We start from the raw sequence: 57,671 nt of genomic DNA on the forward strand, positions 1-57,671 counted from the left end.
AAAAAAGAACTCATTGGAACAATTGGTTTTCACGATTGGTCTTCTGAGCATAAACGAGCAAATATAAGTTATGCCTTTCTCCCTGAACACTGGGGAAATGGCTATGCTACGGAAGCAGTTTCTGAGGTTATATCATACGGTTTCCACACGCTTCATTTAAAACGTATTGGTGCAATTGTCTTTCTTGAAAATGAAGCTTCAAATAAGGTGCTATTAAAATTAGGTTTTGAAAAAGAAGGCGTTCTAAAAAATTATATGTATCAAGATGATATTCCATATGATACGAATTTTTATGCTTTATTAAAATCGGTTTAATAGAATTTATGTGTGAAGAATTCGTATCCGTACAACGGATCTAAATAGTAGATTTTTAATGAGGGATGAAAAAAAACGATCGGTTTTCATTTCTTAGATTATCGTACGATTGATGCGAAGTACAATACATTATACAATCTAAAAAAACGGGAAATGAGCAAACTTTTACTCATTTCCCGTTTTTACGTTCTTTTTCTGTTTTCGCAATGCTTTTGGAATGTATACACAGAAAGGTTCGCTTTCCATGTAATCCCCCGTCATCGCATATGCTCTAGAACGAGATCCCCCACAAACATATCGAAACTCACAAACACCGCACTTTCCTTTATACTTGTCCGGATTACGAAGGTTTTGAAAAACAGGGGAGTTTCGATAGATTTCAGCTAGTGCTGTCGTTCTAGTATTCCCGGTTTTAATAGGCAATAATCCACTTGGATATACATCTCCAATATGAGAAATAAATACAAAACCGTTTCCGTCATTCACCCCTTTTGGAGCACGACCAAGCCCATCAATTCGCCCTGTCGTCCCATTCATCAATACATCCTGATATTGAATGATCTGATTTGTCTTGTTATTTTCTTTCATTTTTTCTTGAAGCACACCCCGTCTATAGTGCTGACCAGCTGTTGTTTTAATATCAAAAGAAACCTTTTTACTAAGCTTATATAGCCAATGGAATACCCTTTCATGTTGGGCTGGTGAAATCATATCTTTTTCCTTACCTCGTCCTGTTGGAACTAAGAAAAATATACTCCAAAGTACACATTTTAATTCTTCTATTAACATTGCCATTTCTTTAAGTACATCCACATTATATTTAGAAACAACAGTATTAATTTGAATAGGAATTTTTAATTCATGCAAATAACGAATGGAATTCATTGTTAATTGAAATGATCCTTCTGTCCCTCTAAAATGATCGTGTATTTCAGCTGTTGGTCCATCTAAACTAAATGCCCATCTAGCAAGTCCCACTTCTTTTGCTTTTTGAATCGTTTCTTTCGTCACGTTTGGAGTGGCACTTGGCGTCATAGAAACTCGAACACCTTTTTTCACTGCATATTCCGCGATATCATATACATCTGGACGCATTAATGGATCTCCACCAGTAAATACAAGCATTGGATTTTCCATTTCATATATATCATCAATTAGTTTTCTTCCTTCTTCGAATGTTAGCTCTAGAGGATGACGATGATACTGTGCTTCTGCACGACAATGCAGACATTTTAATTGACATGCCCTTGTTAACTCCCATATCACAATAAACGGATTTTCATTAAAATCACGATTAATCAAGATTAACCCTCCCATCAATTGATATTCTAATTGTAAAGTTATATATGTATTTATGGTGTGAGATGTATCACAAATAAAAATCTTCAGTCATAATAATGCCCCTATACTGCTATTAATCTAATGTTTCTACCTTCCTCTTCAACAATCACAAAAGCTCTTTGTTAAAAATATAAACACCCCTTTAGACTAAATGATCTAAAAGGGCAAAGCTTCACAACTTTTTATAAACATCGCGGCTTTCTTCAACAGATTTTTTTTAGTTAGAAGACTTAAATTGTAAAAGGTCATAAAAAATAAAGGACGATACATATTATGCATGAATAATATGTATCGCCCTTTTAATTGTTGTTCAACAATCGCTCCCGTTTGTTGAAGATCTTAATTAGTACATGATAATCTACAATTCAAATAGGCACTTCGATTAAAGTCCCTTTATGTCCGGTTGTTTAGACATTTCCTAGATAGCTTCGCGTCATGTTTTGAAGAACAATTTTTCCATTCTTACTATGTTTTTCGAATAACTCTGACAGGAGAAAAACAAATTTTTTATATTCTTCTTCATCCTTTTTCGGAGCATAGGACGCTGATAAATTCCTTCCCAAAAAACCTTCATAATCAAAAAGTAAATCATTTTGATACTCTTTAAACTCATACTTTCCATCCTTAAAAAAGGTGTTAAATACTTCGGGAGTTTCCTCTATTCCATCGCTAAACCCTTTGAAAGTCGGGCAGGTTTTCTGGCAAATTTCTGCATTCTCTTTCATAATCGAACTAGTTAAATCTCTACTATTCCAAACGAGAGCAACATTTGCCTTTTGTTTCAAGATTCGTTGGCATTCCATTTTGAAAGCTGCTTTATCAAACCAATGAAATGCTTGAGCAACAGTTACTAAATCCACACTATGCTCTTTTAAAATGGTATTTTCAGCTGTTGCTTTTATTGATTGAAAACGAGCATATAGTTTTAACGATTGCTCAGCCATCTTTCTCATGTCATCATTTGGCTCAACTCCAATAACCTTTAAACCTCTTTCAAGCAACTGGTGGCTAAATATCCCCGTACCTGAACCAATATCAGCCACAATTCGGTCCTCTTTCAGTTGGTTAGCCGAAAACAAATAATCAATATATGCATTAGGGTAATCGGGGCGATATTTCGCATATATATCGGCCTTGTCGTTAAAATTTTCTGTTGTTCTCAAAGTACTACCTTCTTCCCCACGATATTATGTACAGAAATAGGAATTAAATAATTAATTCCAGCTTCAATCTCTAAGTCTACAACTTAAGAATACAGCCAAATGGATCTACCTTAGTTCCAATATGAATCCCCGTTAATATACCCTAATTTTTTAATAACTGACCAGTTTCTCAGTATTAAAAGTAAGAAATTGAGCTTTTTTCTTAGCTATTTAATTTCGTTTACTACTAACTTCTTTTTACTTAAATAAACTGCTCAATCTGATTTTTTTGCAACTTTTTGTGAATACGTAACAACAATTACGCATTCATCTTTTTTATGTGCTGGCAACAACCCTAAAGGGTTTCCCAACACTCTGTAAAAAAACCTTACTTTTAAAAGTAAGGTTTTTTTATTTACTTCTTATCAACATAAGCATTCTTATAAGTATAAACGCCACCAAATTGATGTTTTGCAATTCCTTTTACATAATCCTTTTGTACATAAGCTGAACCAAGATGATAAAGCGGTGCCACGGCAGCGTCTTCTAATAAGACCTGCTCAGCCTCTCGCAACGCTTCCCATCGTTTCTCCGGATCAAGTACAAAATCATTTTTCGCTTTCCTTATTAAATCATCGTAATGAGAATTCGAGTAACTCATTTTATTATTCGGATTCCCCGTCGTAAATAACTCTAAATAATTAATTGGGTCTTTATAGTCAGGTCCCCAATTTGCCATCGTTATATCGTAATCACCTGTTTGTTCTAACTGTAACTTTTGCTTAAATGGCTGCTGTTTAATTTGTAACGTTAATCCATTCAAATTCTTTTCTAAATCACCTTTTATATATTCTGCCATACGTTTTGCATTATCTTGTTCAAACGTTAAAAACCCGAGGTTTACTTGCTCTACTCCAAGCTCTTTTTTCGCTTCTTCCCAAATCTTTTGCGCATTTTGCAAATCATATGAAGAAATATTTCCGTTTTCTTTTCTAAAATCTTTGCCAGTCTCTTCATTCATATGACCAACTGGTACAAGTCCATTTGCAGGTTTTGCCCCGTTATTAATAAAGTGAGCAACAAAATCATCTTTATTTAATGCTAATGAGATAGATTGACGTACTTTTTTATTGGCTAACGCATTATTTTTCTCATTAAAACGTAGCATAGCGATTCCAGGATCACTTGACATATGTAATTCCTTATTCCCTTTATACTTGTCTACAACTTGAGAATTAATAGGTACTCGATCCAAATCGCCGGCCTCATATAAATTTACAGCCGTCATTGTATCCTTTACAATATGAAAATTTATTTCGTCTAATTTCACTTTCTTTTGATCCCAATATGTAGCATTCTTCTTTAATTGGAACTCTTGTTCATGTTTCCATTTTTCTAATACAAATGGGCCGTTATATATGAGATTACTAGGTTCCAATCCGTATTTATTTCCTTGTTCTTTCAAAAATGATTCATGCTGTGGTAAGTATATAGGCAGTGCTAACAACTGTAAAAAATACGGAATTGGCTGTTCAAGTTCAACCTCTAACTTATAATCATTTATAACTTTAACCCCAAGTTCATCAAGTGACATTGTTCCCTTATTTATTTCTTTCGCATTTTTCACATGAAAGAACATGTCCGCATATTGAGATGCCGTTTGCGGGTTAACTGCACGTTTCCATGCAAATATAAAGTCATTTGCTGTTACATTGTCTCCATTTGACCATTTTGCATCTTTACGCAAATCAAATGTATATTTTTTACCATCTTCACTTCTTTTAAACGATTTTGCTACTGCTGGAATAGGATGATCTTGATCATCTAGCACATACAACCCTTCAAATATGTTTTGCATAACGTGTGATGATGTCCCATCCATCGTTTTTGCAGTATCAAGTGAAGGAATTTCTTCTGATACTGTTACATTTAACACTTGTTTTTTAGCCTCTGCATCACTTTTATTCGCTTTATTATTACAAGCTGTTAAAAATAAAGATGTAATAATTGCCATTACCATTAAATGGCTCTTTTTTCGCTTCATGAATTGTTCTCCTTAAAAATAAAATATTATAAACGTTATATATTATAACAGAAATATTAACAGAAAGATGCGACATTATATTGAATATTTATTCGCTCAAGAAAAAAGCTGTCCTTTTTAAAAAAGGACAGCTTTTTCAAACAACTTGCACATACCTATCTTTGTAAACCTCGTTTATAACGACTTGCTTCAAATATAATACGCTCTTCATCTAACGTTTTACATTCACCATTCCAAACGACACGTTTTCCGTTAATAATTACATCACTTATATCTTTTCCACTAGCTGCATATACAAGGTGTGATAACACTTCATCAGCTGGTTGTAAATGCGGTTTATTAGACGGATCAATCGTAATAAAATCAGCACACTTTCCAACCTCAAGTGATCCAGTTTGTTTCATACCAATTACTTCTGCAGCTCCTTTTGTCGCTAGAGAAAGAGCAGTTTCTACTGGCAATGCTGTTGCGTCTTGATGAATACCTTTTTGTAATAAAGTTGCAATGCGCATTTCTTCAAACATATCTAAATTATTATTAGACGCAACACTATCTGTTGCAATCCCTACTTTAATTCCTGCTTCTAGCATCGCTTTCACATTCGCTATACCAGAACCTAGTTTTAAATTACTATTCGGATTATGAGCTACTCGAACATCATGTTCTGCTAAAAATGCACGCTCATTTTCATTTAATACTACACCATGCGCAATAACTGTTGGGCGTTTAAACAATCCGCAACTTGCTGCATATTCTACCGGACGTTTTCCGTACTGCGCTTCAATATCACGTACTTCACGCTCTGTTTCCGAAAGGTGAATATGAACCATAGTTTGATTTTCTACTGCAATACGTGCGCACTCTTCTAACAGTTCTGTGGAACATGTATATGGACTATGCGGTGCAACCATCGTAGTTAACATTCCACTTTCGTTATAATAACGCTTCACATATTTCTCGGCTTCTTCAATTGCTTTCTTTTCATCTTCTTTCGTTCCAAAGCTAAATAAAGTTCTTGAAACAGCAGCGCGCATCCCACTCCTTGATACCGTTTCCATAATTGCATCTTGATCTACTCCAATTGGATTAAACATATCAGAGAATGATGTCGTACCACTTTTCACCATTTCAAGTAATCCTAATTCCGTACTAGCGACCGCAAGCTCTGGAGTAAACTGACTTTCAAGTGGCCAAATTCTCGTCTCAAGCCATGGCTGTAATAACATATCATCGCCAATACCTCTCAAAAGACTCATAACAACATGTGTATGTGTATTTACAAGCCCTGGTAAAACCCACTTCCCTTTCATGTCAATTACTTCATCTACTTCAAAATCGTTAGCGAATTCTCCGCTATTTACTTCTATAATTTGATCATTTTCTACAATGATATATCCATTTTCTAACACTTCATTTTTTTCATTCATCGTTGCAATTGTAGCGTTTACATAAGTTGTTTTCAAAAGTATTTCCCCTTTCAACTCTATGAAGTTCCCTTTAATAAGTTACCACCATTATAGTAACTTATTAAAGATTAAGAGTCAAAAGATAATTTTAATTCTTTCGTTATCTTTTCCTTCAAAATGCCATATTGCTTTTCATCTGTATCTGCAAATGCTTCTTCACGATTTGATTCCACCCCCATATACTTCAATTTTTCATTAAATTGCGTCTCTGTAAAATCAAACATCTTCCCATCTATACAGTTATAAAAGTGCCACACCTCTCCTACTTTCGTCTTTTTAATTTTCCCTCCGTATATTTCTTGAACGACTAGAGCTGTTACACCACATTGTCCCTTTGCCGGATTTTCGCTCGTCCACTTTGAACTTGTTTCAATCGACCACGATTTTTTTAACATTTCATATATTTGTTTTGTCTTCACATTATCCACTCTCATCTTCCCCTGACATTAATAGTTTTACACATCATATTGCAAAAGAGGTAAAAATCGATTCTTACATACTGTTGATGGTGTCTCTCCAATTAGCTTTGCTCCCATTTTCAAGTAATAGCCTTTTGCATTCGGATCACTATCAATCGTAAACCTTTTTATTCCTAATTCATTTGCTTTTTCTATTACAAACTTCCAAAGTATTTTCCCGTAACCTTTTCCTTTGTAGCGAGGATGAATGTATAAAAAATCGAGAGCATTTTCATTACGTAAAAATGAGAAAAATCCAATCTTCATATTATTTTTTTCTAAAACATATACAAAATTATATTTTATGTACTCTTCTGTAATTGTTAAATCTGCCTTACAAGAAAGTATGAATTCTTCACTATAATTCCACGTTGCTTTTGAATGTAGTGCGAGTTCACTTAATTCATCTGCTTCTGCTAATGCAGCTTCTCGTATTTGCATAGTTTATTTATCCTCTCTTTTATTACTTGTAGTTCTATTTTCACATTCCATAGTAAAATATGATATTTTACAATTATTCTATAAATATCTTTACTATCCCTCGCTGCAATACTTACATCTCCACGCATTTAGTTCATAAAATAAAAGCGAACACTCAACTACAGAGCAGTATTACACGTGCTCCTTATAGTTCAGTGCTCGCTTTTTCTCAAAGTAGAGCTACGTCTTTTACAACGATTCTAGTAACTTTTTAACAAAATGAATGGAATGATGTGAAGCCGAAACACAATTATCTTCAAATGCTTCAATACCAGACGCTTCTTCTGTATCTGTTATAGATCTAACTGCTATAAATGGAATCGTATTGGCATAACAAACGTGAGCTATACTTGCTGTTTCCATATCTACACAAAGTGGGTTGTATGTAGAAATTATTTCTGTACGGCCACTCTCACTTATAAAAGCCTCTCCAGTAACTATCTTTCCGAAATAAACATTTTGAGTAAATTGATTGTTCTCGATTACTGCTCGGCTTAATTCAAGAAGTTTACTATCCGTTTTAAAATATACACTTTCCATCCATGGATGATATTCAGTTAATATTCCTTCATCCACGTCGTGATACGCTATTTCTGTTGAAATGACTGTATCTCCAATTTTCAACACTTTATCGATTGCTCCTGCAACACCTGTTACAATAATATGCGTCACATTAAACTTATCTATTAATATTTGAGCTGCAATAGCTGCATTAACTTTACATACACCACAATATAATGCAACAACTTCTACATTTTCATATGTCCCACTATGAAACGTTAACATCGCAAGATTCGTTATTTTTTTATTAGACATATCTTCAATAAAAGGCATAATTTCATCTTCTGATGGCCCAATAATTCCAAATTTCATATACTCATCTCCTCACTAAATTTATATATAAAACTTATATAGGCATTCAATCGATCTTCAAATATATAAAGCCGCTACGCAAACTCCATTAGCGACTATCCGTACTATTTATAAATATAAGCCCGAACTACAAACAGTTTGGGCTTAGCTTTCATTCTCATTTATTATGCGCATCTAACCAAGAAATTAAATCTTTAAACACTTCATCTCTATTCACTTCATGGAACATTTCATGTCTTCCATTTTCATATAAACGTAGTGTAACATCTTTCACACCACATTTTTTATAGTTTTCATAAACTTCTTTTACACCTTTTCCCATATCTCCAACAGGATCACGATCACCAGAGAATATATGTATTGGAAGATGTTTTGGCGTCTTCTTGTATTCTTCTAGTTTATTTACTTCTAATACACCAGAAAACAGTTCTCTATAAAAACTCGTCGTACAAATGAATCCACATAACGGATCCGCGATATATTTATCAACTTGATTTATATCTGAAGATAACCAATCAAATTTCGTACGATTTGGCTTAAAGTTCGAATTGAAGTTTCCGAAAGATAAAAAGTTTAGCACTGGACTTTTCGTTTTTGCCCCACGCAATTTCATTTCGATTGTTGCTACTTTATGACCAATAGCCCCTAAAAGCCCTGGATCTCCACCTGTTCCTGAAATCAGAAATCCATCATATAGTTCACCCCTAAGTTGTACAGCACGTCTTGATAAAAAAGAACCCATACTATGTCCTAGTAAAAACAAAGGACTTGACTGCTCTTCTTTTATCCTTTCTGAAACAAAGATAACATCCGATACAACTTGATTCCACCCTATATTTGGTTCAAAATGACCATAATCTTCTTCTTTTTTTACTGTTTTCCCATGTCCTTTATGATCATGCGCATAAACACCATACCCTGCTTCCAATAAAGCATCTACAAATTCTATATACACCCCTGCATGCTCTGTCATGCCATGTGCAATTTGAATAATTCCTCTCGGATCTCCTTCTGGTAACCACTTACGCAAATAAATTTCCGATCCATCCAATGCCGTAACGAAACTTTCCTGTACGTTCATTTCGTCAGCCCCCAACTCTATTATGTATCTCAAAATAATGAATATCCGTTCATTATTCTTATTATGTATTATATGCAATTGCTTTCATTATGACAAATACTGTACTTTTCCGATTAGCTATCAAACTATTATGTTGACGAATAACCAATAAAATTATATAGTTACTTACATAAAGTAATTATTATATTTTTAGGAGGTTTCTATTATGCCATCACTATTTTTAGCACATGGTTCACCAATGCTTGCTATTCAAGATACAGACTATACACGATTTTTAAAAACACTTGGAGAAACATATAAACCGAAAGCAATTGTTATTTTCACTGCTCACTGGGAAAGTGAAGTATTAACGATTTCCTCATCAGATAACGAGTACGAAACAATTTATGATTTTGGAGGTTTTCCCCCTGAGTTATACGAAATCAAATATCGTGCGAAAGGCTCTTCTAGCATTGCATCTATGTTAGAAACAAAATTTAAGAACAAAGGTATTTCAGTCCATCATAATATGACGAGAGGTTTAGATCATGGTTCATGGACACTCCTGCACCGCATGTATCCAAAAGCAAATATTCCTGTCGTGCAAATATCAGTAAATCCATTCCTTTCTGCAAAAGAACAATTTGAAATTGGAGAAGCACTTAAAGGACTTGGACAAGAAGATATTTTAGTAATCGGGAGTGGCGTTACCGTTCATAATTTACGAGCACTGAAATGGAATCAAACTACACCTGAAAAATGGGCAATTGAATTTGATGATTGGATTATGAAACATATGCAGAATAACGATAAAGATGCATTGTTTAATTGGGAGAAAAATGCGCCTCATGCACAATTAGCAGTACCAAGAGCAGAACATTTTGTTCCTTTATTTATCGCTATGGGCAGTGGTGAAAGTGACGGAAAAGTCATTCACCGTAGTTACGAGCTTGGTACATTAAGTTATCTTTGCCTTCAATTTTAAAGAAAAAGGATGAAGCATTCATTGCTTCATCCTTTTTTCTATTTCATTCACTTAGTTAACTAACTTCCAAATGTTGTTTCTCTGATACCTCTTCGTTCTTATTATGAAAATAAACCCAAATGCATGCAATAAATAATAGTGATGATGTAGAGAAGAAAACATATTGGAAGCCTGCATGAGCTGCAATTTGCCCCCCAAGCACTGGACCAATCATATTTCCTAAAAACTGAAACGACTGATTATATCCAAATATTCGTCCCGTTACATGGGTTGGCGTATGTTGTTTTAGTAGAGTTTGTACGGAAGGTAATAATCCTGCTTGTGCGATACCTAATAAAAATCGAAGAATTAATAGTTGCCAAGCTGAGGTTACAAATGCTTGCGGGATAAAGATAATCCCTGCAGCAAACAATGCTACTACTAATGTTTTTTGAGGACCGATATGATCTGATAATCTTCCTAATTTAGGCGCTGCCAAAATAACTGCTAATCCTGTCGCAGACATAACTGCCCCTGCAATCATTTCGATATGATCTGTTCCTGGTCCTTCCAAATTCTTTACGTACAATGTAATAATAGGTTGAATTGACATATTGGCAAGTTGAATAATAAATGTTGTTACAAATAAACTAATAATTACATGCTTTGCTGGGACCATCGTCCATACTTTTTTTTGCTGTACCTTTTTTGCTTGAGCAGAGTGATTTTCTTCATGTAGGAAGAAAAAGACGATGAGGAAGGAAAGGAATAAGAAAGCTCCTGTAACAAGAAAGACATGACGCATTCCAATTAACTCAGACAAATAACCGCCTAGTAATGGTCCGAGTAATGAGCCGCTCACGCCCCCGGTTGAAATTGTGGAAATTGCCCAACCTGAATGCTCTTTCGGAGTTTCTGCTGCAATAAATGTCATTGCGGTTGAAAGGAAACCAGATACTGCTCCCATCAAAAATCTAAGTGCGACTAGTTGATACACATCCGTTACAAACCCCATAAGCGTCATAATAACCGCCATACCAAGGCTAGCACGTATAAGCATCAATTTCCGTCCATGTATATCACCAAGCTTTCCCCATATTGGTGATACAATCGCACCCATTAAAAATGTTACACCAAATGCAAGTCCCGACCACTGTGCAATACTCGAAGTGCCAGTCACTCCTAACTCCTCAATATAAAAAGATAAAAAAGGAATTACTAAACTCATACCGGCTGCAGTGGTAAAACAACCTAGCCAACAAATCATTAAATTTCGTTTCCAGCTGGCCATTTTCACACCTTCTTTCATTCGATACCCATTCTACACCTTTTCTTGTAAAAAGTTTAGTAATTTGATTTAGACGTAATATTCATTACAAAAGCCGCCATTTCCTAGCAAAAACCATGTAAATTCCACATTTTTTTCATAATAAAACCAACTCCCCTATATGGAGTTGGTCAATTATCTTCTAGCGGTATTAAACGAGCATTGCAACTTCTCTCATAAAACTCAATCGGACCTGCTTGTCCAATAATTGCATATTCATATCCGTCTTGCTTCATATTATATAAACAATGATGCAACAATTCTTTCCCTACACCTTTCACACGATTTCGTTTCGCTGTCCCCATCGGACCAAATAGTCCTTTCTTTCCCCTGACTACATCATAACAAGCGAAACCTACTATCGCTTCGCCCTACTTTGCAATATAAATAGGTACCTTTTCTTTATATGTCCGAAATCCATAATCTATCGACTGTAACCAGCGTTCACCAAATTCCCCCGTAACAAAACGTACTAATGTTTCAAAATCAGAAGAGCTAGCTCTTCTAACATTACAAAATAATTTATTATAAATGAGATCAAAGTATTTTAAATCAACCGCTAAATCTCTTGGTTCAGCTATAATACGTAACACATCTTTTTGTAATTCTTTGTTTATAACTTTTTCACTCACTGTACCTAAACGAAATAATGCATATATTACATGTCCTTCATTTATTAATACTTGCTGAAAACGTTCCATACGTTTCTTCGCTATTTGCAAAATTTCTAGCGTTTTATTAGCTAATTTATATTGTTCTATTTTTATGTACTCTATTTCATATTGTTCTTGTAAAGAAAGTTCTTCTAAAAAATCCGTGCCAACTTTACGAAACAAATACATATATAACTCTGCGCACACTCCTGTACCTTCTTTACACATGCCGATAAAAAGATGAACTGGTTGAATTATATTATATTTAGTCTCTTTTGCCGCAATCTCCAGTATTTTATGAACACGTTTTGTAAATTGGAATTCCCCCATATGTATCTCCATCCTCAACTACTTTACTAACAAACCGTAACCATAAATAATTGAAACAATTATTCCAACTACCAATATACCTGGAAGTAAATTCGCTACTTTAATTTTAATAAATCCAAGTAAGTTTAATCCAATGGCGAATATCATAATGCCGCCCGTAGCTGTCATTTCCACTATAAATTGATTCATTAATTCTTTCGGGACAAAACTATTAATCTGTGTTGCAAAAATGGCAATAGCACCTTCATATAAAATAACTGGAATCGCTGAAAATACTACGCCGATTCCTAGAGTTGTCGTTAATATAATCGAAATGAATCCATCGATAATCGCCTTTGTGAATAAAATATTATGATTTTCGCGAATTCCACTGTCCAATGCACCAAGTATCCCCATCGCGCCAATTGCAAAAATAAGCGTCGCTGTTACAAACCCTTCTGATATACTCCCTTTCCCCTTCGATCCAACTTTATTTTCTAACCAATCTCCTAACAGTTTTAACTTTTCTTCTAATTGTAACCATTCCCCAATTACAGTACCAATAACTAAACTTAGAATCACAACAAGAAAGTTTTCACTTTTTAATGCCATTTGAAGGCCAAGTACAGTTACCGCTAAACCGATTGCATGCATAATTGTTCCCTTCATACTTTCTGGAATCTTACTAAATAATTTACCAAGTAAAGTACCGAATATAATACAAATGCCATTTACAACTGCCCCTAATATAACCATTTCTCATTCTTCACCTTTCGAATTCTTTATTTCTATATTTTGGTTTACACATTGATTTACAAGTTATCTATATGTTAACTTAATATTGAGAATATTAACAAATGAATTTCACTACTATAACCCGTTTTTTTGTAACTATACATATTTCAATAACTACCTTTAGTGGATTCATTTTAATCTAAATGCGGAAGTTTTCAATAACGGGATAAACTCAAAAGGAAGGTATATATGAAAACTTTACTAAAACGATTTCTGTTAATAGCCTTTTGTATTACACCAATTGTTGTATTAATCAACTACTCTTTTATTTCAAAAGCGAAAGACAAACCCGATTTGCAAAGCAAATCTAGTAAAACAGTTACAAAAAGCAAAAAGAAAATAGAAGACCCGGAAATTACACTCACTTTCTCTGGTGATACAATGTTCGATTGGCAATTACGTCCTATTATCGAAAAAAACGGGGCTGATTATCCATTCCAACATGTAAAAGAAGAAATAACAAAAGCAGATATTTCCTTTGTTAATTTAGAGTCGGCCTTTACAACGAGAGAAAAGAAAGCACCTGGGCAATTGTTTTGGATTAAAAGTGATCCATCTACACTACAAGCCATTAAAAACACTGGATATGACATCGTAAATATTGGGAATAACCATACACTTGATTATGGGCAAGATGGATTATTAGACACTATCTCTCACGTAGAAAAATTAAAGTTCCCTTACATCGGGGCCGGAAAAAATGCAAAAGATGCATATACTGCACGAGAAATGACCGTAAAAGGGAAAAAGTTCAAATTTCTTTCCTTCGTTCGATTTATGCCTGATTCTAATTGGGTAGCTGGTGACAATAAACCTGGCGTTGCGAACGGATATGATTTAAATCTTGTAACTAAAACAATTAAGGAGCAAAAACAAGATGCAGACTATTTAATCGTCTATATGCATTGGGGCGTTGAAAAATCAAATCGTCCAGTAGAATACCAAAAACAATATGTACCTAAAATGGTTGAAGCAGGTGCTGACGCTATTGTCGGAAGTCACCCGCATTGGTTACAAGGGTTTGAGTATTATAATAAAGTTCCTATTGCTTACTCATTAGGTAACTTTTTGTTCCCGAGTTATGTGAATGGAAAAAGTGCAGAAACTGGCGTCTTAACTTTAACTTTTAAAGGAAAGGATGTCCAAATGTCATTTAACCCTTACATCATTCGTAATAACCAAGTTTCCCCAGTAAATGAAGAAGAAAAGAAAAAAGCTCTACAATATTTACAAACGGTTTCAACTGATGTAGAAATTGATAGTACTGGAAAAATAATAAACACACGTAACTAAACAGCACGAAATCTATTTCTCTGTAACAAATACTACAGAATAGTTGATAGACATACTGAAAGACTTGTTAGAAAACGTTTTTAGAATATTTATAGCAATCCTGCTTTTATGCTCCTTTTTTCTGTTAGACTACTAAAAAAATAAAGGGAGAAAGAAAACTTTTTCCCTTTGAATTTTCATTGTACATAATCATTCGTATCGCGATATATTTTTGGTTAACTAGCTTTCTCCTTCATGAATTTGGAGAGTATTTCGTTTAACTATAAAAAGATAGAACAAGTAGCATTTTCCTTGCTTGTATCTATCTTTTTTTATTTTTTTTACTAAATAAGCAAATCAAACAAAACAGGATTTTTATTAAGCTCCACAAATTGAATATTATTTTCTTTAAAACGAGTAATTAATTGCTCATAATCTTCTTTATGTTTTAATTCTACCCCGACCAGCGCTGGACCATTTTCTTTATTATGTTTCTTAATATACTCAAAGCGCGTAATGTCATCTTCTGGTCCTAATCCTTTATCAAGAAATTCTCTTAGCGCACCTGAACGCTGCGGAAATTCAATGATGAAATAATGCTTTAACCCTTCGTAAATGAGAGAACGTTCTTTCATTTCTTGCATTCTATCAATATCATTATTTCCACCACTTAGCGTACATACAACTGTTTTACCTTTTATTTCATCCCTGTATAAATCAAGTGCTGCAATAGAGAGTGCACCAGCCGGTTCAGCTACAATTGCATTTTTCTTATACAGTTCTAAAATCGTCGTACAAACCTTTCCCTCTGGTACTAAAACAATGTCATCAATGACATCTTTACAAGTTTCAAATGTTAACTTCCCTACTTTTTTGACAGCTGCTCCATCAACAAAACTATCTATTTTCTCTAATGCTACATTTTCGTTTTGAAGGAAAGCCTCTTTCATAGATGCAGCCCCCATCGGCTCTACACCAATTACCTTTGTAGCTGGACTAACACCTTTCACATATGTACCTACACCCGATGCTAACCCACCGCCGCCAATTGCTGTAAAGAGATAATCAACTGCCTTATCCATATCGTGCATAATTTCAACAGCTACTGTTCCTTGCCCTGCAATTACATACGGATCATCAAACGGATGCACAAATGTCATCCTATTTTCCTCACAATAGCGCTGCGCTTCTTGAAAAGCACCATCAAATGTATCACCAACTAACATGATTTCTGCAAAGCTACCACCAAAAAATTGAACTTGTGATACTTTCTGTTTTGGTGTCGTTGTTGGCATAAAGATTTTCGATGGAATATTTAATAAATTACACGTATACGCAACTCCTTGTGCGTGATTGCCAGCACTTGCACAAACAACACCATTTTGTAATTGTTCTTTCGACAAACTTTGAATTAAATTGTATGCACCGCGAATTTTGAAAGACCGAATTACTTGCAAATCTTCTCGTTTAATATACACCTCACATTCGTATTTTTCAGATAAAACCTTATCACGTTGCAAGGGCGTTTTCATGACGATATCCTTCATACAGTTATGAGCCATAAGGATATCTTCAATCTTCACTCTCTCCTTCACATTTTGCACCATTTTCTATCATCCTTATCTCTTTTATTTTGACTCAATCAAAATTCGGCACCTTTAAAACTGCACCTGTATTCGCCGATGTTACCATCTGAGAATATCGTCCAAGCCAGCCCGTTTTCACTTTCGGTTCTGGTCGTTTCCATTCTTTTTTACGTTTTTCTAATTCCTCATCACTCACTCTTACTTCTAGCAAGCGTTCCTCAACATCAATACATACAATATCCCCTTGTTCAAGTAGTGCGATTGTTCCACCCGCAGCTGCTTCTGGTGAAATATGCCCTACCGAAATGCCACGTGAAGCTCCAGAGAAACGTCCGTCCGTTAATAATGCAACCTCAGCACCTAATCCCATTCCAGCGATTGCTGATGTTGGTGCTAACATTTCAGGCATACCCGGTCCGCCTCTTGGCCCTTCATAACGAATGACAACTACATCTCCTTTTTTCACTTTCCCAAGCATAATGCCAGCCAATGCCTCATCTTGTGAATTAAAAATAACGCAAGGTCCTTCAAATCGTTTTACTTCGGTTGCCCCGCTTTTAATAACCGCTCCATCTTTCGCTAGATTTCCTTTTAAAATACGTAAGCCCCCCTCTTCACTATGAGGGTTTTCAAGAGAATGAATCACTTCCTTATCTTTAATCTCTGCATGAGCAATGTTTTCTCTTAATGTTTGCCCAGTAGCCGTAATACGGTCTAAATGAAGTACCCCTTCTTTTCTGCTCATCTCTTTCAAGATTGCACTAATTCCGCCCGCTCGATCAATATCTTCCATATGCCAGTTAGAAGCTGGACTTACTTTACATAAATGCGGTACACGTCTTGAAACAGCATCAATACGGCTCATATCATAATCTAGCCCTGCCTCTTGTGCGAGTGCTAGCGTGTGTAATACTGTATTCGTTGATCCACCCATCGCCATATCAAGTGCAAAAGCATCGTCAATTGCTTCTTCTGTTACAATATCACGCGGCTTAATATCTCTTTCAATTAAAATTTTCAGTTTCTCTGCTGCTTGTTTAATTAACTCTTCACGTCTTGGATCAATTGCTAAAATACTACCGTTTCCAGGAAGGGCTAAACCTAATACTTCACATAAACAGTTCATAGAGTTCGCTGTAAACATGCCGGAACAAGAGCCACAAGATGGACAGCCATGATCTTCAATATCTTTTAATTCTTCTTCTGAAATTTTCCCAGATTGATAAGCTCCTACCCCTTCAAAAACAGAACTAAGGTCAACAACTTCCCCCTTAGATGTTTTCCCAGCTGCCATCGGTCCACCTGAAACAAACACAGTCGGAATGTTAATACGAAGAGATGCCATCATCATACCTGGTGTAATTTTGTCACAGTTTGGGATACAAATCATGCCGTCAAACCAATGTGCATTTACAACCGTTTCTACTGAATCTGCAATAATTTCACGACTCGGAAGCGAATAACGCATACCGATATGTCCCATCGCAATACCATCGTCTACTCCAATTGTATTGAATTCGAATGGTACCATACCTGCTGCACGAACGGCTTCTTTTACAAGTTTCCCAAACTCGTTCAAGTGCTTATGCCCTGGAATAATTTCAATAAAAGAATTACAAATCGCAATAAACGGCTTATCAAAATCCTCATCTTTCAAACCAGTTGCTTTTAATAAACTACGATGTGGCGCTTTATCAAAACCTTTTTTAATCATGTCGCTTCTCATCTTGTCAAATCCCCTCTTACGTATTTTTCACTTATATTCTCTTAATCTATTTCTTTACTAACGTTTTCTTTTCTGGTTCCTTAATCCAGCTCATCATTTCACGAAGCTCTGTTCCTACTTTTTCTAACTGATGATTTTGTTCTGCTTTTTTCATCGCGTTGTATGTTGGACGACCTGCTTGGTTTTCTAAAATCCATTTTTTCGCGAATTCACCTTGCTGAATTTCTGTAAGTACTCGTTTCATCTCTTTCTTCGTTTCATCTGTAACAATTCTTGATCCTGTTACATAATCTCCAAACTCTGCCGTATCTGAAATAGAATGGCGCATGTTCGTTAATCCACCTTCGTACATTAAATCAACAATTAACTTTAATTCATGCAAACATTCAAAGTATGCAATTTCAGGACGATATCCGCCTTCCGTTAACGTTTCAAAACCAGCTTTTACAAGTGCAGTTACTCCGCCGCAAAGCACAGCTTGCTCACCGAATAAGTCTGTCTCTGTTTCTTCCTGGAATGTCGTTTCAATTACACCTGCACGTGTACAACCTACACCTTTTGCATATGCAAGAGCTACATGTAATGCCGTGCCGGTTGCATCTTGATGCACTGCAACTAATGCCGGAACACCATTTCCTTCTTGGAATACACGGCGAACGAGATGACCTGGGCTTTTTGGTGCGACCATCGCTACGTCTACGTAACTTGGCGGATTAATTTGTCCGAAGTGAATATTAAATCCATGTGAGAAAAGTAACATTTGTCCTTCACGAAGATTCTCTTCTACTTCTGTTTTATAAACATGTGCTTGTTGTTCATCCGGCAATAATATTTGTACAACTTGTGCGGTTCGAACCGCTTCTGAAACGGACATTACTTCAAACCCATCAGCTTTCGCTACTTCATATGACTTACCAGGACGAACACCAACTACAACTTCCACACCAGAATCACGTAAATTTTGTGCTTGGGCATGACCTTGAGATCCATATCCGACTACCGCAACTGTCTTCCCTTGTAATAACTCTACTTTTGCATCTTGCTCATAATACGTTTTCATATTCCATACACTCCTTATAATTTGTTTACTTGTAGTACATTGATTAATTTTTCCAGCTGACTGATGAGTAATGTTGCTTCTTGTTCTGTACAAACTGTTGTTAACTCCATTTCATTTTCATTTAAATTTAATGAAGAAATATAATAACCACGCCGAGCAAAAATTCCACTTATGCGTAATAAGACGTTTGGGTCGTTATGGATAACTAGTGAAAAAGTATGACTCATTCTTCCCACCTCTTCATCATCATTTCATTATTCCCTTTGTTTGGCGGAACCATCGGAAATACGTTTTCACCTTCTTCTACACAAAAATCAACTACGACAGGACCTTCATGAGCAAATGCTTCTAACATCACTTGTTTCGCCTCGGTTGAATTTTTCGCTCTTAATCCTTTCACTCCATAAGCTTCTGCGACTTTCACAAAGTCTGGCGATCCAATTTTTGATTCTGACAAACGATTTTCATAAAACATTTCTTGCCATTGCCTTACCATCCCTAAAAATTTGTTATTTATAATAAATACTTTTACAGGGATGTTATTTTCAGCAATTGTTTGTAATTCTTGAATGTTCATTTGAAAAGAAGCATCGCCTGCAATACAAATGACGAGTTCTTCTTCTTTCGCAAGCTGAGCACCAACTGCCGCCGGGAAACCAAACCCCATCGTTCCTAGTCCGCCAGATGTTAGAAAAGTCCGTGGGTTTTTCGCTTTATAAAAATGTGCAGCCCACATTTGATGCTGTCCTACTTCTGTCGTAACAATCGCTTCACCGTTCGTTAATTCACTTACTAGACTAATAACATGCTGTGGTTTTAACTCACCTTCTTTTTGATTGTAGGAAAGAGGATATTCCTCCTTCCATTCCTCTATTTTCGTAAGCCATTCATTTGTTTGTGTACGAATTGGCATATGCAACAACATGTGTAACGCTTTTTTCACATCTCCAACAATCGGATATTCCACAGTTACATTTTTATGGAACTCCGAAGGATCTATATCAATATGTACCTTTTTCGAATGCGGAGAAAAGAGTTCTAATTTTCCTGTTACACGATCATCAAAGCGAACACCTAAAGCAAGTAGTAGATCACATTCAGTGACTGCCATGTTTGCAGCATACGTTCCATGCATGCCGAGCATTCCTAAAAATAATGAATCTCCCGGCGGATATGCACCAAGTCCCATTAAAGTGGAAACGACAGGAATACGGTTCTCCCTCGCAAACTTGATGAGTTCTTCAGATCCACCTGAATGAATGACGCCTCCTCCAATATATAGAAGTGGGCGTTTAGCTTTTGAAATTTCTTTAGCCACTTCTCTAAGCTTCCTACTGTCTGGCATAGGCTCTATTTTGTATCCTGGAATCTCAATTACTTCATTATAAAAACTTGTTACCTTTTCATTTTGAACATCTTTTGGAATATCAATTAATACTGGTCCTGGTCGCCCGCTTTCGGCGATGTAAAAAGCTTCTTGTACAGTACGTGATAAATGATTCACATCACGAACTTGGTAATTATGCTTCGTAACAGGTACTGTAATCCCGACAACATCTGCTTCTTGAAATCCGTCTTTTCCGATGAGAGATTTTGCAACTTGCCCTGTAATAACAACTAAAGGAATCGAATCCATATAAGCATCTGCTAAGCCCGTAACTAAATTCGTCGCTCCTGGCCCAGAGGTAGCAAAGACTACCCCGACCTTTCCAGAAGCTCTCGCATACCCTTCAGCCGCATGAATGGCAGCTTGCTCATGACGAGTTAAAACGTGCTTCAATCCACTTCCATATAACGCATCGTATACTGGCAAAATCGCTCCGCCCGGATAACCGAAAACAGTCGTTACACCTAATTTTTTCAAGCATTGAATAACGTGTCCGGCACCTGTCACTTCTTCGCACTGTAATTTCTCACATGTTGTATACTGTTCCTCCATTTCGATTAACTCCTCTCCCTTTCTACGCTAAACTTTCCGCCAGTCCTGGAACACGTACTCCTCTTTCTCTCGTCAATTTTTTAAACTCTTCAGTTAATCGTTTCGTTACACTTCCTGGTTTCCCATCTCCAATTTCTCTAGAATCAACTTTTACAACTGGAATTAACTCTGCTGCCGTTCCTGTTAAAAACACTTCATCTGCTACATATACGTCATGGCGAGTAAATGGCCTTTCCTCACACGAGATATTAAGACGCTCACATAACTCGATAACACTATTTCTCGTAATACCTTCTAGCGCCCCTAAATACGAAGGAGGTGTTAGCACTTTTCCATCTTTCACAATGAAAACATTATCTCCAGACCCTTCACAAACATATCCTTGTTGGTTAAGCATAAGCGCCTCGAGTACGCCTGCTTGCGCTGCTTCAATTTTTACAAGTACATTATTTAAATAGTTCATTGACTTAATACGTGGATCTAATGCATCTGGCGTATTACGTCTTGATGCTACAGATACAACGCTTAGTCCATTATCATAAAATTCCTGAGGGAATAACTTTAATTGTTCTGCAATAATAATTACGCTCGGTTTCACGCAACTCCTCGGGTCAAGCCCTAAATCCCCTTTTCCTCTTGAAACAATTAATCTAATGTAGGCATCAGCGTATTCATTTTTTTGAAGTGTCTGTAAAACGGCTTCTTCCATTTCTTCTACCGGCATTGGAATCGTCAGTAAAATAGATTTCGCCGATTCATATAATCGTTTCACATGTTCTTTTAGACAAAATACATTTCCTCCGTAACTACGAATCCCTTCAAATACACCGTCTCCATATAAAAAACCGTGATCATATACTGAAACAACTGCCTTTTCTTTTTCTACAAATTCCCCATTCATATAAATGTACTGGTTACCCATCTCACATCGCTCCTCTTTTTTTCTCTCTATTTTTGCAATCTATTTCTACATCGATTGCTGAGATAAGTATTTTAACAGAATATTCAGTATATAAATCTTAAAAATATACTCATCTCAACAATCGATTACGTACATACTTGTAGCAATCCATTGCTGAGACGAGGGAATCGTGGTACCACTCAGCTTCCTTACACTTCTCACGAAATATAAGCTTTGCAAGTCCAATTAGACTTTTGTTTTTCTATCGGAAACAATTCCGCTACTTTTTACTAGTTTTCAAAAGTAGTGCTCCGAGGTGATCTTCAATGATTCGATTGTTACTACCCTCACAGCCTTGGGGCAGCTCTCTGAAACAATCTATATCATTTACTCTCCTCTTCCACGCATTCTTTTATTCTATTTTTATAAAAGAAAAACTCTCGCCTCAGCAATCAACTACTACAACTTAGTAGCTTTGATTGCTGAGGCGAGAGTTTCGCGTTACCACTCAGCTTCCTTATACTTCTCGCGAAATATAAGCTCTGTAGGTCCAATCAGACCCCCGTCCTTTTACTGGAGACGATGCCGCCGCCCTCTACTCAGTTTCCCTTTCGCAAGCGATGCTCCGAGGTGATCTTCAATGATTCGATTGCTACTACTCTCACAGCCTAGGAGTAGCTCTCTGAAACGATCATAATCATCTACTTTCCTCTTCTTTGCATATACAACATATAAAGTTAGAAAATTCTTAATTAACTTTTATTTGTTACACGTATTATAGGACGCGGTTCTTTTCATTGTCAACATGTTTTTTAGAAAAAAATAAAATTCATTCTATTTACTAGAAATCTATTTATTTTTTCTCAAAACAAAATCGGAATGAACTTCTTACACATACTCATATATTACTTAAGTATGTTCGCATTACTACATAAAGAAAAACTACTGACAAACATATAAAATTTATGGGGAGATGAGAATAATATGTTAAAAGGAAAAGTAGCGTTAGTTACAGGAGCAAGCCGAGGAATTGGACGTGCTATTGCTAAACGTTTAGCAAATGACGGTGCATTGGTTGCTGTTCATTACGGTAATCGAAAAGATGACGCTGAAGAAACTGTTCATGAAATTCGATCAAATGGTGGCCAAGCTTTTTCTATCGGCGCAAATTTAGAATCCTTACACGGTGTAGAAAACCTTTATAACGCTTTAGATACTGAATTACAAAAGTGCACTGGTGAAACACAATTTGATATTTTAATAAACAATGCCGGCATTGGTCCTGGTGCTTTTATTGAAGAAACGACTGAACAATTTTTTGATAGAATTGTTTCAGTAAATGCAAAAGCACCATTCTTTATCATTCAACAAGCACTGCCACGTTTACGTGACAATAGCCGAATTATTAATATTTCATCCGCTGCGACCCGCATTTCTTTACCTGATTTCGTTGCATATAGTATGACGAAAGGCGCTATTAATACAATGACTTTTACGCTAGCAAAACAGCTTGGAGCACGAGGAATAACGGTGAATGCAATACTTCCAGGATTTATTAAAACAGATATGAATGCAGAACTCTTGAGCGACCCGATGATGAAGCAGTACGCTACTACTATTTCCGCTTTCAATCGCTTAGGTGAAGTAGAAGACATTGCCGATACTGCTGCATTTCTCGCTTCTCCAGACAGCCGCTGGGTTACTGGACAATTAATTGATGTGAGCGGAGGATCTTGTTTATAAAAAACATATATTTTCAAATCTTTTTTATTGCGCAATAAAACAATTTATATAATACTATATAAAATATATACATTTAGGAGGATTACAGTAATGTCCGAAAAAACATACGAACTCGCAACCTTCGCAGGCGGTTGCTTTTGGTGCATGGTAAAACCATTTGATGAACTTCCAGGTATTCATAAAGTGCTTTCTGGCTATGCAGGAGGTCATATAGAAAATCCAGCATATGAACAAGTAAAAGCTGGAACATCTGGACATTTAGAAGTTGTTCAAATTACATTCGATCCTTCTATTTTTCCTTATCAGAAATTACTAGACTTATATTGGCCACAAATCGATCCAACTGATGATGGCGGACAATTTTTTGACCGTGGTCCATCTTATCGTACCGCTATTTTTTATCATAACGAAACACAAAAAGCGCTTGCTGAAAAATCAAAACAAGCTCTTGCAGAAAACGGTATGTTTAAAGATCCAATCGTGACTGAAATTCGTCCTGCTGCACCTTTTTACGAAGCAGAGGAATACCACCAACATTTCTATAAAAAGAACCCAGAGAAATATGGTACTGAGCAAAAGGAATCTGGTCGTGAAGATTTTATTAAAGAAAATTGGCAAAAAAAATAATAAAAATGCATCGTGCTTTCTTTACAAGTACGATGCATTTTTATCTTTGAAACAGGTACCATACAATTACAAAACCAATCGCTGTTAATGTCCAAATTATTATTTCGTTTTTCACTCTATTCTTTTTATTTGTCATTTCATCTTCTCCTAATAGTTATTAAACATATTCAAGATTTCCTTTGTTTAATTGCCCACTTGATGAACATAAATACATCCGTACAAATTCTTATAACAAGAGTACCAATGATTCCAATTGCAATTGAAATTACTAACATCTGTCCAAAACTAAAGAAGTTGTATATGTTATATAGAGTACGATACATACAAGTAGAAAATTTGGTAAAAAAAGCAAAAATCTTTTAAGCATTTCTTCACCTCTTCTTATGCTTTTAAACTACGTCTCCTACTGTAACTGTGAAATAAAACTTGTTCAAAAATGTCATATAAACCCTCATTTAACAAAAAAAAATAAGAATCCATTTTGAAAAGGATTCTTATCTTATTCAGCAAAATTAAGGTTTATTATATTCCACATATCTTATTCCATACTTACTCCCGAAATAGAATAATATTACTGGATATTTATTAGCATTTTAATATTTTGATTGCCCTACAAATATTAAGACGAATAAAACGGTTGAATCATCCAGTCGTAAAAAACTAATTACCCGGCAGGAGAATACCGCTCCAGCTACCTACATCGCATTGGCCAAATTCATTATTACCTACCGCTACCACCGTTCCGTCTGATTTAAGTCCGACCGTATGTGCACAACCAGCCGCTATTGCTACAATATCTCGCCAATCACTTACATTACATTGGCCATACTCATTCCAACCTACTGCCGCCACCGTTCCGTCTGATTTAAGACCGATTGTATGATTCGTACCAGCTGCTATTGCTACAATACCCCTCCAACCACTCACGTCACACTGGTTATGTTTACCATTCCCCACTGCCGTCACCGTTCCGTCTCGTTTAAGACCAACAGTATGAAGATAACCCGCTGTGACCGATACAATACCTCGCCAGCTGCTTATATTGCATTGGCCATATCGATTATTCCCCACTGCCGTCACTGTACCGTCCAATTTAAGACCGACTGTATGCCAGTCACCCGCCGCAACCGCCACAATATCTCGCCAGCCACTTACATTGCATTCTCCTTCTTTATTTCGGCCCACCGCCACTACCGTACCATCCAATTTAAGGCCAATAGTACGACGCCATCCCGCCGCAACCGAGACAATATTATGCCAATCGTGTACATTACATTGGTCATGCTTATTCCAACCCACAGCTACCACAGTACTGTCACATGCAAGACCGATTGTATGTGCATTACCCGTGTTCGTCGCCATATGAACATTACCCGCTGCGACTGCTTCAATATCACACCAGCTGCTTATATTGCATTCTCCTTCTTTATTTCGCCCCACTGCTACTACCGTGCCATCCAATTTAAGAGCAACGGTATGACCACGACCTGCCGCTATCGTATCTTTGGGCCACCGTTTCGCTTTTAACATTTCTTCTTTCGGTGAAATGTAATTCATGTTTTTCCTCCTTGCATATAAGCAACTGTATCCAAATAGATATTTTTATCTAATTTCATTATAAATGACCCAACTTTTTTTATAAATTTACAGCTACAAAAGAAGTCTATTATTACTTCTTCAAAAAATAAAAACCTCCAGTTTAAATACTAGAGGTTCCTTCTTTATTTCTTCAATCGTTCAATAAAATCGTTCAATTTATCAAGTGATTTCATATTCTGATTACAAGCTACACCATCTTTGCAAATATAGTTTCCCTTTTTAACGAAAGTTCCTGGTACATCACCTTTAATTTCCACTAAAAACATTCCTACTTCTTCATGCCCATGACATAATGAACAAATGCTTTTTTTATTTAAACTTTGAAAAGTTCCTTGCAGACCAACAAACTTATTTTTATCATTTTTCGCTATAATAAATTTCCTACTGGATCCTTTATCAATCCAGCTTAAATAGGATAATTCTTTCATATCCAGTTCTTCCATATCAGGAAGTTTTAACTTTTTCGCCTTAGGAAATAATTTTTTTAATGTTTGCGCTGTAACTTCCTGAAACGGAATGACATACGGATTTATTTTCATTAAAAACGATTCTGCATCTTCTCTATTTTGAACTGTTAATACCGTATCGATTAACTCTTTCTGTTCATCCGTTAAATTCTCAAATACATGTATTATTTTTTCAATCGCAAGTGATTTTAATGCTTGAATTACACCTCTATCATTTGCCGTTGCGTGCCCATTTGCTAAAATATAAGCTTGTGATTTTATAAAATTATATTGATCACTTCTAATAAAAGCTTCCATCTTTATCACTCCATACAAATTGTTGATCTAGTCTTATTGTATACAATGATTCAGTTTTTTGATATGTAAAAGATAACTTAGAAACAAACATTACATACATCGCCTATTCTCTATCGCTGCATTTCCTGACAAAAGAAACCATCGTCTGTTTTCCATTCTGCATATAATACGTCTTCAAATTTAGTAATTCCTTTTTGCTTTATTTGTTTATAAAGCCATCCTTCATCAAAACCTGCTTCCCTCAAATTATCCTTAACTACTTTCCCATCACTAATTAATGAAATCGGTAAGTATACAGGCTTATGTTTTAAACTTAAATCATTTATAGTAGGAGATTCATATTTACTTTTTTTCAATACACTTATGTTTCCGTTAGGTTCCAATATCATATACTCAACTTCTCGAATTGAAAATATATCTTTTTGTTGCCTAAGCATTTGTTGTAATTGGTTTATATCCAAATGATTTACGCTTAATTGTTCACGATCAATCTTTCCATTACGAATAATAATTGAAGGATATCCTTCAAAAAACCTTCTTGTTCCCCTTATTTTTTGTGTTATCACTTCTATAGTATAAATTAAAATTACCCAAACAAATACTGAATACAAAATAGACCATACTTTAATTTTAGGATCATATATTGAATTTCCAACGAGCTCACCTAGGACGATTGCAGAAATAAAATCAAAGGGCGTTAGCTGAGATATTTGTGTTTTCCCTAATATTTTTGTAGCAATTAATAGAACAAAAAAACCAACTAAAAGCTCTATCGTTATTTGTCCAATATGATTCATATATGTTCACCTTTCTACTTTTCAAGTGCTCTGTATACCATTTAATAAAAAAAACGGCACATTTTTTCTATTATCATGCCCGTTCACACCTCATATATCCAATACATATAAAACAAAAAGAGTCTGATTCAAAGTAATATATGAATCAGACTCTTTTCCTCTTATTTAGAATACACAATCTTTTTAATCGTTTCCCCAGAAAGAAAATATTCTTCTGCAAGTTGATGAATAGCAATTCCGCTTTTAAATGCTGCTTTAATCGCGTTATTTCTTTCATCTAATTGTTTTCTTCCTCCAGATCGTGTACCCCATTTATAATGTTTCGTTTCTTGTTTTGGAATGTAAATTGTTTCACCTTGTATATACTTTTGAATTTCAGCAATTAAACTTTCTGGTAAAACTGCCGCAGCCTTTACGTATTTCATTTCTGCTCGCCCCTTATTTTTTATGGTTCATTTCAATAAGGTGCAAAGCCAAATATAAAAAATGATACGAGCTCATTTAGGCGATTGTATATTACTTGTCTACCTCACGCAAAGTATCGCCATTTCCATACTTGGCTTTGCATGAGACGTTGCAGTGTCTGGCAATTGAATTATAATCGCCATATAAACACCTCCTAATATACCTTTTGCATTTTATTATATGATAAATTTCCTCTCCTTGCATCCACACCCTTCTTAAAGCACGAAATTACTTAGTTTGATATAATACTTTTTAATCAAATCAAAAATCATTGTGAGGTTACATTATGAAGAAAAAAATTATCATTACAATCGTTACACTATTCTTTATTATCACAGTATTATTCGGAACATACAAATTGATGAACGCAAGAAACTTTCAATTATTTGGAGATTTAACACAACGCGTAGAAACAAATGAAAAAGTAATCGCTTTAACTTTTGATGATGGCCCTACTAACAATGTAAAACAAATATTACCTTTACTGGATAAATACAACGCTAAAGCTACTTTCTTTTTAATTGGAAATGAACTAGAGAAAAATCTATCATTAGGAGAAGCTATCACGCAATCTGGGCACCAACTTGGAAACCATACATATTCTCATAATAGAATGGTTTTCAAAACACCTTCTTTTATTAAAGATGAAATAGAAAAAACGAATTCATTAATCCGGCAAACAGGATTTACAGATGAAATTGATTTTAGACCCCCTAACGGAAAAAAATTAATTGGGCTACCCTATTATTTAAATAAAAATAATATCGAAACGATTACGTGGGATCTTGAGCCTGATACTTTTTATAAATCTACAGCTGATAAAATTGACTACGTTAATAAAAATGTAAAACCAGGTTCTATCATTTTATTACACCCTATGTATGATAAATCTAATGAAAATTTACAGACCATTGAAGGTATTTTAGACTCTTTATCTAAAGAGGGATATCAATTCGTCACAGTAAATGAACTGCAAAAAAGAGCAAAATAAGGTGAAACTTTAATCAGTGGGGGGTGCCCATCCCCCACTTAACTTCTTCGCTTTCGCTGAGTTTTGAGGTGGGGGTCTTACTGCCCGGCAAATAAAAGGATAAAAAAGGTAGCGTATCATATAACGATACGCTACCTTTTTTGTTAAATAATTCCAAGCACATTTAGGAATACGATAATAATCGCAATTGGTGCGATATAGCGAAGTAAGAATAACCATAATACGAATAGTTTATAGCCTTTATTTTTACTTACACCAAGCTCTTTCATTAATACATCTTTCTTCATTTTTAAAGGAACAAAGATAGAAACTAATAGAACACCAAGCGGCATTAATACGTTACTAACTGCATAGTCCGATAAATCAAAAATAGTCTTTCCAAAAATCTTCAGATCACTTAATATACCAAATGATAATGCTGATGGTACTCCAACAACGAAGATTAATAATCCAACGATTAAAGCCATTTTTTCACGTTTCCCTTTACCTTTTGCAGTTAAAGATGCAACGCTAATTTCTAACATCGAAATTGCTGATGTAATAGTAGCAAAGAAGAATAGTAATAAGAAAACGATGAAGAATAATTTTCCGAACGCCATTTTACTGAAAATAGCTGGCAATACGATAAACAATAATCCTGGTCCTTGAGATGGTTCCATTCCAAATGCGAATACAACCGGGAATATCGCAAGTCCTGCAAGTAATGTAATAACGAGCGTTAAAGCTACAATAGAAAATGCTGAACGCGGTAAACTTTCTTCTTTCGGTAAGTATGAGCTATACGTTACCATAACGGCTACACCGACAGATAATGAGAAGAACGATTGCCCCATCGCATATAAAATAATTTCTGACGTTACGTTTGAGAAATCAGGTTGTAAGAAGAAGCGAACTCCTTCACCAGCACCGTCTAATGTAAGTGCACGAACAATTAAGACAAAGAATAAAACGAATAGTGCTGGCATGAAATATTTATTTACTTTTTCAACACCATTTTGTACACCTTTACTTACGATGAAAATAGTAATAAGGATGAATAATAGCTGTGACCCGACTGCTAAATACGGATTGGAAATGATTTCACCGAACGTAGCTTCGTACGCCCCATTTCCTTCCCACAGTCTACCTGTAATTGCATTCCATAAATATAATAAAATCCATCCTCCTACAACACTGTAGAAAGAAAGTAATATGAAACATGTTACAATTCCTAATTTACCTAACCACGGCCATAACGTTTTCGGTGCGATTTCTCTATACGCATCAACGGCCTCTTTTTGTGTACTTCTCCCAATAACGAATTCGGCTAATAATAGCGGTAAACCAATTAATAATGTGAAACCGATGAAAATAAGGAAGAATGCGCCGCCTCCTCCGATGCCGGCCATATATGGGAATTTCCAAATCGCCCCAAGACCAATTGCTGAACCTGCTGCAGCTAATACGAAACCTAATTTCGATGTCCATTGCTGTGAATTCATCTGTTAATCTCCTCTCTTTATCTTTTTCTGTTTTATAATTTGGTATTTATATTGTTCTATCAATACTTTTTTCTAATACGTTCACTTCCTCCCTAATAAAAAAACGTCCCTACGTAAATACGTAGGGACGACAAAAATATCGCGGTACCACCCTAGTTATGAAGATACAACAAAAGTAAGACCTAAATAAAAACGTCCCTACGTAAATACGTAGGGACGATAAATATCGCGGTACCACCCTAGTTGTGAAAAAATCTTCACCACTTTATTTGATAACGGTATAAACTACCGTCTTCCATTTCCTCATAATGTGAGATTTATGAAAGATGCTCCAGGACGAACTTCATGAATAATCTATATACTGATTCACACCAACCATCAGCTCTCTGAAATAGGGAGATTTTCACTACTATACCCTTTCATTGCCCAAATATTATTTTCCGAATTGATTACTATCATTTTTATCACACATTAAAAATAGTGTCAACTTATATTTTAAGTTTTTATGTCTTATATTCTATTAAAAAAATTTGAAATATGACTTTTGTATGAATAGTATTTGAACTTATATGGTTTATACTGTATTAACTTCTCTAACAGGTTTATAGTAGTATACGGTAAAGTGAAACTTTAATCAGAGGAGGATGCCCCACTGATTAAAGTTTCACCAATTTTGCGTTTACTCGTAGTAGCAGGGCTTCCACTTAACTTCTTTCTCCAGCCTCATTTTGAGGTAGGAGTCTTACTGCCCTCAAAGAGCGAGATACATGCAAGGCAACATGAGTAGGAGGAACAAATTTTGTCTACTTCAAAAGTTTTAAAAGGTACTGCTTTACTAAGCGGTGCAACAATGATTTCACGTATTTTAGGTTTTATATACTTCTTCCCTTTTCAATTATTAGTTGGAACACAAGGGGTCGCTTTATACGGATATGCATATACTTGGTATGGTATTTTATTAAGCTTTTCAACTGCCGGTATTCCTATTGCCGTCTCCAAATTTGTTGCAAAACATAATGCACTCGGTGATTATAGTACAAGTAAAAAATTGTATAGCTCGAGCATAAAATTAATGCTATTTATGGGCTTTTTAGGATTTTTAATTTTATTTATTGGAGCGCCTTACATATCACAATTTATTATTCGCTCTAAAACGCCAAATCCACAATTTATCGCTGACGTAACACTTACAATGCGGGCATTAAGTTTCGCACTTATTATCGTACCGGCTATGAGTGTTACACGCGGCTATTTCCAAGGTTTTCAACATATGAAACCAAGTGCTGTTTCTCAAGTCGTAGAACAAATCGCACGCGTTGTTTTCATTTTAGTTGGTAGCTTCATCGTTTCCAAAATATTAGGAGGTTCCGTAGCCTCTTCTGTTGCTGTTGCTACATTCGGTGCTGTTATCGGGGCACTTGCCAGCGTCTCTATTTTAATGCTGTACTGGAAAAAGTATAACGGATTAAAGCCTCCTGAAGGTGAATTAAAGTCAAGGGCATCCGATATTCCATTACGAAATATTTATATGGAATTACTTCGATATGCAATCCCAATTGTATTTGTGGGTATTGCAATTCCACTCTATACGTTAGTAGATCAATATACCGTAGCTGATGTCCTTAGAGCGATGGGAGAGCCTTTAGAAACCGCGAATGCAGTTTTCGCTTATATAACGAACTATGCACAAAAGTTAATTATGATTCCGGCTTCACTTGCAACTGGATTCTCATTAACAATTATTCCGGCTATAACGAAATCATTTACAAGCGGAAAACTAGAAGAATTACAAGAACAAATTTCAAAGATATTCCAAGTATTGTTATTCTTCACTATCCCAGCTGCATTTGGTCTTGCTAGCATCGCTTACGATGCATTTCGAATGATTTATGTAGATCCTAAAATTGCACTTGATGGATCACAATATTTAATTTCATTTGCACCTTCTGCTATATTAGGTGCGATTTTCACAGTTTCTGCAGCTATATTACAAGGCATTGATTATCAAAGAAAAACAATGATTGCATTCTCAATCGGTATTCTTGTGAAGATTGTAGTAAACATACCACTTTTACACTTATTCGGTGGACACGGTGCTGTACTTGGAACAATTCTCGGATACCTCGTTTCGAATATTATTATGTTGTATTGCATCATTAAGTTTGCGAAATTTAAAATTGGTGAAACGGTGAAAACAGTATTTCTTATTACGATATACTCCGCAGCAATGTCTGCTGTTGTAATTGCATTAAAAGCAATTATAAGCTGGATTATTCCTGGCCAATCTTATATCGAATCACTGCTCATTGTATTTATATGTGGTGCGGCAGGAGGGCTTGTTTACCTTTTATTCGTATTAACGAGTGGACTCGCTTCACATATTCTTGGTAATCGTATTCAACGTTTACCTGTACTAGGAAAATTAGTAAAATAAAAAAACAAAAGATGTAACTCGTTGTTACATCTTTTGTTTTTACTTTGCATATTGAATGCGTTTTTGTTGCTCCGCAATATTTAATTCTGGAGTATATTGTTTTACTAAATGTAATACCTCTCCCATTAACAATTCTAACTCTTTCACACTATTCTCTGGATGTCCTATTAAAATATTCGCCATACGCTCATATAAATTTTCAGGCTTAATCCCCATTCGTTCCACATTATATGGCATCCATTTAAATGCAGGATGATGCACGTACATGCGGTTCAGACCAAATAAGACTCCAAATATATTTCTTTGAACTTCACAAATAACATCATATAGCATAAGCCAATCTTTTCGTTTTAAAAGAGCCTCTCGATTATGCCAACGATTGCTTAACCAAAGGTTTTCTGCAATCATTTTTTGCGCCAATTCTTCTGGATACGCTTCAACTCTATCTTTTAGAGTATGTACTTTCACTTCTCCATACAAACTCACACCATCATGAATGGATGATACAATACATTGTTTCTCATAATTGATATCATACCGCTCTACAACTTCTGAAATAATTTTTTCTACGGTCACTGTTAAAAAATTACTAATCTCTAGTTTAATTCCTTCTTTCGTCAAATACGTCTCCGACCATTCTTCTTCCTCGTAAGGATAATATGATAAAATTTTTCCACCAATATGATTAATAGGCTCTTTACGATCCTCATCCTCTGGTGGTTCCGACCATAAAATATGTAATTCAATATCTGAATGTTCATCCTCTAATTTTCTAGCTACTGAACCTGCTAAAATAATAGCTTCGATTTTCGGGTTTTTTCTATAAATCTCCGACATTTCTATCGCTTTCTCTCTTAATCCCATTTCATTCCCCCCTAAAACTGCAGTACTCCCCTTTCTCTTCATTTATCTATTTCGATATTGCATATTATATTACCTTTTCAAATTCACACTTAATCAAATTTCTACCCAATAACGCTGAACAACTTCACCAGTACGAGAAGAAACTACCTCATTTTCTAACACACCGCCAACCTTTTGAATCGTTTTAGCAGAACCGATATTGGATTTATCGCAAGTTATTAATACTTTCTGCAATCCTAATTTTTGCGCTTCAGTTAATGCAAGCTTTAGTTGTTTCGTAGCGTAACCGTGGCGACGTTTATTCGGATGGACACTATATCCAATATGACCGCTTTCCCTTAATAATTCTGGATTTAATCTATGTCTAATATTCACAAAACCTATAAGTTCCCCTTTTTCAAAACTTAAAAACTGACTAGATGGCACTCGATTCGCTTGTAAGTTTTCTCCTACTTCTTGTATACTCACTTTTTCAAACCATTCAGCTAGGGAATCAAAATTTTGTAAAGAGCTACTACCGTGTGGTTGTTCTCCTGCATGTAAAAAAGCCTCCCGATACTCTATAATTTGTTCACTATATTTATGCGTTGGTTTTAATAGTTTCATCGTGCTTTCCCCCTCTTAATCCCCTAAAACAAACCCCTTAATAGCTCTATTTCACCATTAAGGGGTTTCTATCATTTTTATTCAAATAACCCCATACTCAAATAACGTTCACCAGTATCAGGTGCAATACATAAAACTTTTTTACCAGCGCCTAGGCGCTTCGCTATCATAATTGCTGCGTACACAGAAGCTCCTGAAGACGGCCCTACTAATAAGCCTTCTTGTCTAGCTAAGTTTCTCATTGTCGTTAAAGCCTCTTCGTCTGCAATTTGAATAATTTCGTTATACACTTCTGTATTTAAGTTTTTCGGAATAAATCCTGGGCTTGTTCCTACTAGTTTATGAGGACCTGGTACACCACCTGATAAAACGGGAGATCCTTTCGGTTCCACTACTGCAATATATAAGTTTGGTAATTTCTCTTTTAACGTTTCACCAGTCCCTGTAATCGTTCCGCCTGTTCCTGCCGTTGCAACAAAAGCATCAAGCTCTCCATCCATTTGTTCGTAAATTTCAAGTGCAGTCGTATAACGGTGAATATTCGGATTAGCTGGATTTTCAAATTGTTGCGGGATAAAACTATTCGGTATTTGTTTTTGCAGTTCTAACGCCTTCGCAATTGCTCCTGGCATTCTTTGTTCTGCTGGTGTTAAAACTACTTCTGCCCCGTATGCTTTCAATAAATTAATACGCTCTTTTGACATATTGTCTGGCATAATTAAAATCGCTTTATACCCTTTAGCAGCTGCGTTCATCGCTAAACCAATTCCTGTATTCCCACTTGTCGGTTCAATAATTGTATCCCCTGGTTTAATGAGACCATTTTCTTCTGCAACATGAAGTAAATTATAAGCAGCACGGTCTTTCACACTACGTGATGGGTTAAACATTTCTAGTTTCACATACACATCCGCTGCGTCTTCCGGAATAAATATAGATAATCGGACGACAGGTGTATCTCCTATTAATTCTGTTACGTTTTCACATAATTTCATAGTACATCCCCTATTCTATCGTTTTCTTATCACTTGGTAATAACCATGAAGTAAGTCCAATTAACGGTAAACAACTACATAATATCATAATGAACTGAAGGCTATATATATCAGCTAACTTTCCTAGTACTACAGCACCTAGAGCACCAAGGCCGAACGCAAGACCTACAATTAGACCTGATACCATCCCTACTTTTCCCGGAACAAGCTCTTGCGCGTATACAACAATTACACTAAAACTACTTGAACTAATAAAACCGATACATAAAAATAAAGGTACGACCCACACAAGTGAGACATGTGGTAATAACAGTGCAAGTGGCGCTGAACCTAACATTGAAAATACGATGATGTTTTTCTTACCAAATCGATCTGCTAACGGTCCTCCGAAGAAAGTTCCTAACACACCAGCAATCATAAATGCGAATACGAAATACTGGGCATTTTTTATAGATAAATCATAATGCTCAATTAAGTAAAATTGATAGAAATTCCCGATACCGGCACCGTACCAAGAGCGCACAAAAGTAAGAAAAACAAGAAGTATAATAACGAATTTAATGTGTGTACTTACAATTGCATTTTCCGCCTCAAGTGCAGCTCTCTTCTTCCTTCTTACAGCGCCGGTTGCTAATTCATTTTTGTACCAATTCGATACGAAAATTAATAATATAATTCCTACTGCTGCAAATGCTGTAAAACCTAAAGAACCAATTTGACCAAGCGGAACGAAAATTAGCGCTGTAAAAATGGGAGCTAAGGAATTCCCCGTGTTTCCCCCAACTTGATAAATCGCTTGCGCTAACCCTCGTTTTGCACCTGCCGCCATATACGCAACACGAGCGCCTTCTGGATGAAAGACTGCAGAACCTAAGCCAATAAATAAAACAGAAATAATAACAATAATAAAGTTTGGTGCAAACGCGAGTCCAATCATTCCAAGCATACTCGAAAACATGCCGAGTGGTAATAAAAATGGTGACGGCTTCTTATCTGAATACATACCAAACACCGGTTGCATAATCGATGACGTCATATTTAACGCAAACGCAATCCACCCTACTTGCATATAGGATAAATTCATCGTTTTTTCCAAAATAGGAAACAACGCCGGCACAACTGCTTGCATCGAATCATTTAAAAAATGTCCGAAGCTAATCGCAAATAATATTCGGTATATTGTCGGTGTTTCTACAGTTTTTTTTTGTGAAACTGCCTGCATATGTGAATCTCCCCTTTCTGTACAAAATATTTATTAAAGTAGGTGTAATAAATTCTGACTTTTGAAACATTTCCATTCTATACTGCTTTCATTTCTTTTTCCAGAAATATAACTTAACTTCCGTCATTGGCTTGCATCCTTGTAACTTTCAGCGGTAAAACATTACAGAAAAAGGCAACCCAATCACATACTGGGTTGCCTCTCAAATTAAATCGCAAAACGCTTATACTTTTCGTAATCACTCGTCTTACATTCTAGTTCAATTTTTGTACCTTCGTTCTCATAACTCGTAGATAAAACGTGCGCATGATTGTTGAAATACGAAACTACCTGTCCTTGGTCATATGGAATTAACATTTCACACTTCGTATACTCTTTATAAATATACGAGCGAATCATTTCTACAAGCTCTTCAATTCCAACATGCTTCTTCGCAGATAAATACACGCGGTCTTCTTGTACTTTTGGAATTTCAACATCTATCATATCTGATTTGTTATATGCATATATCGTTGGAATATTTTCTACTCCAATTTTCTTTAACGTTTCATTTGTAATATCAATTAATTGTTCATAATTTGGATTTGCGTAATCTACAACGTGAATAAGTAAGTCTGCTTCTGCTACTTCTTCTAACGTTGAACGGAACGCTTTCACAAGATGATGTGGTAATTTACTTACAAATCCAACCGTATCCGTTAATAAAAATGATTTATTATCTGGTAAATCAATATTTCGTACAGATGTTTCTAATGTCGCGAATAACATATCTTTTTCAAATACTTGTTTTTCTTCCGTACCATTATAAATTTCCAGCATTGCATTCATCGTCGTTGATTTTCCTGCGTTCGTATAGCCTACTAATGCTACAACTGGTACTTCATTTTTCTTACGTTGCTTTCGCTGCGTTTGACGCTGAGCAACAAGCGCTTCTAAATCTTTATTTAAAACTGAAATTTGCTCTTCAATTTTACGACGATCTAACTCTAATTTCTTCTCACCGACACCTTTATTTTTCGTACCAACGCCGCCGCTCTGTCTTCCTAATGATTCACGAAGACCGATTAAACGAGGCATCATATACTGAAGATGCGCTACTTCTACTTGCAGCTGCGCTTCTTTCGTTTTCGCACGTTGCGCAAAAATATCTAAAATTAAAATGGTACGATCAATAACTTTACAGTCTAAATCTTCCTCTAAATTTCGAATTTGTGAAGGAGATAATTCGTCATTAAAGATTACCATATTCGCATCTACTTCATTTACATAGGCTGCTACTTCTTCAATCTTTCCTTTTCCAATATAATGTGATGGATTTACTCGTTGTAAATTTTGCGTCACTTGCCCGATTACCTCTACATCACAAGCTTCTGCAAGATTCGTTAACTCTTCCATAGAATATATAAAATCATCTTCATTTCCTAAATTCACTCCAACTAAAACTGCTCTTTGTAATAATTCTTCCATATATTTATTCCTCCATTTCGATTACGTAAAATAAAAAACACAGGTCGCTGCCTGTGTTTTCGTAAACGGATAAGGGTTCACCAAAGAAATAGAAGAAAGTTATACTTTCATCCTATCTCATAGTCAATAAGTCTCAAGATCATATACGAATCCACAACAAGTGTTCACCTATACGATCCCAATCTAATTTTAAAGGCAAAACAAAAAGAGGGCGTATTCGTCCCTCCCTCTTTTTCACATATAAGCTTAATAAAGGGTTCCTTTAAAATAGGCAGACCAATCCCGTTCACTCTGTACACAGACAGAGCCTTTGAGCGCTATTCAATTATCGGCACAAAGTATTGAGACGTAATCTGATTAAGATCAAAGGAAGCCCCTCCGTTCATTTTAAGTTATATAAAGTGTAGCATAAGTAATTCGCTTTCACAAGGTTAACCCCCCTATAGAAACAGAAAGAAAATCTTTATATTTTTACTTTAATCGTCATTTTTTGCGTGTTCTTCTCACAAAAAAACTAACAACAGCAATGATCAATAGCAGACCTATGGATATGATAGCAACTTGCCACCAACTGAAACCACTCACCATTCCACCTTTTAAATTCACTTTCTTCGTCGGAACAGACTCTTTTGCAATATGACTTAAAGCCGCTTTGTCCACCCCTGCCTCATCCAATCTCTTCGTTCCACTACAACTATGTGTGTGTAATTGTTTTTCTGATCCCCTTTGAGAAGAAAACACTAAGTACTCTCCTCCCTCTACAAAGTGAAACACACAATCACCACCATTTGTATATACGATAATTTGCGAAGAAGTTGTCCCTTTCCATATTTTCTTCACTTCAAATAATACTTCAATCCCAATCCCTTCTTTCCTTCCAATCTCAATTACTTTCCCCTCAAACACTACATCATTTTTTTGAAATGCATCTTCTGCTGTTACATTAATACAATCACAGGCATGAGATTTCTCTGGAAAAATAATAAGAATAAAGCTACAAATAATGACAACAGGCAACATGCGCAAAATTCTTTTCAAGGAGCCCCACTCCCTTCATTATCAATTTCAAAAGCTTCTCGTATATTATTTTTACGCTACTCGTCAAATTCCTCTAGAGTAAATTAAACGGTATCGTTTCCATACAATAAAAGTCTTTATTGACATTTTTATAACCTGATATTAGTATCAGGTTATAAAAACAAGTTAGGAGATGTCCCTATGAATTCTAAATCTCGTATTACCGCAATTGGTACTTATGTTCCAAATCAAATATTGTCTAATAACGATTTAGAAAAAATGGTCCATACGAATGATGAATGGATTGTGCAAAGAACAGGCATGAAAGAAAGAAGAATTGCTAACGAAGACGAATACTCCTCACACTTAGCCATTAAAGCAGTCGAAAATTTGTGTACAACATATAAGAAAAACTTAGAAGATATTGACTGTGTCATCGTTGCTACAACTACTGCTGACTATGTTTTTCCTAGTGTCGCTTGCCAAATACAACAATACTTCAACATACCTCATACACTAGCTTTTGATTTAAATGCGACTTGCGCTGGTTTCACATACGGACTGCATGTCGGTAATAGCTTAATCACTTCTGGATCACATCAAAAAGTACTCGTCATAGCGACAGAGACATTATCTAAAGTTACTGATTACACCGATAGAACGACCTGTATTTTGTTCGGTGATGGCGCTGGAGCTATTTTATTAGAAAGAGATGAAAACAAACCAAGCTTTATTGCTGCTCACATGGGAACAAACGGTGACGGTGGTATTCATCTATACAGAACAAACTTATCTACTACTATGAATGGCACACCACTACAAACAAATGAAAAAATCGTTCAAAACGGAAGAGAAGTATATAAATGGGCTGTACGAACAGTACCATACGGCATAAAAGAACTATTACATACTGCAAATTTGCAAATAGATGATATAGACTGGTTCATACCACATAGTGCTAACTTAAGAATGATTGAATCTATTTGCGAAAAATCAAAAATATCTATTCAAAAAACATTAACGAGTGTGGAAGATATGGGGAATACATCTTCCGTCTCTATTCCACTCGCTTTAGATTTAGCTAGAAAAAAAGGAAGATTAAATAACGGAGATACACTTTTGCTATACGGATTTGGCGGTGGACTTACGCATTTAGGGCTTATTGTGGAGTGGGATTTAAGTTAAGTATTGAAAAAGAGGTTCTAATTAGTGACTAGAACCTCTTTCTCATTTAATTTCTCGCCCCTTTTCGAGACCATATCACAATAGGAATAAGCAATAATGCTAGCACTCCTCCCGCTAATGATAATGCGGCATAACTGGAATTCGCTACTATCATACCTGACATCGCTCCACCAGAAGCCCCAGCTAACGCAACAAATACATCTATTTTGCCTTGTGTTTTTGCACGTGTAGAAGGTATAGTTGCATCAACAATTTGAGCTGTGCCACTTATTAAACCGAGGTTCCAACCTAACCCAAGTAAAGACAGAGCAACAATTAATAATAGTAAAGAATCACTCGGCGCCATCGCAGCTATGACACCCGCCGCTAATAAAATTATTCCACCAGCTATACTCATCGTAGTTCGTCCGATTTTATCAATTAACATTCCTGTAACGAGAGACGGAAGATACATTGCACCTACATGAAAACCAATTACAAGCCCTACTGCACTTAAACCATGACCATGATGCCCCATATGAACTGGCGTCATCGTCATAATCGCAACCATCACTATTTGAGTAAGTATCATAACGATTGCTCCAACTGTAATACCTCGTTTGTTTTCTTTCACTTCTTCTGTTACTGGTTGCCCTTTATATGTATGTTCTCGTTTATATGTTTCTATTATGTTAGCAATAATTAATGGATCTGGACGAAGCATAATAAAAAGGACAAGACCCGCCAGTATAAATGCCGCTGCTGATAATATAAACGGACCTGCAAGGTTAGGAATTCCGATTGAATGGGCAAAATCTCCCATTACGCCTACTAAGTTCGGTCCTGCAACTGCACCGAAAGTCGTCATAACCATCGTAATACTAATAGCAGTTGCTCGTTGTCTCTTATCTGCTAAATCGGTACCAGCATAACGAGCTTGTAGATTCGTCGCTGTACCTGCACCATATATGAGTAAAGAGACTAGTAATAAAATAATACTATTTGTTAAAGCAGCCAATACAACTCCAATAGCCCCTAGCCCCCCTACTATAAACCCTGTTGCAAGTCCTATTCGGCGACCATATTTTTGCGATAACTTCCCAACAAAGAAAGCCGCTACCGCAGACCCCATTGTAAACATAGCAGCCGGTAATCCTGCATATGCATCTGTCCCAAGCATTTGCTGCGCAAGAAGTGCACCTACTGTAATTCCAGCAGCTAATCCCGCTCCACCGAACATTTGTGAAATACTTACGATTATTAATGTTCGTTTATATAATTTTTGTTGCTCTTCTTCTGTGTACATACGATTACGTATTGAAGCATCTGCTATCTCTATCATTTCCTCACCCTCTCTATAAAACTAATACCTCTTGTTAATGTACTATAGAACAACAAAATCCCAAAATTTAAAATGCTACAGTTTATTTATTAATGTAAAGAACCCCACGGTTTATGTTTCGCTCATTAACGAGGGGCTCCCAAAATCACAGGGTAGATCTTCCTATATTTTACATTAAAACTTTCGACTATTTTACAACTACATCTTGATTATTTTCAAAGCCCTCTGCCTTACCTTCTTTCATTTCATAATAATAAGAAGGTAATTCTATACCATGCTCTAAGAAATAATCCTCAATTAATGAAATAATCACTTTCAATGTTTTCAAACGTGCATATAATTTATCATTACTCGCGATAATTTGCCACTTCGCATTTGGCTTACTTGTTTTTTCAAACATGTCTTCCATTGCTTCAACATACTCATCCCATTTTTCACGATTACGCCAATCTTCGTCTGTAATTTTCCATCTTTTCAAAGGATTTTTCTCTCTATCTTTAAACCTCTTTAACTGTTCCTCTTTACTTATATGGTAGAAGAACTTCCCTATTATGTAATGGTCATCTGTTAGTAGTTTTTCAAAATCATTAATCTCATCATATGCTCTCATCCACTCTTCCTTTGTAGCAAATCCTTCCACACGCTCAACTAACACACGACCATACCATGAGCGATCAAAAATAGTAATTTGCCCGTACTGTGGAATTTTGCGCCAGAAACGTTGCAAATAATGGTAACGTTTTTCATGAGGTGCAGGCGCTCCAATTGGATTTACTTGGAACCCACGCGGGTCAAGATGTTCCGTCACCCGCTTAATTGCCCCACCTTTACCAGCCGCATCCCAACCTTCCATAACGAGCATAACCGCAATTTTTTCTTCTTTTAAAATTTGCTGTAATGCTAATAAGCGCCTTTGATATTTTTCGAGTTTCTTATTGTACTTAGATTTTGATTCAATTTTTTTCGTTAAATCTACTTTAGCAAGATGCCCATTTTCCATAAAACAAATCCCCCTTGTTGTATGATAATATTATTTTAACATATTTTTGGTAAATTTTTCATATTACAAAAAACTGTGCAGGAAAATCTCTACACAGTTTTCACTCTAACTTTACATCTACCTCGATATTCCCTTTTCTATTGCTCACAGCTTTCATAAAGAATATAGCAATTAAAACAACTGTAATAACCGTGCCTGCAATCGGAGATATGTTTAGTGGAATGTTAGAAGCGATTTTCACATTTTACAATCGAATGATTGGGGGAATCCCCCTTCTAGTAAAAAATAAGCAAATACTGTAAAGCCAATGATTACTACTGAAAATTATGTAGTTACAACTCCTATTGGTATTGTAAGCAGCGTAACATTTGAACTTTCTCTTACAGAACTGACAATTGAATATATACCTAAAATAAGACTAAGTATCGCAACACTTATATACACAATTACTGCATACCAAGGATTAAAGTCTAATAAAATTCCAGAAATAACTATATACAAAAATAATAGTTGCAGAAAAACACTGCTTGCCATACTTATTAATATTTTCAGCATACGCTTCCCCTTATGTTCACCATTCCTTTTTTTTCATTGCGTTTGATGTGTATTAGCATATGAATCAAATGTAATAATTCTTAACAATCACCCTTATATTATTTGGTATATCCTCTTATAAAGAGAAGATAATAACAAATAAATCCGTTACAGAATAGGAGGTCTCAAAAAATGAACCGAAAAATATTCTCTCTCTTTGTGCTTATTTGTGTAGTACTACCAATGCAAGCTAGCGCTTACACATTTCAATCGCTACCAATTGTGTTAAAGTCTAAACAATGGTATATCGAAATTGATAAATCTCATAACTCAAACGAACAAGTAATCCGGTCAAAACAAGGTGTATATGATACGTATAGTTTACTCGTAAAAAATATCGGTACTGATGTTTCAAATGTATCTGTAGAAATACTTGATAACACGCCTACATCTAAAGCTACCTTTACACCTACTACATCTGATGAAAACATCTCAAAAAGTCATACAAGCTTTGACCACATGGTATTTCCATTAGACCTTAATAGCCATAATTTTAAAGTCGTTATTACTTGGGAAGAAAAGAATTTCTCTTACAATGGTCATCCAGTAAATGAGGGTAAAAAAATGAAACAAACATTTGTATTTAATGAAGACTAAGCCTTATTTTAAGTATGGCTTAGTCTTTTTTTATGAAACCCGATTGGATCGCTTCTGTCACTTCTTTTGCAATTTCCATTTTCGTTGCTTTCTTGCAAATACATGTTTCCCATATATGTACAGAAGGCTCTTCATTAGAAAGGTGCTTCAGTAATATGAGCCGTTCATACTCTATTTTATTATCAACAGGAGTCACAATATATACAGTAAAATTCTTCGTATCAAATACCTGTTCTTTTACAACATATTCGCCTTGTAGTTCCGATTCTAAAAATTCGTTGAAGCAATCTACAACCATATAGGATAACTCCTTTCATTATAAATCCAAATTTTTAATCAAACTTACGAATACTTGGGACAGATAGCGCTATTACAATTGTAAAGATTACGAATAATGCTAGCATTAATATAGTTACCTCTCCGCCTATTACATTCGCTAACCAACCAACAACTACATATCCTAATGGCAATAAAGAAAAAGAACCTAACATATCAAGGCTTGCTACTCTTCCGAAAGCTTCTTCCGGTACGAGCTCTTGTAAACTCGTTTCCCAAATGAGTCCAAATATCATCATACCGAATCCTTCAATTGCCATTAAGAATATTAAAGCAGGCGCCCAAGAAATAAAAGGCATAACTAATAGAGCGAAGCCGCTAATTAAAACACCTCCATAGGCCAGTAACCCTCTCTTGTGCCACCGCTCTTTCCCACCAAATATTAATGCGACAATTACAGCACCGCCACCAGAAGATGCCATTCCCAGTCCGTAAACGTAAGCTTCAAAATGATGATGAATATTAAATAACCATGGAATTAATACGACGATAATGCCGGCATAACAAATATTTACGAAAGAAAAAACGAAGATTGTAATCCAAAGCCACGGATGACTTTTTAAAACTAAAACACCCTCCATAAACTCCTTTTTATAATCGACCTTACTCTTTTCAATCGATTTTATTTTTTTAAACTTAATTTCTTTTAAAAATAATAAACATAAAAATGATAATAAGTACGTTGCTGCATCTAATCCAAATCCTATCCCAGCAGATGCAACTGAAACGATTAACCCACCAAGTACTGGTCCAATTAACCGTATGCCTTAATTACTCATTTGCGTTAATGCATTAGCTGCATTGCGAATTTCAGGTACGAATACTTTCGCCCTCACGGCAGAATATGCTGGCTGAAATATCCCTTCCATAAGTCCATATACGGCAACGAGGACATATAACAGCCTAATCGTTAACAAATCCGTAAATATAAGCGATGCAAGTAATAGCATTACTATACAGCGGATTATATCCGTAAATAACATTAATTTTACTCGATCAATTCGATCTACAACTAACCCTGCAAACGGTAAAGCAAGAATATTAGGTAGCATATACATTGCCATAGTCATCCCCATTACAACTGTTGAACCAGTTAGTGAGTAAACAACGACTGGCAAAATAACCATTGTTATAGAACTCCCTAAAGTTGAAAGCAATTGTCCAATCCACAAAAACTTAAAATGCCGTGATACTTTGACTGGCAACAGTAATTTTCCGACATATCCTAAACCTTTTTTGGTTTGTATTTCTCCCTGCATTTTCCTCACCTCTTTTCACTTAACTATAAACTCTATAATAAACATCTGAAAAATATTAATATTCTATTTTAAATTATAATATGAAACTACTATATTTATGGTAAAATTATCAAAAAAATACAAGGGAGAAAATATGGTCATGCCTTCCAATTCACCTAACATCGAGCACCAGATCTATACAATGTGTATGATCCAGCGTAACAATGAAATTTTACTTTTAAAACGTCCCAATCATCGAGGCTTTCCTGGCTATATAGCTCCTGGCGGAAAAGTAGATTTTCCAGAAAGTATCGTCCAAGCTGCTATACGAGAAGTAAAAGAAGAAACTGGACTACACGTTTCTAATTTAACTTTTAAAGGGGTAGACGAATATGTAAATCCTAAGGGGCATGTTCGATATATGGTATTCAACTATTGGACCGACTCATTTGAAGGCGAGCTTCTTATTAATCCTCCTGAGGGTGAATTAGTATGGGTGCCAATCGATACAGCACTCAATCTTCCTATGCAAGATTGGTTTAAAGAAAGATTCCCATTATTTTTTGAAAAAGGTACGTTTGAAATTCAACGTGTTTGGGACCGAGACTTAGATAAACAAGTCGCTATGACAATTACCCATACGTAAAAAAGCTTGGAATCCTTCCAAGCTTTTCTTACTTCACCTCTATTTTCTTAATCTCATAATCAATTTCTAAAAACTTAACTCCGAATATCCACATTTTATGGTGAGCAGTTAGCATGTGACCCTTTCCCTCTTTAATGATAAAAATCTCTGTTAACGGTAAACGGATTGTAAAGAAACCAGTATGTAAATAAATCCCCTCATCTCCCTTACTATTTTCTCTCAACTTACTAGTAATGATTAAATCATTGCTATCATTACATACTTTTAAAATACCTGTCATATTCGAATAAGGTAAAGGCAATGCAATATTCATATATGTCTCGTTCTTATGCGTATGTTTTGAATACAGAGCCAAAAAAATAGACTCTCCTGCTTCATTTTCCCTTAGCCAAGCCCTTACATTCTCTCTCCCATCTTTCTCATCATTTACACCTATGATAGAACCATACATTGTTTCCCACTTATCGCCCATCCCTAAATGTATTTGTCCTACTCGTTTACTCATTTTCGTATAACAAAATGCAAATGGACGGAACCAACGAGCCCATTTAATATTCGATTGTAACTCATACGCTGCTGTATTTTCATAAAAACGAATTATACTTAAAGGAACCTTCGTCACGTCAAATGACTCACTATGAAAATCATTTATTTTATCAACTAAACCGTTGTATTCCTTACTATCTACTAAATTTCCATTCTGTAAAAATGTCCCACCAATTCTCACGCTTCCTCTTAATCTACTCATTGGTTTCCCATAGTACTTATAGTTTGGAGCACTCTTTTCAATCATCCAACCTACAAATGCTGGTAATGCTACTCCAATACCATTTACCACACCGTGAATCCAAACCATTTGAGCAATTGTAATCGTCAGTACTTGTTTTAAATTTCCGTATGAATATATGAGTGAGAACATAATTGTAACCATGAGCGTACTAGACGAAATGATTAAGAGAACCTTTGCACGAATAGCATTAAATTTCGCTTTCCAAACGTAAATACCATATCCATAAATAGCACATAAATATATCACAACTGCAAAAAATTCAAATATCCTCAAATATGTAATTCCTATTGCAACTGTCATAGGTGAAATCATGATGATAAACATAATAGCATCATACACTTTACTTCTCTTTTCTCTTTTTCTCCCTATTAAACCAGCTGATAATGGCAATAAAAACGACGAATAATGAAAATGTGCAGCTGTGAGTAAAACAATGTCAGAGCTAAAATGCATAATTGAAAGTTTTGCTACTGAAGCAAAAAACCAAAAACCACCTAAAAACAAATAAATAAACGCACTATCTATGACGGTCTCCTCTAACGGCTTCCATCCTCTTTCTAGCAATCTACTTACACCAAATAACGCAACAATTCCTGTATATACAAACCAAACTAGCGCAAATAAATAGTGATTTGTGACGAAAGCTAGCATTGCGCAAATTGCTGCGATTGGATATAAAAACGATACGAATTTATAAAATAATAAATACGATCCATTTCTTGTTCTTTTATCAATAATACAAAAAGACATCGGTATAAATAATAAAACAGATAATAATATAATTGCTTCAACAGGATTTATATTCGACCACTCACATATTAGAAAAACAACATAACAAGCAAGCCCAAATATTATATTTTTCATATCGTTTATTCCCTTTCTACAAATGTTCCCTTGTATGAAAAAAGCGAACCAATTAACGGGTTTCGTACTTGTACATGAATTCGAAAACACTTAAGTGTTTCATCATAACTTTCAACAATTTTTGCCTCACCATACAAAAATTTTGGTAACGGCATTTTTCTTCCAAACATATAAAACCATTGTTCCTTTGAAGAAATATGCATTGCCCCTAACTCATCGATATGAAAATGCAGTGTAGAAACGAGTAAATGTGGTTCGCCAAAATAATCTACAATTTCATTTTCGTTTTCATCCAATTGCATAACTGCGTTAAAATATCTTTTCTTATTATGAAAATAAAAAGTACGGTTCCACCTTACTAATTCTTGTCCATATTCATCTCGCTCAGCTATGTTTTGTATCGTAAATGGAATTTCCTCTCCTCGTTCCGAGAAAAACATTCGAAACTTCGATGCAATTTTCAATATAAATTTTACGAAAAAAGAGCCACCGTAAATTTCATCCATCTTTCCTTCCCCTGTAAAACTATTCTCTTCTGTAATCGCATAACGCTTCTGCAATTCAGGATGAAGATTTTTATAGGTATCCCCTAATAATCGTTCATACATATTAGCCATACACTTGTCCCTTTCTCGCCCTCTTGCAATTTTTCGCGCTTGGTAAATCGAAACTATTTATATAACCGACAATTGATAACCCCATTAGAAGAACATTTAATGTAATCGGATTAAACGGCCCTGTAAAGCTTGCGATATTCGTAAATCCTGCCGCTAACGTTAAAACTAGTAATACAATAATATGCAGTATAAATAATTTTCGTTTTATTATTGGCAACAGCCATACGACACCGAAAATTATTTCTAACACCCCAATTATTTTAAGTATACATACACTACTTTCATTTGAACCGATTAATAAAGAAAGCATCTTTACTTCCTCTGAATGAGTAAACAGTAGTTTTGGCACTATCCCTTGATATATCCATACAAAAGCAAATAAAAAACAAACGAGCCAATACGTCATCGTTCTTCTAATTAGCAAACTAGGATGCAAACCTTTTTCCAACCATAATTTGAGAGCATCAAAACTCCAAGCAGTCGCCCAACCTAATAATGGACGAAACATATATGAATCAATCACATTTCCTATACGACCATATCTCGTATCATAATCATATTGCGTTTCAAAATGAATACACTCTTTATGCGGTGTATACTTCCAATAACCACGCCCTATTCGTATAAGTGATAATGTATTGTCTGTCCAAAATTTCAAAGAAGAAATCCGTTCACCAGTTTCTTTTCTTATTTCACCTATCGATTCCCCTTCTCCGCCTATTTCAAGCCCAAATCCTATCTTTGTTTTATATAAAAACTTCTGTGGTTCTCCCTCTTTTTTCTCTAAATACGAAATTTCAGTAAAACGAGCATCCCATTCTGTATGTAGGTCTGGTTCTTGCGTATATTCCCATAATTTCTCTATTGTCGTTTTCATTTCTGTTGCAACATAAATAGGCCTTTTTCTTTTCATACTCCGACCTCCTACACTCTATATTTTTAATGTACATGTAATATATGTATTTTGCTACATTTTTCACAAACTTTATCTCTAAAAAGAAAGAATTTTGAAAATACATATAAAACACTTGATTCCCTGAATAATTTAAATTATTATAAAACAAATGTTACCAACAACTTCATAAATCAAACACTCTCGCCTAAAACGTGAGATAGAGGTTGCAATACTTATGAGTATTCTAATGGAGACACAGAGATGTCTATGAAATTGGATGAAAGGAAGTGTTGCCGAAATTGATAAATTTCTCTGCATTTATCAATTGGGGCTGTTTTCGAATAGAAACAGAACTGTCATATGTACAGACATGTACGTATGAAGAGCTATCTACAAAAAAGAGATATCATTTTCATGGTATTCCTTTTTTGGCGGTTTTTTTATTAGCTCCGTTTTCTGTTTCCCTTTTCCTGTAACAGCACCATCCTCACTTATTTGAGATGGTGTTTTTTGTTTTTCTCTCTGGTAACTACAGGAATATTGGGATTTATATATGTCCTAATCTATTCTTAAAAATGGACGAAAGAAGGAATTCGTAATGGAAACGATTGTACAAAAATTTGGTGGTACTTCTGTCGGAAGTGTTGAGCGCATTCAACATGTGGCAAATTTAATTATTGAAGAATATGAACGAGGACATAGTATCGTCTCTGTCGTTTCAGCAATGGGGAAAAGCACAGATGAACTTGTAGCACTTGCTAACGCTATTGCGGAAAATCCGAGTAAACGTGAAATGGATATGCTTCTATCTACAGGAGAACAAGTAACTATTTCATTATTAACAATGGTACTACAAGCAAAAGGTTATAACGCAATTTCATTAACAGGATGGCAAGCTGGTATTACGACAGAATCTGTACACAGTAGTGCACGGATTACTGACATTAACGTTGAGCGTATTCAGTCTTATCTTACTGAAGGCACGATTGTTATCGTAGCTGGTTTCCAAGGAATCAGTGAAAAAAATGAAATTACAACGCTTGGACGTGGTGGCTCTGATACGACAGCTGTTGCATTAGCAGCGGCACTAAAAGCGAAAAAATGTGATATTTATACGGATGTAACAGGCGTATACACGACGGATCCACGAGTTGTAAAGACAGCTTACAAATTAGATGAAATTTCTTATGATGAAATGTTAGAACTGGCAAACCTCGGCGCCGGCGTATTACATCCACGTGCTGTTGAATTTGCCAAAAATCATCATGTCGTTTTAGAAGTTCGCTCAAGTATGGAACAAGAAAACGGAACAATTGTAAAAGGAGAATGTAACATGGAACAACAATCAATCGTTAAAGGTATTGCTTTTGAAGATAATATTACACGTGTCACAGTGAAAGGATTGGAACAAGGTTCACTTTCAATAATTTTCTCTACGTTAGCTAACGCACATATTAATGTAGATATTATTATTCAAAGTATTACAAATGAAGGAACTGTTCATCTTTCCTTCTCTATCCATTCTAATGACTTACAAGAAACACTAGAAGTATTGGAACAGAACCAAGAAGATCTTCACTATGAGTCTGTAGAACATGAAAATCATTTAGCAAAAGTATCAATTGTAGGATCTGGTATGGTATCTAATCCAGGTGTTGCTGCGAATATGTTCACTACTTTAAAAGAAGAAGATATTCATATTAAAATGGTAAGTACATCTGAAATTAAAGTGTCTGTCGTTATTGACCGCCTTCATTTAGTAACAGGTGTGGAAGCACTTCATCAATCATTTATGGCGAAAATTGAGCCTTTAGTGCAAATGAGCTAATTTAATATTTTTATTGCAACTTACAAAAACATATTAATCTATTTCTTTCCTATATAAATAAAAAGCTGTTTGCATAGATTTCAAGACTCTACGCAAACAGCTTTTTAATATATTATCGATATCCAAAAATCATTATAAAACAATGAAATTATTCTTTAAACTCTTTCCTAGGAAATATAGTTGACTCTTCTTACTTCTTATCACACATATCGTTTCTCTCTTTCCCTTGAAAAAATGATCTATATTCATTGAAAATAATTTTCTTCACATCCGAGTAAAAGACCATCATGAATAGTGCAATTCCTAATACAACCACCTGTATTTTTTCATACTCAATGAACGCACTCATAATGAGCAAACCACATCCAATATAAAAACCAAACTCATTCTCTTTCTCAAAATCCGCCTCTTCTTCATCAATATGTATTTTCTCTTTAAAGCTTTGATTCCCTTTTATTAACTCATCTAGCGTAACGTTGTACATTTCGCTCAGTAAAATTAAATTATCAATGTCAGGGTAACTTTTATCATTTTCCCACTTATAAACCGCTTGCCTCGTCACACCAATTTTTTTAGCAACATCCTCTTGCGAAAACTCCTTTGATTCTCTTAGTTTTTTTAGCTGTTCTCCTATACTCATAACGTCCCCTCCTTTAGCAAATTATTACATAAAGGGAGATAAAAAAGAAAGAAACTATTAGTAACACGCACTGTAAACCACTAGTTTACACAATAAAAAAAGGGAGAGTAACTCTATTTTCAAGCTACTCTCCCTCTCACTTATATTAATTAAAACAGATGAATGTTTTCTTTCTTACAAGCTTCACGTAAATCGTCAGGCCATACAGAAGATTGAACTTCACCGATATGTGCTTTGCGTAAAAAGTACATGCACATTCTTGATTGTCCAATACCACCACCAATTGTTAATGGTAGTACATCTTCTAAAATACCTTTATGGAAATCATACTCACGTTTGAAATCATCACCCGTTTTTGTTAACTGTTCATCAAGTGATTTACTATCAACACGAATTCCCATTGATGATAATTCGAATGAAGCTTGTAATACTGGGTGCCAGAATAAAATGTCACCGTTTAATTTCCAATCATCATAATCGGCTGCGCGTCCGTCATGCTTTTCACCTGAACGAAGTGCATCACCAATTCCGATAATGAAGACTGCACCGTGTTCTTTTGCAATTGCATGTTCACGGTCTTTCGGCGTTAATTCTGGATATTTATCTTCTAGCTCTTGGGAAGTAATGAAAACAACTTCTTCTGGTAAATACTTTCCAAGGAACGGATATTTTTCAAATAAGTGATCTTCCAAATCTTTGAATATTCCATAAATTGTCCGTACTGTTTCTTGTAAGTAATCTACAGTGCGCCATTCTTTTTGAACGATTTTTTCCCAATCCCATTGGTCGACGTAAATGGAATGTGTTGCATCAAGTTCTTCATCACGACGAATCGCGTTCATGTTTGTATATAAACCTTCACCAGCTTCATATCCATATTCATGTAGTGCAAATCGTTTCCACTTTGCTAGTGAATGAACAATTTCTAATTCTTCTCCTGAATGTAACATATCAAATTCAATTGGACGTTCTACACCGTTTAGATGATCGTTTAATCCTGATTTTTTTGTTACGAATAATGGTGCAGATACGCGGAATAGTTCAAGACGTTTTGCTAATTGGTCTTCGAAAAATGTTTTAACTTCCTTAATTGCGATTTGAGTCTCTCTTACTGTCATTAATGATTGATACATGGTGGTTTCCCCCTAAAATGTTTGGATGTTGTGAAAAGAAGCCAACAAAAAAAGCCCTTCTTCCCCAAAAAACTGGGACGAAAGGCTTTGGTTCCGCGGTACCACCCAAATTAGCAACAGAGGTTGCTCACTTATACAGTACGGAGATGAAGATCTCGATACTGTTCTTCTTGTAACGGCGAAGTGCCCGGCTAAGTCTACTTTCCTATAAAGGGTTTCGGTTAGCAACTCCAGGAGGTTCTTCATAATAGGCTTCGTATCAGGCTCACACCACCCCTGACTCGCTTAGACTACGTCCTACTACTACTCGTCCTTTCATAGTCGTTTTGTTGTCACATCTCTGAAACATTTTATTAATGATTATTCTATACAAAAAATAAAGAAAGTCAACAAAAAGTTTTAAAATATTTTTCAATTCTATATTTTACGGCTTTATTGATTGTTGTTAATTTAACATCTTTACTTCTTCTGCCTCGTCAATCCAAAAAATGTTTCACTAACCGAAACTAACGTATACACAACAATTAGTGTAATCGTTCGAAATATAGAATCCGCAGTATTTCTTATTATTTTCATTTTCTTTGTAATTCCTTTCAGTTTACTTGCAATTTCATGATATACTATAGCATTCAAGCAGTTTGTTTTTACTTAAAGCAAACATAGTCATTTATCAAGAGTATTTTCTAATTCATTGACTATTATCAAACAAGATTTTTATATAACGGAGTGATCATATGAGCAAAACGAAAGCGAAACCGAAAAAAGGTGTAGGACAAGGTACAGGAAGTAAAGGATGGAACCGTTGGCAATCAAGTGCAAAGAAAAAGAAAGCAGCAAAGCCATATAAAAGTAAAGGCACAAAGAAGTAATTTAAATACCATTTGATTTCTTTACTTTGTTCAAAACAAAATATAATTATTAAAACAAAAAAACTATGCTCTCATAAATTTGAAAGCATAGCTTTTTTTATTTTAAATCATAAGAATTTCTCGAATTTCTTCCTCAGTTATGGAGGATAATTTCCCTTCTCCTGGCTCAATTACTTCAGCAATTAAATTTTTCTTCGTTTCTTGTAGTTCATGCATTTTCTCTTCAATTGTTCCGTGGGCTACTAACTTAATAACTTGCACCGTATTTTTTTGTCCCATTCTATATGCTCTATCTGCTGCTTGTTGTTCAACAGCTGGATTCCACCATAAATCATATAATATCACTGTATCTGCACCAGTTAAGTTAAGACCCGTACCACCAGCTTTTAAAGAAATAAGAAACAAATCGCCTTCACCTTCGTTAAACCGATTGCATAGCTCTACACGTTCCTGCGCTGGTGTACTCCCGTCTAAATAAAAGTATGGAATCGCTTGACTATTTAACTCACGACCAATAATGGAAAGCATCTTCGTAAATTGAGAAAAGATCAAAATTCTCTTCCCAGTACTTCTACATTCTTCTAAAATCTCTAACAGTTGTTCAAATTTAGCTGAACTGCCTTTGTAATCATCAACGAATAAAGCAGGATGATTACAAATTTGTCGTAATCTCGTTAAACCAGCTAATATTCTAATTTTATTTTTACGTAACGTATCTTTGTCTAAATGTTTTAACGTTTCTTCCCTTAATTTCGCTAAATAAGCTGCATACAATCTCTTTTGGTCTGGTAATAACTCCGATGACTGTAAATGCTCTATTTTATCTGGCAACTCATTTAATACGTCCTCTTTTAATCGTCTTAATACGAATGGTTTCACTCGCTTCGCTATATCCTCACGCCTTAAATCACCGAACTCTTTTCTTCCTGGTAATAATTCTGGGAAGACGACATGGAAGATAGACCATAGCTCTTCTAACGAATTTTCTACAGGTGTTCCTGTTAATCCGAAACGATACTCCGCTTGAATCGTTTTCACCGCTTTTGCAGTTTGCGTTGTAGGGTTTTTAAACGCTTGTGCTTCATCAAGAAATAGTGTATGAAACGGCCTTTCATACAACCTTATATCTCTTCTCAGCAATGGATATGACGTAATTATGACATCAAATTCTGCTATATCTTTTAAAATTTTCCGGCGCTCTATTTGATTTCCATCTGCAATAACTGCTCTAATATGCGGGGCGAATTTTTTCAATTCACTCAGCCAATTATAGACGAGGGACGACGGAGAGACTACTAATATAGGCATGTTTTTCTCTCGAATTTCAGGCAAAACAGAGTCTATAAAAGCAATGCTTTGCAGTGTTTTCCCGAGTCCCATATCGTCTGCTAAAATGCCTCCAAAACGGTAATAGGCGAGTGTTTTCATCCACTCGAATCCATACACTTGATACTCTCGCATTTCTGCATGTAAAGTATTTGGCACAGCAAATTTCAATTTTTTCGGGTTTTGAATATTTTCTACTAGCTCTTGAACAGAATCATCCAAACTTAAAACATTACCTTCGTGAAGTCCGTTCATCCATTTTACACTCCGGATAAGCGGAACATTCACTTCTTCCCCATGTAAAAATTCTTTCCGAATACCCGTTTCTTTTACAAATTGATTAATTTCATTAAACTCTTTACTCTCCAGTGATAATAAAGAACCGTTCGCTAATCGGTAATATTTCCGTTTCTCTTCAAGAGCTACTAATACTCCTTTAATTTCCGCCTCCGGTATTCCTTTTATATCAAAACGAAATGACAACCAGTCTATCCTCTCTTTTCGTCTAACTCTAATAAGAGGAGCTGTATCTCCTTTATGAATTCGTAATTTGATTGCTGTCGTCGCATAAATATCAAGTAAACCTTTTAATGTTGGAACGACGTGATATAAAAAATTGTACTCAGCTTCTTCATTATGCATAAAGTAACCGCCTTCCGTTTTCGCAAAGGCACTTTCACTCATAATATCTAAAATCTCTTTTTCCTTTTTCTCATCACGATTAAAAACAGACGGCTGTCCATCCTCTTCTAACGGATTAATTATGACGTTTCCATAGTGAAATTCAAGACCTGCTAACAAGCGATTTTTCACTCTATCTAAATATAATTTCGCTTTTAATACGGGTGTTTCAACACGATCTGATACTACCTCATCTATTCGTACAGTTCCTAGCTTCATTAAACCTGGTACAACTTTTGCTACAAAATATTCCATCTTATCTGCCGGAATGTATAATTGGTTACTACTAGAGCGATTCATCATTTTTTGTAATTCGATAAGCCGCTTGCAATCCTCAGCGTTCAACTGATACAGTTTCCCTCCAAATAGAGCATAACTATACGTATCCATTACCTCAACTCGTTGTAAGCCATCAATATAAAGCGTAAACCCACTGTTACTCCCTTTATTAAACTCAAAATGTAATGGAAGGAGTCCTTTTGAAATTTGTAAACCATGAAAAGATTGTCCATTTTGATTCAGTCTCACACACTCAACTTTAGAAAGTAAAGAAAGCATATCCCCCCAAGACGCTGGCGGTATTAAAATCATGCTATCATCTTGTTTTGCATGTACTTCTAGCGTATCCTCATACATTTTTTCATTATGATGAATTTTAATAAGTTGCTGAATAATCGCATCTGTATCTTGTTTAAAGCTATGTACATCTGGTGTATATGTAAACTCATTGGAACAATTAAAAAGTTCTCTTCTCTCCACCTTAAAAAGAAATTCTCTAATCTGATTTACGAAATACGTTTTGGCAAGTTTCAGCTGCATTCCTAGAAGCGCTCCACCTTGTTTCGTAACTACTGGTGTACAAATAAATTCAACATGAAGTATTTCACGTGTATCAAAACGATGTTGTTTACTTTTCGGTCTCAGTGGCTTGTCTGCAAACAACTGAAACATCCCACTTGTTAATTGATCATTCCCGCTCATGTGTTCACTACTAGCTGGGCGCATTCCACCCGTTTGCTGATTATAATTTATTTGTATCAATACTGCTGCAACATGTTGACAGTACGTTTGAAAAGACGCTAATGACGGACAACTACATTTCGCAACAACATCACCCTTTTTAATTTTTTCGACTGTAACATGAAAATCTTCGTTTCCTTTTACTGTCGCCTCGCAAATTTCTTTATTTTCATCATAATGATTTATTATTACTTTATTTGATTTATAATAAGCTTCGCCTCTTTTATATGAGGTCTCTCCGCACACTTCTTTAATAATCGATTTATTTAACGTAAAACTCATTGCTTTGACACTTCCTTACTGTAAAACCATTTTCTCTTACTTAACATTTTACATGCTTCACGAGAAAATATAAAATGTTGGTTTAACAAAAAAGATACTTATTTATAAACGCCTCAGACTGTAAGCAAATAGAGTTTCAGCACTTGTCCCTAAACTCTTAAAACCGCCTATTATACAGGCGATTCTGAAAGGTTCCAGCATAGTATTTAAATATTTTCTACATTTTTCATGTAAAAGTTTTACTGGCCATCGCATCAACAATTTAAAAGATATGATTTTATGAAGAAGAGTGATAAAGGTTTTTCACACACACACCGTAGAGATGGATGTGCATATTTTGATGCAGGGGGCTTACTGTCTATAATAAGAGGATAAAGTAGATAATTTACATATTTTCATGCGTGCCCTTATATAAGACTGTTATTGCGGCTAGTATAAGGATGATCCCCATACAAGCAGGTGCGGCATGCCCAAGTGAAACATAAATTTGACCTCCAATAATCGGCCCAATCATTCTTGCTAAAGCTTGAATAGATTGACTACCTCCTTGAATCCTTCCTTGTTCACTAGAATCGACAGACTTCGAGAGCATCCCATTGAATGAAGGTCCAAAGATGGAATCACCAAAACCAAATATAAACATTCCAGCGATAAGAAACGGATAAAATGAGAACAAAGCTGATGCTGCAATAAGACTATAACCTATAATCTCCGAAACCATTCCGAGAATTGCTATCTGTTTATCAGTAAGTTTTGTCAAAAGTTTTGGCATTATAAAACTTTGTGAAATGATATCTTGGAATCCCATAATTGAAAACATAAGTCCGATTAACGCAGGCTTCCAACTAAAAGTATCCATTGTAAATTGTGAAAAAATTGCCTGTAAAGATCCATTTGGTATCCAAAGTAAGAATGCTGAGACAAGTAGCCATTTTAAATTTTTCATGGAAAGTATATTTGCAAGTTGTGTAAATGGATTCAATCTTACAAAGGTAATCTCTTTCAATCTTTTATTTTTGTCAAGGC

The 57,671-nt window shown here is 35.4% G+C and carries 50 protein-coding genes, 4 pseudogenes, 1 riboswitch and 3 other annotated features (2 of these 58 cut by a window edge); of the genes and pseudogenes, 13 read left to right on the forward strand and 41 right to left on the reverse strand.

The genetic code is table 11. The annotated features are described in order from the left end of the window. On the forward strand, positions 1-315 hold the 3' portion of the coding sequence (locus G9F74_RS19435; protein ID WP_000483987.1) for a GNAT family N-acetyltransferase. The gene continues 216 nt to the left of window position 1, outside the view; 315 of the gene's 531 nt are visible here — the last part of the coding sequence; its start codon lies beyond the left edge, outside the window; it ends in the stop codon at positions 313-315. A gap of 165 nt (positions 316-480) precedes the next feature. On the opposite strand, the gene G9F74_RS19440 is transcribed toward G9F74_RS19435, so the two are convergent. The 8 genes from G9F74_RS19440 to G9F74_RS19480 all read right to left on the reverse strand — a co-directional run bounded on the left by G9F74_RS19440 (position 481) and on the right by G9F74_RS19480 (position 9,200). Beyond that, positions 481-1,632, reverse strand: a complete 1,152-nt coding sequence (locus G9F74_RS19440) for a TIGR04053 family radical SAM/SPASM domain-containing protein (protein WP_033668489.1) — start codon at positions 1,630-1,632, stop codon at positions 481-483. Positions 1,633-2,063: 431 nt separating this feature from the next. Beyond that, the gene (locus G9F74_RS19445) at positions 2,064-2,819 is read right to left on the reverse strand and encodes a class I SAM-dependent methyltransferase (RefSeq protein WP_016108166.1); all 756 of its coding nucleotides are present in this window, start codon (positions 2,817-2,819) and stop codon (positions 2,064-2,066) included. A gap of 394 nt (positions 2,820-3,213) precedes the next feature. Then, positions 3,214-4,842: a peptide ABC transporter substrate-binding protein gene (locus G9F74_RS19455; protein WP_000823488.1), complete on the reverse strand. Its 1,629-nt coding sequence runs from the start codon at positions 4,840-4,842 to the stop codon at positions 3,214-3,216. A 155-nt stretch (positions 4,843-4,997) separates the two neighbouring features. Continuing rightward, a complete protein-coding gene (locus tag G9F74_RS19460; RefSeq protein ID WP_002043031.1) occupies positions 4,998-6,323 on the reverse strand; it encodes a bifunctional S-methyl-5'-thioadenosine deaminase/S-adenosylhomocysteine deaminase in 1,326 nt (441 codons plus the stop codon). A 53-nt stretch (positions 6,324-6,376) separates the two neighbouring features. Then, positions 6,377-6,736: a YunG family protein gene (locus tag G9F74_RS19465; RefSeq protein ID WP_033668487.1), complete on the reverse strand. Its 360-nt coding sequence runs from the start codon at positions 6,734-6,736 to the stop codon at positions 6,377-6,379. 27 nt (positions 6,737-6,763) lie between these two features. Continuing rightward, entirely contained in the window at positions 6,764-7,207 is a 444-nt protein-coding gene (locus tag G9F74_RS19470; RefSeq protein WP_016108164.1) for a GNAT family N-acetyltransferase, read from the reverse strand. A gap of 228 nt (positions 7,208-7,435) precedes the next feature. Next, on the reverse strand, positions 7,436-8,119 hold the full coding sequence (locus G9F74_RS19475; RefSeq protein WP_016108163.1) for a 5'-methylthioadenosine/adenosylhomocysteine nucleosidase: 684 nt from the start codon (positions 8,117-8,119) through the stop codon (positions 7,436-7,438). A 157-nt stretch (positions 8,120-8,276) separates the two neighbouring features. Continuing rightward, positions 8,277-9,200: an alpha/beta fold hydrolase gene (locus G9F74_RS19480; protein WP_016108162.1), complete on the reverse strand. Its 924-nt coding sequence runs from the start codon at positions 9,198-9,200 to the stop codon at positions 8,277-8,279. 202 nt (positions 9,201-9,402) lie between these two features. On the opposite strand from G9F74_RS19480, the gene G9F74_RS19485 reads away from it, so the two are divergent. Next, positions 9,403-10,164 (forward strand): DODA-type extradiol aromatic ring-opening family dioxygenase, encoded by a 762-nt coding sequence (locus tag G9F74_RS19485; RefSeq protein WP_033668486.1) that lies wholly within the window; start codon positions 9,403-9,405, stop codon positions 10,162-10,164. A 55-nt stretch (positions 10,165-10,219) separates the two neighbouring features. On the opposite strand, the gene G9F74_RS19490 is transcribed toward G9F74_RS19485, so the two are convergent. From G9F74_RS19490 to G9F74_RS19500, 3 genes and pseudogenes are all read right to left on the reverse strand, one after another. Continuing rightward, positions 10,220-11,434, reverse strand: a complete 1,215-nt coding sequence (locus tag G9F74_RS19490; protein ID WP_016108160.1) for a multidrug efflux MFS transporter — start codon at positions 11,432-11,434, stop codon at positions 10,220-10,222. Between the two features lie 167 nt (positions 11,435-11,601). Further along, positions 11,602-12,453 (reverse strand): annotated as a pseudogene (locus G9F74_RS19495) (GNAT family N-acetyltransferase). 18 nt (positions 12,454-12,471) lie between these two features. Next, positions 12,472-13,188: a DUF554 domain-containing protein gene (locus G9F74_RS19500; protein WP_000236014.1), complete on the reverse strand. Its 717-nt coding sequence runs from the start codon at positions 13,186-13,188 to the stop codon at positions 12,472-12,474. Positions 13,189-13,416: 228 nt separating this feature from the next. On the opposite strand from G9F74_RS19500, the gene G9F74_RS19505 reads away from it, so the two are divergent. Together G9F74_RS19505 and G9F74_RS30150 are read left to right on the forward strand one after the other, a co-directional pair. Then, positions 13,417-14,520 carry a CapA family protein gene (locus tag G9F74_RS19505; RefSeq protein ID WP_000854523.1) on the forward strand — a complete coding sequence of 368 codons (1,104 nt, stop codon included), beginning with the start codon at positions 13,417-13,419 and terminating at the stop codon, positions 14,518-14,520. Positions 14,521-14,572: 52 nt separating this feature from the next. Next, positions 14,573-14,780: pseudogene (locus G9F74_RS30150) on the forward strand (hypothetical protein). A gap of 63 nt (positions 14,781-14,843) precedes the next feature. Here the strand turns inward: G9F74_RS30150 and ilvA are convergent. From ilvA to ilvE, 6 genes are read right to left on the reverse strand one after another with little or no spacing between them, the layout of a single operon-like run. Next, positions 14,844-16,106 (reverse strand): threonine ammonia-lyase IlvA, encoded by a 1,263-nt coding sequence (ilvA, locus tag G9F74_RS19510; protein ID WP_000250553.1) that lies wholly within the window; start codon positions 16,104-16,106, stop codon positions 14,844-14,846. A 31-nt stretch (positions 16,107-16,137) separates the two neighbouring features. Next, positions 16,138-17,811 (reverse strand): dihydroxy-acid dehydratase, encoded by a 1,674-nt coding sequence (ilvD, locus tag G9F74_RS19515; RefSeq protein WP_001255831.1) that lies wholly within the window; start codon positions 17,809-17,811, stop codon positions 16,138-16,140. Between the two features lie 46 nt (positions 17,812-17,857). Continuing rightward, on the reverse strand, positions 17,858-18,871 hold the full coding sequence (ilvC, locus tag G9F74_RS19520) for a ketol-acid reductoisomerase (protein ID WP_016108156.1): 1,014 nt from the start codon (positions 18,869-18,871) through the stop codon (positions 17,858-17,860). A gap of 14 nt (positions 18,872-18,885) precedes the next feature. Next, a complete protein-coding gene (locus G9F74_RS19525) occupies positions 18,886-19,098 on the reverse strand; it encodes an ACT domain-containing protein (protein ID WP_016108155.1) in 213 nt (70 codons plus the stop codon). Continuing rightward, positions 19,095-20,810: an acetolactate synthase large subunit gene (gene ilvB, locus G9F74_RS19530; protein WP_000392597.1), complete on the reverse strand. Its 1,716-nt coding sequence runs from the start codon at positions 20,808-20,810 to the stop codon at positions 19,095-19,097. The genes G9F74_RS19525 and ilvB overlap by 4 nt, the downstream gene beginning before the upstream one ends. A 22-nt stretch (positions 20,811-20,832) precedes the next feature. Beyond that, positions 20,833-21,732: a branched-chain-amino-acid transaminase gene (ilvE, locus tag G9F74_RS19535; RefSeq protein WP_000528146.1), complete on the reverse strand. Its 900-nt coding sequence runs from the start codon at positions 21,730-21,732 to the stop codon at positions 20,833-20,835. 151 nt (positions 21,733-21,883) lie between these two features. Beyond that, positions 21,884-22,123: a binding site (T-box leader), on the reverse strand. 572 nt (positions 22,124-22,695) lie between these two features. On the opposite strand from ilvE, the gene G9F74_RS19540 reads away from it, so the two are divergent. Then, on the forward strand, positions 22,696-23,454 hold the full coding sequence (locus tag G9F74_RS19540; protein WP_000911812.1) for an SDR family oxidoreductase: 759 nt from the start codon (positions 22,696-22,698) through the stop codon (positions 23,452-23,454). Positions 23,455-23,544: 90 nt separating this feature from the next. Next, positions 23,545-24,081 (forward strand): peptide-methionine (S)-S-oxide reductase MsrA, encoded by a 537-nt coding sequence (msrA, locus tag G9F74_RS19545; protein WP_016108154.1) that lies wholly within the window; start codon positions 23,545-23,547, stop codon positions 24,079-24,081. Positions 24,082-24,248: 167 nt separating this feature from the next. On the opposite strand, the pseudogene G9F74_RS19550 reads toward msrA, so the two are convergent. From G9F74_RS19550 to G9F74_RS19570, 5 genes and pseudogenes are all read right to left on the reverse strand, one after another. Then, positions 24,249-24,448 (reverse strand): annotated as a pseudogene (locus tag G9F74_RS19550) (hypothetical protein). A gap of 293 nt (positions 24,449-24,741) precedes the next feature. Beyond that, positions 24,742-25,638 (reverse strand): RCC1 domain-containing protein, encoded by an 897-nt coding sequence (locus tag G9F74_RS19555; RefSeq protein ID WP_016108153.1) that lies wholly within the window; start codon positions 25,636-25,638, stop codon positions 24,742-24,744. A 164-nt stretch (positions 25,639-25,802) separates the two neighbouring features. After that, complete coding sequence (locus G9F74_RS19560) at positions 25,803-26,444, reverse strand: FusB/FusC family EF-G-binding protein (RefSeq protein ID WP_000387067.1); 642 nt, start codon at positions 26,442-26,444, stop codon at positions 25,803-25,805. A gap of 110 nt (positions 26,445-26,554) precedes the next feature. Beyond that, the gene (locus G9F74_RS19565; RefSeq protein WP_001015539.1) at positions 26,555-27,241 is read right to left on the reverse strand and encodes a DUF421 domain-containing protein; all 687 of its coding nucleotides are present in this window, start codon (positions 27,239-27,241) and stop codon (positions 26,555-26,557) included. 161 nt (positions 27,242-27,402) lie between these two features. Beyond that, positions 27,403-27,666, reverse strand: a complete 264-nt coding sequence (locus G9F74_RS19570; RefSeq protein WP_000878303.1) for a CD3324 family protein — start codon at positions 27,664-27,666, stop codon at positions 27,403-27,405. A gap of 326 nt (positions 27,667-27,992) precedes the next feature. Between G9F74_RS19570 and G9F74_RS19575 the strand changes: the two genes are divergently transcribed. Next, on the forward strand, positions 27,993-28,697 hold the full coding sequence (locus G9F74_RS19575) for a polysaccharide deacetylase family protein (protein WP_000726868.1): 705 nt from the start codon (positions 27,993-27,995) through the stop codon (positions 28,695-28,697). 143 nt (positions 28,698-28,840) lie between these two features. Here G9F74_RS19575 and G9F74_RS19580 read toward each other — a convergent pair whose 3' ends face one another. Next, on the reverse strand, positions 28,841-30,178 hold the full coding sequence (locus G9F74_RS19580; protein ID WP_001088192.1) for a sodium-dependent transporter: 1,338 nt from the start codon (positions 30,176-30,178) through the stop codon (positions 28,841-28,843). Between the two features lie 209 nt (positions 30,179-30,387). Continuing rightward, positions 30,388-30,610: a binding site (T-box leader), on the reverse strand. A 367-nt stretch (positions 30,611-30,977) separates the two neighbouring features. On the opposite strand from G9F74_RS19580, the gene G9F74_RS19585 reads away from it, so the two are divergent. Beyond that, positions 30,978-32,612 carry a putative polysaccharide biosynthesis protein gene (locus G9F74_RS19585; RefSeq protein WP_000107898.1) on the forward strand — a complete coding sequence of 545 codons (1,635 nt, stop codon included), beginning with the start codon at positions 30,978-30,980 and terminating at the stop codon, positions 32,610-32,612. Between the two features lie 39 nt (positions 32,613-32,651). On the opposite strand, the gene G9F74_RS19590 is transcribed toward G9F74_RS19585, so the two are convergent. The 6 genes from G9F74_RS19590 to G9F74_RS19615 all read right to left on the reverse strand — a co-directional run bounded on the left by G9F74_RS19590 (position 32,652) and on the right by G9F74_RS19615 (position 38,804). After that, positions 32,652-33,476 (reverse strand): DUF4037 domain-containing protein, encoded by an 825-nt coding sequence (locus G9F74_RS19590; protein ID WP_000524270.1) that lies wholly within the window; start codon positions 33,474-33,476, stop codon positions 32,652-32,654. Between the two features lie 93 nt (positions 33,477-33,569). Continuing rightward, on the reverse strand, positions 33,570-34,082 hold the full coding sequence (locus G9F74_RS19595) for a GNAT family N-acetyltransferase (RefSeq protein WP_000771309.1): 513 nt from the start codon (positions 34,080-34,082) through the stop codon (positions 33,570-33,572). 77 nt (positions 34,083-34,159) lie between these two features. Then, positions 34,160-35,077 (reverse strand): cysteine synthase A, encoded by a 918-nt coding sequence (cysK, locus tag G9F74_RS19600; protein ID WP_165406237.1) that lies wholly within the window; start codon positions 35,075-35,077, stop codon positions 34,160-34,162. A gap of 10 nt (positions 35,078-35,087) precedes the next feature. Next, on the reverse strand, positions 35,088-36,299 hold the full coding sequence (locus G9F74_RS19605; protein WP_001149404.1) for an MFS transporter: 1,212 nt from the start codon (positions 36,297-36,299) through the stop codon (positions 35,088-35,090). 207 nt (positions 36,300-36,506) lie between these two features. Next, the gene (hflX, locus tag G9F74_RS19610; protein WP_000391889.1) at positions 36,507-37,766 is read right to left on the reverse strand and encodes a GTPase HflX; all 1,260 of its coding nucleotides are present in this window, start codon (positions 37,764-37,766) and stop codon (positions 36,507-36,509) included. Between the two features lie 483 nt (positions 37,767-38,249). Then, the gene (locus G9F74_RS19615) at positions 38,250-38,804 is read right to left on the reverse strand and encodes a hypothetical protein (protein ID WP_000821918.1); all 555 of its coding nucleotides are present in this window, start codon (positions 38,802-38,804) and stop codon (positions 38,250-38,252) included. A 180-nt stretch (positions 38,805-38,984) separates the two neighbouring features. Between G9F74_RS19615 and G9F74_RS19620 the strand changes: the two genes are divergently transcribed. Next, positions 38,985-39,968, forward strand: coding sequence for a ketoacyl-ACP synthase III (locus G9F74_RS19620; protein ID WP_016108152.1), 984 nt, complete (start codon positions 38,985-38,987; stop codon positions 39,966-39,968). A gap of 46 nt (positions 39,969-40,014) precedes the next feature. Here G9F74_RS19620 and G9F74_RS19625 read toward each other — a convergent pair whose 3' ends face one another. From G9F74_RS19625 to G9F74_RS19635, 3 genes are all read right to left on the reverse strand, one after another. After that, a complete protein-coding gene (locus tag G9F74_RS19625; RefSeq protein ID WP_000569593.1) occupies positions 40,015-41,289 on the reverse strand; it encodes an MFS transporter in 1,275 nt (424 codons plus the stop codon). A gap of 187 nt (positions 41,290-41,476) precedes the next feature. After that, on the reverse strand, positions 41,477-42,289 hold the full coding sequence (locus tag G9F74_RS19630; RefSeq protein WP_000427321.1) for a polyphosphate kinase 2 family protein: 813 nt from the start codon (positions 42,287-42,289) through the stop codon (positions 41,477-41,479). A 324-nt stretch (positions 42,290-42,613) separates the two neighbouring features. Then, positions 42,614-42,844 (reverse strand): hypothetical protein, encoded by a 231-nt coding sequence (locus tag G9F74_RS19635; protein WP_016108151.1) that lies wholly within the window; start codon positions 42,842-42,844, stop codon positions 42,614-42,616. Between the two features lie 171 nt (positions 42,845-43,015). Here G9F74_RS19635 and G9F74_RS19640 point away from each other — a divergent pair, with 171 nt between their 5' ends. Beyond that, positions 43,016-43,480 (forward strand): hypothetical protein, encoded by a 465-nt coding sequence (locus G9F74_RS19640; RefSeq protein WP_016108150.1) that lies wholly within the window; start codon positions 43,016-43,018, stop codon positions 43,478-43,480. A 19-nt stretch (positions 43,481-43,499) separates the two neighbouring features. Here the strand turns inward: G9F74_RS19640 and G9F74_RS19645 are convergent, their stop codons facing one another. Together G9F74_RS19645 and G9F74_RS19650 are read right to left on the reverse strand one after the other, a co-directional pair. Next, positions 43,500-43,778 carry a hypothetical protein gene (locus G9F74_RS19645; RefSeq protein WP_016108149.1) on the reverse strand — a complete coding sequence of 93 codons (279 nt, stop codon included), beginning with the start codon at positions 43,776-43,778 and terminating at the stop codon, positions 43,500-43,502. Between the two features lie 34 nt (positions 43,779-43,812). Continuing rightward, positions 43,813-45,075, reverse strand: a pseudogene (locus tag G9F74_RS19650) (MFS transporter). 139 nt (positions 45,076-45,214) lie between these two features. Here G9F74_RS19650 and G9F74_RS19655 point away from each other — a divergent pair. Next, positions 45,215-45,700: an 8-oxo-dGTP diphosphatase gene (locus G9F74_RS19655; protein WP_001139831.1), complete on the forward strand. Its 486-nt coding sequence runs from the start codon at positions 45,215-45,217 to the stop codon at positions 45,698-45,700. 28 nt (positions 45,701-45,728) lie between these two features. Here the strand turns inward: G9F74_RS19655 and G9F74_RS19660 are convergent, their stop codons facing one another. The 3 genes from G9F74_RS19660 to G9F74_RS19670 are packed head-to-tail and all read right to left on the reverse strand — an operon-like array spanning position 45,729 to position 48,884. Further along, on the reverse strand, positions 45,729-47,354 hold the full coding sequence (locus G9F74_RS19660) for a YndJ family protein (RefSeq protein WP_016108146.1): 1,626 nt from the start codon (positions 47,352-47,354) through the stop codon (positions 45,729-45,731). Positions 47,355-47,359: 5 nt separating this feature from the next. Continuing rightward, entirely contained in the window at positions 47,360-47,971 is a 612-nt protein-coding gene (locus G9F74_RS19665) for a DUF4166 domain-containing protein (protein WP_000002649.1), read from the reverse strand. After that, positions 47,964-48,884: a DoxX-like family protein gene (locus G9F74_RS19670; RefSeq protein ID WP_000824131.1), complete on the reverse strand. Its 921-nt coding sequence runs from the start codon at positions 48,882-48,884 to the stop codon at positions 47,964-47,966. The genes G9F74_RS19665 and G9F74_RS19670 overlap by 8 nt, the downstream gene beginning before the upstream one ends. A gap of 192 nt (positions 48,885-49,076) precedes the next feature. Beyond that, positions 49,077-49,263, forward strand: a riboswitch (Lysine riboswitch). 201 nt (positions 49,264-49,464) lie between these two features. On the opposite strand from G9F74_RS19670, the gene G9F74_RS19675 reads away from it, so the two are divergent. Beyond that, positions 49,465-50,694 (forward strand): aspartate kinase, encoded by a 1,230-nt coding sequence (locus G9F74_RS19675; RefSeq protein ID WP_000448019.1) that lies wholly within the window; start codon positions 49,465-49,467, stop codon positions 50,692-50,694. Between the two features lie 190 nt (positions 50,695-50,884). Here the strand turns inward: G9F74_RS19675 and G9F74_RS19680 are convergent, their stop codons facing one another. Both G9F74_RS19680 and asnA read right to left on the reverse strand, forming a co-directional pair. Next, entirely contained in the window at positions 50,885-51,334 is a 450-nt protein-coding gene (locus tag G9F74_RS19680; RefSeq protein ID WP_000021945.1) for a helix-turn-helix domain-containing protein, read from the reverse strand. Positions 51,335-51,483: 149 nt separating this feature from the next. Next, the gene (asnA, locus tag G9F74_RS19685; protein ID WP_000284901.1) at positions 51,484-52,467 is read right to left on the reverse strand and encodes an aspartate--ammonia ligase; all 984 of its coding nucleotides are present in this window, start codon (positions 52,465-52,467) and stop codon (positions 51,484-51,486) included. A gap of 70 nt (positions 52,468-52,537) precedes the next feature. After that, positions 52,538-52,795: a binding site (T-box leader), on the reverse strand. A 406-nt stretch (positions 52,796-53,201) separates the two neighbouring features. Between asnA and G9F74_RS19690 the strand changes: the two genes are divergently transcribed. Then, a complete protein-coding gene (locus tag G9F74_RS19690; protein ID WP_000047591.1) occupies positions 53,202-53,336 on the forward strand; it encodes a DUF3934 domain-containing protein in 135 nt (44 codons plus the stop codon). 102 nt (positions 53,337-53,438) lie between these two features. Here the strand turns inward: G9F74_RS19690 and G9F74_RS19695 are convergent, their stop codons facing one another. Next, on the reverse strand, positions 53,439-56,645 hold the full coding sequence (locus tag G9F74_RS19695) for a DEAD/DEAH box helicase (protein ID WP_016108145.1): 3,207 nt from the start codon (positions 56,643-56,645) through the stop codon (positions 53,439-53,441). 385 nt (positions 56,646-57,030) lie between these two features. Beyond that, positions 57,031-57,671, reverse strand: the 3' portion of a protein-coding gene (locus G9F74_RS19700; protein ID WP_016108144.1) for an MFS transporter. 595 nt of this gene lie beyond the right edge of the window; 641 of the gene's 1,236 nt are visible here — the last part of the coding sequence; the start codon falls outside the window, past its right edge — the gene reads right to left on this strand; the stop codon is at positions 57,031-57,033.

This window comes from Bacillus sp. EKM202B (genome assembly GCF_011066025.1).
Taxonomy (GTDB): Bacteria; Bacillota; Bacilli; order Bacillales; family Bacillaceae_G; genus Bacillus_A; species Bacillus_A toyonensis.

Bases quoted from the DNA above. Each gene is read 5' to 3' on its own strand.
- G9F74_RS19630 (WP_000427321.1), bottom strand. From the start codon at position 42,289: ATGGAAAATGGGCATCTTGCTAAAGTAGATTTAACGAAAAAAATTGAA.
- G9F74_RS19655 (WP_001139831.1), top strand. From the start codon at position 45,215: ATGCCTTCCAATTCACCTAACATCGAGCACCAGATCTATACAATGTGT.
- G9F74_RS19595 (WP_000771309.1), bottom strand. From the start codon at position 34,082: ATGAAACTATTAAAACCAACGCATAAATATAGTGAACAAATTATAGAG.
- G9F74_RS19440 (WP_033668489.1), bottom strand. From the start codon at position 1,632: ATGGGAGGGTTAATCTTGATTAATCGTGATTTTAATGAAAATCCGTTT.
- G9F74_RS19470 (WP_016108164.1), bottom strand. From the start codon at position 7,207: ATGCAAATACGAGAAGCTGCATTAGCAGAAGCAGATGAATTAAGTGAA.
- G9F74_RS19455 (WP_000823488.1), bottom strand. From the start codon at position 4,842: ATGAAGCGAAAAAAGAGCCATTTAATGGTAATGGCAATTATTACATCT.
- G9F74_RS19540 (WP_000911812.1), top strand. From the start codon at position 22,696: ATGTTAAAAGGAAAAGTAGCGTTAGTTACAGGAGCAAGCCGAGGAATT.
- G9F74_RS19620 (WP_016108152.1), top strand. From the start codon at position 38,985: ATGAATTCTAAATCTCGTATTACCGCAATTGGTACTTATGTTCCAAAT.
- G9F74_RS19605 (WP_001149404.1), bottom strand. From the start codon at position 36,299: ATGCAGGCAGTTTCACAAAAAAAAACTGTAGAAACACCGACAATATAC.
- G9F74_RS19555 (WP_016108153.1), bottom strand. From the start codon at position 25,638: ATGAATTACATTTCACCGAAAGAAGAAATGTTAAAAGCGAAACGGTGG.
- G9F74_RS19480 (WP_016108162.1), bottom strand. From the start codon at position 9,200: ATGAACGTACAGGAAAGTTTCGTTACGGCATTGGATGGATCGGAAATT.
- G9F74_RS19670 (WP_000824131.1), bottom strand. From the start codon at position 48,884: ATGAAAAGAAAAAGGCCTATTTATGTTGCAACAGAAATGAAAACGACA.
- ilvD (WP_001255831.1), bottom strand. From the start codon at position 17,811: ATGAGAAGCGACATGATTAAAAAAGGTTTTGATAAAGCGCCACATCGT.
- G9F74_RS19575 (WP_000726868.1), top strand. From the start codon at position 27,993: ATGAAGAAAAAAATTATCATTACAATCGTTACACTATTCTTTATTATC.
- G9F74_RS19500 (WP_000236014.1), bottom strand. From the start codon at position 13,188: ATGGTTATATTAGGGGCAGTTGTAAATGGCATTTGTATTATATTCGGT.
- ilvB (WP_000392597.1), bottom strand. From the start codon at position 20,810: ATGGAGGAACAGTATACAACATGTGAGAAATTACAGTGCGAAGAAGTG.
- ilvE (WP_000528146.1), bottom strand. From the start codon at position 21,732: ATGGGTAACCAGTACATTTATATGAATGGGGAATTTGTAGAAAAAGAA.
- G9F74_RS19580 (WP_001088192.1), bottom strand. From the start codon at position 30,178: ATGAATTCACAGCAATGGACATCGAAATTAGGTTTCGTATTAGCTGCA.
- cysK (WP_165406237.1), bottom strand. From the start codon at position 35,077: ATGAAATTATGTGAAAACGTAACAGAATTAATAGGAGATACACCTGTC.
- G9F74_RS19640 (WP_016108150.1), top strand. From the start codon at position 43,016: ATGAACCGAAAAATATTCTCTCTCTTTGTGCTTATTTGTGTAGTACTA.
- asnA (WP_000284901.1), bottom strand. From the start codon at position 52,467: ATGTATCAATCATTAATGACAGTAAGAGAGACTCAAATCGCAATTAAG.
- msrA (WP_016108154.1), top strand. From the start codon at position 23,545: ATGTCCGAAAAAACATACGAACTCGCAACCTTCGCAGGCGGTTGCTTT.
- G9F74_RS19625 (WP_000569593.1), bottom strand. From the start codon at position 41,289: ATGATAGAGATAGCAGATGCTTCAATACGTAATCGTATGTACACAGAA.
- G9F74_RS19635 (WP_016108151.1), bottom strand. From the start codon at position 42,844: ATGCTGAAAATATTAATAAGTATGGCAAGCAGTGTTTTTCTGCAACTA.
- ilvA (WP_000250553.1), bottom strand. From the start codon at position 16,106: ATGGTGCAAAATGTGAAGGAGAGAGTGAAGATTGAAGATATCCTTATG.
- G9F74_RS19645 (WP_016108149.1), bottom strand. From the start codon at position 43,778: ATGGTTGTAGATTGCTTCAACGAATTTTTAGAATCGGAACTACAAGGC.
- G9F74_RS19505 (WP_000854523.1), top strand. From the start codon at position 13,417: ATGAAAACTTTACTAAAACGATTTCTGTTAATAGCCTTTTGTATTACA.
- G9F74_RS19690 (WP_000047591.1), top strand. From the start codon at position 53,202: ATGAGCAAAACGAAAGCGAAACCGAAAAAAGGTGTAGGACAAGGTACA.
- G9F74_RS19490 (WP_016108160.1), bottom strand. From the start codon at position 11,434: ATGGCCAGCTGGAAACGAAATTTAATGATTTGTTGGCTAGGTTGTTTT.
- G9F74_RS19665 (WP_000002649.1), bottom strand. From the start codon at position 47,971: ATGGCTAATATGTATGAACGATTATTAGGGGATACCTATAAAAATCTT.
- G9F74_RS19590 (WP_000524270.1), bottom strand. From the start codon at position 33,476: ATGGGATTAAGAGAGAAAGCGATAGAAATGTCGGAGATTTATAGAAAA.
- hflX (WP_000391889.1), bottom strand. From the start codon at position 37,766: ATGGAAGAATTATTACAAAGAGCAGTTTTAGTTGGAGTGAATTTAGGA.
- ilvC (WP_016108156.1), bottom strand. From the start codon at position 18,871: ATGAAAACGTATTATGAGCAAGATGCAAAAGTAGAGTTATTACAAGGG.
- G9F74_RS19560 (WP_000387067.1), bottom strand. From the start codon at position 26,444: ATGGAAGCTTTTATTAGAAGTGATCAATATAATTTTATAAAATCACAA.
- G9F74_RS19570 (WP_000878303.1), bottom strand. From the start codon at position 27,666: ATGAAATACGTAAAGGCTGCGGCAGTTTTACCAGAAAGTTTAATTGCT.
- G9F74_RS19475 (WP_016108163.1), bottom strand. From the start codon at position 8,119: ATGAAATTTGGAATTATTGGGCCATCAGAAGATGAAATTATGCCTTTT.
- G9F74_RS19695 (WP_016108145.1), bottom strand. From the start codon at position 56,645: ATGAGTTTTACGTTAAATAAATCGATTATTAAAGAAGTGTGCGGAGAG.
- G9F74_RS19525 (WP_016108155.1), bottom strand. From the start codon at position 19,098: ATGAGTCATACTTTTTCACTAGTTATCCATAACGACCCAAACGTCTTA.
- G9F74_RS19660 (WP_016108146.1), bottom strand. From the start codon at position 47,354: ATGAAAAATATAATATTTGGGCTTGCTTGTTATGTTGTTTTTCTAATA.
- G9F74_RS19565 (WP_001015539.1), bottom strand. From the start codon at position 27,241: ATGAATCATATTGGACAAATAACGATAGAGCTTTTAGTTGGTTTTTTT.
- G9F74_RS19680 (WP_000021945.1), bottom strand. From the start codon at position 51,334: ATGAGTATAGGAGAACAGCTAAAAAAACTAAGAGAATCAAAGGAGTTT.
- G9F74_RS19675 (WP_000448019.1), top strand. From the start codon at position 49,465: ATGGAAACGATTGTACAAAAATTTGGTGGTACTTCTGTCGGAAGTGTT.